The sequence below is a fragment of the Microvirga sp. 2MCAF35 genome, assembly GCF_052115545.1.
Classification (GTDB): domain Bacteria; phylum Pseudomonadota; class Alphaproteobacteria; order Rhizobiales; family Beijerinckiaceae; genus Microvirga.
Genome location: NZ_JBFRGW010000027.1, coordinates 1 through 57,083, shown reverse-complemented (window position 1 = coordinate 57,083; position 57,083 = coordinate 1). Strand labels below are relative to the sequence as shown.

The window sequence follows — 57,083 nt, the reverse complement described above, 5'->3', positions numbered from 1 at the left end:
CCGGAGGCGAAAACCGGCGCACCTCGTTCTCAACGGGGGACGCGACTTAAAGCAACGACGAACGGGCTTTTTTGGTCTCGTTGGCCCTCCAAAGGTCAACACCGAAGAGGCTTGTTTATCATTGCCAGGCGTGCGGATGGAGTATCCCCATCCAATCCAAGGCAGCATCGTCGGGTGAAGAACCCATCGCCGCTTCTCGTGTCTCCATCGCACGAAGCGGGATGTCGTCTTCCCTCGCTGACGCCGGACGGCAGGACATCCTGATCGTCTGAACTTCAATCCGGAGGCTTGAAGACCTCCATTGAACCTTTGGTGGGGAGAGCGCCATGACTCAGCGCATCCGTGAATTCCTGCGCAACCGACGTGAGGACGGCCCGTGCGTGGTCGTCGACCTCGAGGTCGTGCGCGACAACTACTCCAAGTTTGCCCGTGCGCTCCCCGACACGCGCGTGTTCTACGCCGTGAAGGCCAACCCGGAGCCGCAGGTGCTGAAGCTCCTGGCCGAGCTCGGCTCGTGCTTCGACACGGCGTCCGTGGTCGAGATCCAGCTCGCGCTGGATGCCGGCGCGACGCCCGAGCGCATCTCCTTCGGCAACACGATCAAGAAGGAGCGCGACATCGTGCGCGCCCTCGAGCTCGGCGTGCGCCTCTACGCGGTCGATTGCGAGGCCGAAGTCGAGAAGATTTCTCGCGCGGCGGCCACGGCCGGCATCGATGCATCCGAGGTCAAGGTGTTCTGCCGCATCCTGTGCGACGGCGCCGGCGCCGAGTGGCCGCTCTCCCGCAAGTTCGGCTGCGTGCCCGAGATGGCCGTGGACGTGCTGGAGCATGCCTATCGTCAGGGCCTGGAGGCTTACGGCGTGTCGTTCCACGTGGGCTCGCAGCAGCGCAACACGGAAGCCTGGGATCAGGCTCTCGGGTCCGCTTCCGCGATCTTCCGTGAATGCGCCCATCGCGGCATCCACCTGTCGATGGTCAATCTCGGCGGCGGCTTCCCGACGAAGTACCTGAAGACGGTGCCTCAGGTGGAGGCTTACGGCGAGTCGATCTTCCGGGCGCTGTCGAAGCACTTCGGCAACCGCATTCCGGAGACGATCATCGAGCCGGGCCGCGGCATGGTCGGCAACGCAGGCGTCATCGAGGCCGAGGTCGTTCTCGTCTCGAAGAAGAGCCGCGACGAGGACGAGGTGCGCTGGGTCTATCTCGACATCGGCAAGTTCGGTGGTCTCGCCGAGACGATGGACGAGTCGATCCGCTATCCGATCCGCAGCGAGCGCGACGACGACCGCAAGGTGCCGTGCGTGCTCGCGGGTCCCACCTGCGACTCGGCCGACGTTCTCTACGAGAAGGAGCCCTACCTGCTCCCCGTCTCGCTGGAGATCGGCGACAAGGTGCTGATCGAGGGCACGGGCGCCTACACGACCACCTACTCGGCGGTCGCGTTCAACGGCTTCCCGCCGCTCAAGTCCTACGTGATCTGAAGCATTTTCCGCAAAAGTGGACCTCCGGTTTTGCGGAAGAAAATGCGTCGCTAAGAAAATCACGTCCCGCCTGTCTCGTTGAATGGGACAGGCATCAACCCCAACAGAGTTGTCCCGGACGGCCGGCTTGATTTCAGGCCGGTGCGAGGGCTGTCGCTCACCCCACGTGTTTTGGGAGGCCACGGCCATGATCACGATCCGCGAAGAAACCTTCCGCGATGTCGAGGCGCGCGAGGCTCTGCTCGATGCCTGCTTTGGACCCGCCCGGTTCGAGAAGACCTGCGAACGCCTGCGCGAGGGCAGGATGCCGGCCGACGGCCTGTCTCTGGTCATCGACCGGCAGGCTGAGATCATCGGCACGGTGCGCCTGTGGCACATCTCGGCCGGTCCGAACCGTCCGGCCCTGATGCTCGGGCCCATCGCCATCGACCCGTCCGTGCAGAGCCTCGGCCTCGGCGGCAAGCTGATGCGCGAGGCGCTCAAGCGCGCGGCCGATCTCGGCCATAAGGCGGTGCTGCTGGTGGGCGATGCGCCCTATTACGAGCGCTTCGGCTTCTCGACCGACAAGACCGGCTCCCTCTGGCTGCCGGGTCCCTACGAGCGTCACCGCTTCCTGGCGCTCGAATTCGAGACCGGCGCGCTCGATGGTGCGCACGGACTCGTGTCCGCCACGGGTGCTGTCGAGCAGAAGCCCGATCTCGGCGCTCTCGTGGCCGCCGCAGCGCAGGGCACGCTGGCGGGCCTTCGCCCGGCGCTCTGACGCCGCCTTATCCCTCCGAGGGCTGCAAGTGCGCGGCCCTCGGATTGGGCAGCACGAAGGTGATGGCAGCCGCCGCGATCATGTAGGCGGCAAACCCTAAGCAGATCGCTTCGAGTGTCACCTCCGCGTCGAACAGGAGGCCGATGGCGCCCGGCGTCGCGGCCGAGGCCACCACCATGATCGCGCCTGCGAGCGCGCGGATCTTGCCGAGATGCGTGGTGCCGAAAAGCTCAGCCAGGACGGCTGCGATCACCACGTTGGTGCACCCTGACGTCAAACCGATCAGGCCGAAGAACACGAGCGGCAGATAAGGGTCGTCGAACATGGCAAGAGTGATGGATGCCACCGTCATGCCGGCGAGGTAGAAATGGCTGAGACGCACGGCGCCGAAACGGTCGACGAAACTGCCCGCGCTCATGGCAACCGCGACGGATACCAGCGCGAAGAGCGTGATGCTGCTCGCCAGAAGCTCCAGCGACCAGCCCTTCACATCGGCGATGAAACGCTGATGGAAGAAGTACGCGGTCATGATGGCCGGATAGCCGATCATGGTGGGGATCAGCGCAAGAAAGCGCCAGTCGCGCAGGATGTCGCTCCAGCGCGGGCCGGCGCCGCTCGAGGCCTTCTGCCGGGCCGCTCCATCGAGGTCGGCATCCTTTCCCTTCAGGAGAATGCCGAGCAGCCAGCCGAGGCTCAGCGCGACGATGATCGCGAGCGCGGCGACACGCCAGGCACCCGTCCACCCGAAGGCTGCGATCAGTGCGATGGCGACGGCCGGCAGGGTCGCTTCGCCGGCCGGAAAGCCGAGGGCCGCCACGCCCAGGGCCCTGCCGCGCACGCCCTCGTGCAGGCGGGCCGTGCTCATCACCCCTGCGTGGCTGAGCATTCCCTGGCCGAAGAGACGCAAGGCGAAAAGGCTGAGGCCCAGCACGAGAAGGTTGGGCGCAAGGGACAGGCTGACGGCCGCCACCGTCAGGCCAAGCATGGCCGTGGTGGCATAGAGCCGGATATCGACCCGGTCGATGACGCTGCCGACCCAGATCATGAGGAGGCCTGACGACAGGGTTGCCACGGAGTAGATGGACCCGAAGGCGCCGTGCGTCAGGCCGAAGGCCTCGCGGATATTCGGGCCCGAAAGGGAGATGAAGAAGGTCTGTCCGAAGGAGGACAGGAACGTCAGCGCGAAGCCGAGGCCGATGACGCGCCAATGCTGCCTGACAAGATCGTGGAATTTCATCGGTCGGAGCCGGCTGAGAGACGAAGATCCGCGATCATGCAGCTCTGTTGCACGATGTCGAGGACGAAATGAGCATAACAGGGCCGTCGTCATGCGGCCTTCGCCATCCGCAAGGAAAATACCCTTCGATGCCTGCGAGGGGCCACAACCATTGACCCCGGGGGCTCCTCAATCCTAGATGCGCCCAAATCCGCCACTGGGCGTTTACCTTTTCCATCGCTGCTTTCCAAAGGAGACGGATCTGATGACCACTTGGCCCGTTCACGGTCGCATCACCGGCCCCATCGTCATGATCGGCTTCGGCTCGATCGGCCAGGGCACCCTGCCGCTCATCGAACGCCATTTCGAATACGACAAGAGCCGCTTCGTGGTCATCGATCCGCAGGAGAAGCACAAGGAGCTTCTGGATGAGCGCGGCATCCGCTTCATCCAGCAGGCCGTGACCAAGGACAATTACCGCGAGCTGCTCACGCCGCTGCTCACCGCCGGCGGCGGCCAGGGCTTCTGCGTCAACCTCTCGGTGGATACGGGCTCTGTAGATATCATGGAGCTGTGCCGCTCGCTCAACTGCTTCTACATCGACACTGTCAACGAGCCCTGGCCCGGTTTCTATTTCGACAAGAGCAAGGGACCGGAATCGCGCACGAATTTCGCGCTGCGCGAGATCACCATGGAGGCGCGCAAGCGCAATCCGGGCGGCACCACGGCGGTGTCCTGCTGCGGCGCCAATCCCGGCATGGTGTCCTGGTTCGTCAAGCAGGCCCTCGTCAACATCGCGGGCGAACTCGGGCTGACCTATGACGAGCCCAAGAGCCGCGAAGACTGGGCGCATCTGGCTCGCCAAGTGGGCGTGAAGGGCATCCACATCGCCGAGCGCGACACGCAGCGCGCCAAGTCCGAGAAGCCCATGGGCACCTTCGTGAACACCTGGTCGGTGGACGGCTTCGTGTCGGAAGGCCTGCAGCCGGCCGAGCTCGGCTGGGGCACGCATGAAAAGTGGATGCCGGAGAATGCCGGCACGCTCGGGCCCGACGCACAGGCGATCTACCTGCTCCAGCCCGGCGCCGCCACCCGCGTGCGCACGTGGTGCCCGACGCCCGGCTCGCAGCACGGTTTCCTCGTGACGCACAACGAGGCGATCTCGATTGCGGACTATTACACCGTGCGCGAGAACGGCAAGGCCGTGTACCGTCCGACCTGCCACTACGCCTATCACCCCTGCAACGAGGCCGTGCTCTCGCTGCACGAGATGTTCGGCAATGCCGGGAAGGTGCAGGAGGAGCAGCACATCCTCGACGAGAACGAGATCGTCGACGGCATCGATGAACTCGGCGTGCTGCTCTACGGCCATGGCAAGAACGCCTACTGGTACGGCTCGCAGCTCTCCATCGAGGAGACGCGCCGCATCGCGCCGTACCAGAATGCCACCGGCCTCCAGGTGACCTCCGCCGTGCTCGCCGGCATGGTCTGGGCGCTGGAAAATCCGAACGCGGGCATCGTCGAGGCCGACGAGATGGATTTCCGCCGCTGCCTCGAGGTTCAGATGCCCTATCTCGGCCCGGTGAAGGGGTACTACACGGATTGGACGCCGCTCACCGATCGGCCCGGGTTCTTCCCGGAGGACATCGACACCTCCGATCCGTGGCAGTTCCGGAACGTTCTGGTGCGGTAGCAAATGCGTCATGCCCGGGCATGACGGATGGAGTGAGCAGAGATGCCCCATTTCGAGGAATTCTATGCCGGCAAGCTCCGCGGCGGCCTTGGCGTCACGGATGCCGAGAGCGTGCTCGATCTGCGGGACGTCTCGCGGGAAAAGGCGGAAGCATCGATCCAGGACATGCTGGAGCGCAGCCGCTTCGCCGCGCCGAAATCGGTCGCCATCCGCCTCGATCCGCCGCCGGAAGGCGGCGGCGAGACCCTGTTCCAGCCGGTCGGCAAGGCTCTGCTGGATGCCAAGAAACGCGGCTGGATCGACCGGCTGCAGACCCTGCCGGCGCAGGACGGTTTGGGATTCTACGTGGTGTTGGCCGGAAAGCCGGAGCGCGGGGCTTAAGAAGGGGCCGCATCCGACTACATTTTAGAACGATGTCTTTATGGGACACTTACCTGAGCCCTCATCCTGAGGAGCGAAGCGTCTCGAAGGACGAGGGCGTCTCCAATGCACTCTGGACGATCCTTCGAGACGCAGCTTCGCTGCTCCTCAGGATGAGGACGGAGGGTATCGCAAGCGGGCTAGAGCATCGGACGTGAATTCGAACTCACGTCCGATGCTCTAAGTCTTTGTTTCTCGCATCTTTCCACGCAAAACCGGTACCCACTTTTGAGTTCGATGCTTTAGGCCGAAACCCTGGTAATCCGCCTGGGCCGACGCCACAGGCTGCGGATGAAGCCTGTTAGCAGAAGCACGCCACCCCATAGGGTGACAAAGCCGATCGCGGATGAAAGAATGCCCTCCTCGGTCACCGGCAAAGCCGGCTCGAAATCCCGATAGACCGCCTCCATCACGTCCCGGTCGCCGTCGCGCACCATCAGGGCGATACGGGCGAAGGGACCCGCCTGCACCATGGCGCCGCGATGGGTCTCCAGGCGGCCCAATCGCTCCACATTGGCCTGCATGGCCGCGCCCTGGCGGCTGACGAAATCGTCCGTGTTGGAGCGCAGGCGGGCGATGGCGCTCGCCTCGGTCTCGCCGCTGGCCTGTGCATCCGCATCGAAGCGCGCGATCACCTGCCGCAACTCGTCGATGGCGCCCCCGAGGCGCTGACGGTACTGCTGGCCGAATTCAGGCCCCTGCGAGGCGACGATGCCGCCGCACAGGCCCAATCCGAAAGCGACGATGCGGACGATTCTGGACAAGCTTCAATCCCTTCAAGGATCAAGAACCTTGACGATATCTTGTTCCACGACTTCGTCGAGGGACTTGGGGATTTTGAGCGCCCTGGTCTTCCGGCCCGGCTCCATCACCAGGATCACGGTCTCGATCCCGGGGCAGCCAGGGTCGTTGCAGGCGATTTCGTTGACCGCGAAGGCGGTGTCCGGCGTGGCCTGAAGGGCCGCGCGGGCGAGGTCCTTCACCCGGTCGACAGCCTGCCTGTCGGGCTTCGGCAGGCCGAACGTGCCTCTCAGGAAAGCGCCGAACAGGGCCACGGGCGATCTCACGGCAGGGTCAGGATGCCTGCCTGGCCGTCCTCGCAGCCGAAGGCGAGGCGCTTGCCGCCCTTGTCCCAGGCCATGGCCGTAATGCCGCTGTCCTTGACGGCCGGGCGGACCAGAAGCTCCGAGGCGTCGTTGAGGCGGATGAGCAGGATGCAGCCGTCCTCGTAGCCGACCGCCAACACGAGGGTGTTCGGGTGAAAGGCCACCCGGCTCACCTTGGCCGGACGCACGCCGCATTCCCGCGGCGCCTTGCCCATAGGGCCTTCCTTCGATTCGAAGGGCCAGATGATCGCCGCTTCGGCCCCGGAGGTGGCGAGCCACTTGCCGTCGCCCGACCAGGACAAGGAGCGCGTCTTCGACGGATAGCCGCTCATGCGCATGTGGCCCTTGTCGGGGATGAGCCGCCAGCCGTGCAGCGCGTTCTCCTGCATGGAGGTCACCACGAAGCGGGCATCGGGCGACCAAGTGATGTCGAGATGGGAGCCCTTCCATTCCAGGGGTTCGGGCTTGGCATCCACGTTGGGGAACCAGAGCGTCGCGCCGTTGTAATGGGAGATCGCCAGCCGGTAGCCCTTGGGCGCGAAGGCGAGGCCGCGGGCCGCCGAGGGAACCTCGAGAATCTTCTCCCGCCCCTTGTCGTCGCGGGCGATCACGCGCTTGCCGACGCCATAGGCGAAGGCCCCGCCCGCATTGATGGCGAGCGAGTCGATCCACGCGCCCTTGGTTTCCGCAAGGGTCTTCGTGGATCCGTCGGCGCCCGTGACGGCGACGCGGCCGTCGTCGCCGCCGGTGACGAAGCGCTCGCCGTCGCTGGCCGCCACCAGCACGCCCGCATCCGGATGCGCTTCGACGCGATGGCTCTCGCCGTCCTTGGCCAGGAGAACGCCGCCTTCGCCGAGGCCGAAGGCGGCCGTGCCTTTCAGCCAGCCGATGGCCGTGACATGCGTGCCTGCCGCGAGAGGCGTCACGTTCTGGGTCAGGGACGGAGCGGTTCCACTACTCATCAAAGCGATTCCTTCATGCGCGCTGCCATATAGCATCGGACCCGCAAGGGGACACCTCTTCAGGTCCGATTCCGCAGCCGTCAGGCCGCGCAGGCCAGGAATCCTTCCTTGATCGCCTTTTCGTTCAGGTCGCGGCCGATGAAGACCACCTTCGAGGTGTGCTTCTCGCCGGGCTTCCATTCGCCCTGCACGTCGCCGTCGAGGATCATGTGAACGCCCTGGAAGACGAAGCGCTTCGGCTCGTTCGGGAACGCCACGATACCCTTGCAGCGCAGGATGTTCGGCCCCTCGACCTGCGTGAGGTTCGAGATCCAGGGCATGAACTTTTCCGGATCCACCTCGCCGTCGATGGCGACGGAGACGGATTGCATCTCCTCGTCGTGGTGATGGTGGTGGCCTTCCTCCAGGAAGTCGGGCTCCAACTCGATGATCCGGTCGAGGTCGAAGGCCTTGCGGTCGAGCACCTCGGAGATCGGGATGGCGCAGTTCTGGGTGCGGTGGACCTTGGCGTAGGGGTTGATGGCGCGGATGCGCGCCTCGACCTCCTCCAGTTCCGTCTCGGAGACGAGATCGATCTTGTTGAGGATGATCACGTCCGCGAAGGCGATCTGGTTCTTCGCCTCGGGCGCGTCCTTCAGCCGGTCGGACAGCCACTTGGCGTCGGCGACGGTCACCACGGCGTCGAGGCGGGCGGTGTCGGAGACGTCCTGGTCCATGAAGAAGGTCTGGGCCACGGGGGCCGGGTCGGCCAAGCCGGTGGTCTCGACGATGATGGCGTCGAACTTGCCCTTGCGCTTCATCAGCCCGTCGAGAATGCGGATCAGGTCGCCGCGCACGGTGCAGCAGATGCATCCGTTGTTCATCTCGAACACTTCCTCGTCGGCGCCGACGACGAGCTCGTTGTCGATGCCGATCTCGCCGAACTCGTTGACGATCACGGCATATTTCTTGCCGTGCTGCTCGGTGAGGATGCGGTTGAGAAGGGTGGTCTTGCCGGCGCCGAGATAGCCTGTGAGGACAGTGACGGGAATCTTGTCGGTCATCGCGATAATCCGCAACTTTCATCCTCCCCTTGAGGGGGAGGATCGGCCGAACAGGCCGAGGTGGGGTGGAAACACCAGACTGGGTGAGGTTGCGCTGCCACCCCACCCCGGAGCGCTTACGCGCTCCGACCCTCCCCCTCAAGGGGAGGATGGCTTTCAGCTCGACAGAGCCGCGCTGAAAGCCCTTATATTGTGTCTCATCATATCAATGTAAGTGGCAGCAGGGCCGTTCTCGTTCGAGAGCGCGTCGGAATAGACCCGTTCTCCGATTCTAGCGCCTGTTTCCTGGGCTATGCGCTCCATCAGGCGGGCGTCCGAGACGTTCTCCACGAAGACGGCGGTGATCTTCTCGCGCCTGATCTGCTGGATGATCCGGGCCACGTCCTTGGCGGAGGCCTCCGATTCCGTCGAGACGCCCTGAGGGGACACGAAGTCGATGCCGTAGGCCGCCTCGAAATAGCGGAAGGCATCATGGGAGGTGATGAGCTTGCGCCGCTCGGGGGGGATCTTGGCGACGAGGCCTTTCACCTCCGCGTCCAGCCCGTCGAGCCGGTTGAGATAGGAGCTGGCATTGGCCTCGTAGACCGTCTTGCCGGCTGCGTCGGCGGCGATCAGGGCATCGCGGATGTTGGCCACGTAGATCTTGGCGTTGCCGATGTTCTGCCAGGCATGGGGGTCGGCACCACCATGATCGTGAGCATGGTGATTGTCTTCGCCGGACAGGGTCTTGATGCCCTTGGCGGCTTCGACCTTCACCGCCTTGGTGCCCGAGGATTTCACGAGGCGGTCGATCCAGCCCTCGAACTTCAGCCCGTTGGTGAAGACGACCTTCGCTTCGGACAGGCGCCGTCCGTCGGCGGGCGTCGGGGAATAGACATGCGCGTCGCCGTTCGGGCCGACGAGGGTCGTCACCTCGACGCGCTCGCCGCCGACATTGCGCACCATGTCGCCGAGGATCGAGAAGGTTGCGACTACCTTCAGCTTCTCGACATTCTGCGCAACCACCGGCAGCGACGAGGCGGCAAGGGTGAGGCATCCTGCCAGAAGGGATACGGCAGCTCTTCGCGTCAGCATGGATCTTGATCCTTGATGAGGAGGGTCAGGCTTCCAGATGCCTGCCGGGCCATGCGAGCCACAGCAGGCCGTCCTCGCGCCCGAGCACGAGGGAGATCACGTAGACGGCGCCGGCCGAGAGGATGATCGCCGGTCCCGCGGGCAGCTCCGCATGGAACGAGAGCAGGAGGCCGCTCAATCCGGACAGGATGCCGATGGCGATGGAGACCAGCATCATCATGGTGATGTCGCTGGTCCAGAAGCGCGATGCGGCGGCGGGCAGCATCATCATGCCGACGGAGAGCAGGGTTCCGAGCGCATGGAAGCCTCCGACGAGGTTCATCACGACGAGCCCGAGGAAGATCAGGTGCGTCGGCGTGCCGGCACGGCTCACGGAGCGCAGGAAGATCGGATCAACGCATTCGAGCACGAGCGGCCGGTAGAGCACCGCGAGGGCCAGAACCGTGATGGTCGAGATGGAGGCGAGCAGCAGCAGCGTGCTGTCGTCGAGGGCGAGCACCGTGCCGAACAGCACATGGAGCAGGTCCACGTTCGAGCCGCGAAGCGACACGATGGTGACACCGAGCGCCAGGGACAGCAGGTAGAACGCCGCGAGCGAGGCATCCTCCTTCAGGGAGGTGAAGCGGGAGACGAGGCCCGCCGCGACCGCGACGATCACGCCCGCGAACAATCCGCCGACGGTCATGGCCGGCAGCGACAGTCCAGCCACGAGATAGCCCACGGCCGCGCCGGGCAGGATCGCATGGGCCATGGCGTCGCCGGTCAGGCTCATGCGGCGCAGCATCAGGAAGACGCCCACGGGCCCGCCGCCGAGCGCGATGGCGATCACGCCCACGAGGGCGCGCTGCATGAACTCGAATTCGGAGAACGGCGTATAGAACAGGTCGAGCATGAGCGGTTCCCTACGCGACGTTGCGGTGGCAGATTTCCGCGTGCGGATCGTAGGCCTCGACCATGCGCCGGGCCTTCAGGAGATTCTCGGGGTTCAGCACCTCGACCGTCTCGCCCCAGGCCACCGGCTCGCGGGCGATCAGCAGGGTCTGCGGGAAGGCGCGCCTGACCATGTCGAGATCGTGCAGCACGGCGACGACGGTGCGGGCTTCCGCATGCCAGCGGCGCACCAGATCGAGCAGGTCGGCGGTCGTCTTGGCGTCGATGGCCGTGAACGGCTCGTCGAGCAGGATCACCGGGGCATCCTGGAGGAGAAGGCGCGCGAAGAGCGCCCGCTGCATCTGTCCGCCCGACAGGGTCGAGATCGGGCGCCGCTCGAAGCCGGTCAGCCCCACGGCCGCCAGGGCCTCGTCGATCCTGGCGCGGTCCCGCCGGGAGATGCCGCCGAAAAGGCCGGTGCGGGACCAGAGGCCCATGGCGACCAGATCGTAGACGGAGAGCGGAAACGACCGGTCGATCTCGGCGGCCTGAGGCAGATAGGCGATGCCCGGGGAGGCATGGCAGCGGATATGGCCTTCGAGGGGCTTGAGCGTGCCGACGATGCCCTTGAGCAGGGTCGACTTGCCGGCCCCGTTGGGGCCGACGACCGCCATCAGGCAGCCGGAGGGGATCTCCCCATCGAGGTGATGCACGGCGGGCCTGCGGCCGTAGCCCAGGGTCACCTCATCGAAACGGACGGCGGCCGATGCTGCGGACATGCGTTACCCCATCACGCCAAGGACCAGCACCCACAACCCCGCCAGCAGGACGGCCGTTCCGGCCAGACGCTGCCCGACCGAGAGGCGCAGGAGCGAGAAGGTCGGAGCGGCGGCAATCGCCCGATGCTCGTGGGAATGATGGTGATGGCCATGCGACATGGCCCCTACATAGACCGGATCGGCTGCTATTTCCAGGGGCGTATAGTATTTTATACGCCCCCATCAAACGTATGGTTTATATGGAGATATCTCAGAACGCAGGATGGTACTGATAGAGCCAGGTTTCGCTCAGGACCTCGTTCTCGTTGCGCAGGTAGCAGCGCATCTCCACCGGCTCCGTTCCGGTTACGGTGAGGTCGAATTGGGTGCGCCAATGACCGGGCACGTTGTTGGGCACCGCCTCAGTGAGGATGTTCGAGAACTCGCCCCGGGAGGCGCTGAGGACCGGCCGGGGGATCACGCCGTTCGGCAACTTGGTCAGGGGCTCGCCCAGGAACTCCACCATGAACTTGCGCACGCCCTTCGGCCGGACGGTGCCGGCCTGCCCGCCGTTGCCGAAGCGGGTGGCGACCACGCGGGCAAGCGGGGTCGGATAGGGCTCCTCCGCCGACCAGTGCATCCGGTAGCGCAGCTCGATGGCCTGGCCCGCGCGCACCGGGTCCGCCGGCACCCACATGGTCACGATGTTGTCGTGGATCTCGTCGTCGGTGGGGATCTCGACGAGCTGGATGGAACCCCGGCCCCAGGTGCCCTGCGGCTCGATCCAGAGGGACGGACGGCGGTTGTAATAGACGCCGTCGAGGTAATGGTCGAAGTTCCGGTCGCGCTGGAGCAGGCCGAACCCCTTGGGATTCTCGTCCGCGAAAGCCGAGGTGATGATGCGCGGCGGGTTGTTGAGCGGCCGCCAGATCCGCTCGCCGCTGCCGGTCCACATGGCGAGCCCGTCCGAATCGTGGATCTCCGGGCGCCAGTCGATGGCGGTGATCTTCGACTTCTCGGAGTACCAGTACATGGAGGTCAGGGGAGCGAGGCCGAGGCGGCTCACGTCCTGGCGCATGAAGACGGCGGCATCGATGTCCATGATGACGGCGGCCGCCCGCTGCATGACGAACCGGTAGGCGCCGGCGACGCTCGGGCCGTCGAGCAGGGCATAGACCGTGACCGTATCCTGGCCCGGCTGCGGGGTCTCGAAATAGACATGGGTGAAGTCGGGGAACTCCTCGTTCTTCCCGAAAACGGCCACGTCCACGGCAAGGCCGCGGGCGGAGAGGCCGTACTGGTAGAGCTCGCCGATGGCCCGGAAATAGGAGGCACCGAGGAAGGCCACCCAGTCGTTCTTCCTCCAGTCGAGCTTGCCGTTGCGGGCCTCCTGGAAACGGAAGCCGGCGAAGCCCGAATTGTCCGGCAGCTTCCGGGCCGGCGAATCCGCCGGCATGTCGAAGTAGTCGCTGTCGTAGATGATCTCGCGGGATTGGCCCCCCTCGATCACATGCATGCGCACCGGCTTCTGGAAGAAGCGCCCCAGGTGGAAGAAGGTGACGGGGAACTCGCTGGGACCATTGGCCCAGAGCGCCAGATCGGTCTTGAACCGGATCTTGCCGTGGGCATCGTAGTCGATCTGGGCCAGCACCTCGGGGGAGGGGCTCTGCGGCGCCACATAGGGCGAGCGGGCCATGTCCTGCGCCCGCTTCTTCAGATTTTCGAACGAGAACGGGGAGGGGATCCCCATTTTCAGGCCCTGCTGGGCCAGGGCTTTCCCTGAAAAGCCCTGCGCGGCAAGGGCGGCCGTGGCGGTTGCGGTTTGGAGGAAGCGGCGGCGATTGATCATGGATGAGCGCATGGGTCTGAGAAAGGACGCACCCCTACCGACCAAGGTGGCAGGATTAAGTCCCTCTTAGCCTCTTGAGAAATCTTCGTCAGCGGTCAATGTTGGCCCACACACAGGCGTAGCGACAATTACGCCGTCAGATAGGGAGTACGTCATGTATCGAACAGTCATGCGCCGCGTCGTCGGCGCAGCGGCCGCCATTGCGCTTGCGGGCGCCAGCGTTCCGGCCCAGGCTCAGGATTTCATCAACATCCTGACCGGTGGCACCTCGGGCGTCTATTATCCGATGGGTGTCGCTCTCTCCAAGATCTTCACGGAGAAGGTCCAGGGCTCCCGCCCGTCGGTCCAGGCCACGAAGGCATCGGTGGAAAACCTCACCCTCCTGCAGCAGGGCAAGGGCGAGATCGGCTTCACCCTCGGCGACAGCCTCGCCATGGGCTGGGCGGGTGACGAGGAAGCCGGCTTCAAGAGCAAGCTCGACAAGCTGCGCGGTATCACGGCCATCTACCCGAACTACATCCAGATCGTCGCGACGCAGGAATCCGGCATCAAGTCGCTCGCGGATCTGAAGGGCAAGCGCCTCTCGGTCGGAGCGCCGAAATCCGGCACCGAGCTCAATGCCCGGGCCATCCTCCAGGGCGCGGGCCTCACCTACAAGGATCTCGGCAAGGTCGAATACCTGCCCTTCGGCGAATCGGTCGAACTGATGAAGAACCGCCAGCTCGACGCCACCCTGCAATCGGCCGGCCTCGGCGTCTCGTCGATCCGCGACCTGTCTACTTCGGTGCCGATCGTCGTGGTGGAGATCCCGGCCGCCGTCGTGGAGAAGGTCGGCACGCCCTACATCAAGGCCACGATTCCGGCCAATACCTATGGGGGGCAGACCGCTCCCGTGCAAACGGCCGCCGTCGTGAACTATCTCGTCACCCATTCCGGCGTGAAGGACGAGACCGTCTACCAGATGACCAAGGCGATCTACGAGAGCCTGCCGGAGCTTGCAGCCGCCCACGCGGCCGCCAAGGACATCAAGCTCGAGAGCGCGCTTGCCGGCATGCCCGTTCCGATGCATCCGGGCGCGCAGCGCTATTTCGACGAGAAGGGCGTGAAGAAATAAGGCACCTAAACCCTTCGAACGATTTACAATCCGGCCGGAGCAGGTGAACTGCTCCGGCTTTTTCATGCCGAGAAATTTCAGTCTAAGGGAGACCACGCCATGAGTCAGGGTGTGAACGCATCTGGGGTCGCAACGCTGGAGGCGCCGTCGACGCCCGTGGCGAACCCGGAGCACGGTCTCCCGGAGAATTTCGGTGAAGGCCTTCTCGGCAAGCTCCTGTTCTGGATCGCGGTGGCCTTCTCCACCTTCCAGATCATCACTGCCTTCGGCATTCCTCTCGACAGGCCGTTCTTCGCCAGCATTACGCTGATTTATCTTGTCGGCGCGGCCTTCGTGGCCTGGGCCGGCTGGCTCGTCTTCCTTCGCCTCACCGGCCGGAACGTCATCAACGGGGTGCTGGCCCTGGCCGCGCTTGTGGTTACTTACGGACTCATTCTCAAGTTTCCAGGCGGCCTGCCGAGCCAAGTGGTGCGCGCGATCCATGTGGGGTTCCTGAGCCTCGTGGCGGGCGCCATGCTGGCGAACCACAAAGCCCGCAGCCCCGCCACCGTGGCACTCGGATGGCTCGTCGGCCTCGCCGGATTCGGCATCGGCCTCTATCACTGGGGGCTTTACGAAGAGCTCCTGGTCCGCGCCGGTGAGCTCACGCAGGGCGACATGATCGTAGGCATCGCGGCCATCGCGATCCTGCTCTACCTCGTCTGGCGCGTCATGGGGCCGGCGCTGCCCATCGTGGCGGGCTTGTTTCTGGCCTATTGCCTGTTCGGCAATTATCTGCCGGCACCCTTCGATCATCGCGGCTATTCCCTGGAGCAGGTGATCGAGCACATGTCCTTCGGGACGGAGGGGCTCTACGCCACGCCGACCCTGGTCTCCGCCACCTACATCTTCCTGTTCATCCTGTTCGGCGCCTTCCTCGAGCGCGCCGGCATGATCCAGCTCTTCACCGATGTGGCGATGGGCCTGTTCGGAAGCGCTACCGGGGGACCGGCGAAGGTCGCGGTCTTTTCCTCCGCCCTGATGGGAACGATCTCCGGATCGGGCGTCGCTAACGTTGTCTCGACGGGGCAATTCACCATTCCGCTCATGAAGCGCTTCGGCTATCGCTCCGAATTCGCGGGCGGCGTCGAGGCGACCGCCTCGATGGGCGGGCAGATCATGCCGCCGGTCATGGGCGCGGTCGCCTTCATCATGGCCGAGACCATCGACGTGCCCTACGTCGAGATCGTCAAAGCCGCGATCATCCCGGCCGTCCTCTATTATGCCTCCGCCTTCCTCGCCGTGCATCTCGAAGCCGGTAAGTCCGGGCTGATGGGCCTCTCCCGCGCGGAGCTGCCCAGCGCCGCACGGGCTCTCAAGGAGAAGTGGCATCTCATCCTGCCGCTCGCCGTTCTCGTCTATCTGCTGTTCTCCGGCTATACGCCGCTCTTCGCCGGCTCCATCGGCCTGGCGCTCACGGTGGTGCTCATCCTGGCCGGTTCCTTCGCGTTCGGCATCCTGAACCAGACCGCGCGCATCATCTTCTGGGTCGGCCTCGGCCTGATCGCCGGCACCTTCCTGTGGCTTGGCGTCACCCTCGTCCTGGCTCTGGTGGCCGTCCTGGTCCTCGCGAGCCTGTTCGTCCGCGGCGGTCCTGAGACCCTGGAGGCTTGCCGCGATGCGCTGGCCGACGGCGCCCGTCAGGCCCTTCCCGTGGGTCTCGCCTGCGCGGTCGTGGGCATCGTGATCGGTACGATGACGCTCACCGGCATCGGCACGATCTTCGGCAATTGGGTCGTGTCCATCGGAAAGGATTCGCTCATCGCATCGCTGGTTCTGACGATGATCGTCAGCCTGATCCTCGGCATGGGCATCCCGACGATCCCGAATTACATCATCACCTCGTCGCTGGCCGCTCCGGCCCTGCTGACGCTGGGCGTCCCGCTCATCGTCTCGCACATGTTCGTGTTCTATTTCGGCATCATGGCGGACCTGACGCCGCCCGTGGCGCTCGCGGCCTTTGCCGCGGCGCCCATCGCCAAGGCGTCCGGCTTCAGGATCGGCTTCGCGGCGTTGCGGATCGCGCTGCCCGGCTTCGTCATCCCCTATATGGCGGTCTACGATCCGGCACTGATGATGCAGCCGGTGCCCGGCCTGTCCGGTGCGGCCTTCTGGGCGAACGTCGCCTACATGGTGGTGAAGGCGGGCCTTGCCGTCCTGCTCTGGGGCGCAGCCTCCGTGGGGTATCTCAGCACGAGAATGCCCTGGTGGGAGCGGCTTGCCGCGGCGGTGGCGGCGGCCTTCCTGGTTCTGGCGCTGCCGGCTACGGATGAGGTCGGCTTCGCCCTGGCGGCGCTCGTCCTGGGCTTCCACGTCTGGCGATCCCGCCGGGCCGCCGCACCGGCCCTCAGCCGGTGATCTGCCTTCTCGCCGGCTCCAAGGTCGCGCCCCTGATGGCGGGCGCGATCACGCTCGCCTGGACTCATTCGGTCGAAAAGATCGTCTGGGAGGAGGATTGGCGCTCGACGCCGGCAGGGCTTGAACTCGTCGAGGCGCGGGTGCGCGGATCGGGCGCCGGGATGGAGCCGCCCCCGGAGGCCAGGTTCGTCCATGGTGTCTGGTCATGGAAGCCGAACCTGCCGCCGCAGGTTCAGGTGATCATGCGCCGCTCGGGTGCGACGGCGGATTGGCGGATCTGCATCGCGGGACAATGCCGCCCCATGGAGGCCTATGTGCCGCCCGCGGCCGATCCCATCACGATGAAGGCGTGCGAAGAGCCCTAAAGCAGCGGACGCATCTTTTCACGCAGAACCGGTGCCCGCTTCTGCGTTCGATACGCTAGGCCCGCCCGGTCAGCGGCTCGGCGGCGATGCAGCGGCGCCAGAGATGGACGAGGACATAGACGGCGAACAGGCTGAACAGGACCATGAGGGCGTAGCCGACATGTTCGCCGAGTTCGAACAGGCCCGCGAGGGCCCAGCCGGCGGCAATCGCGACGCCGAAAACTTCCGCGCCGACCAGAATCATGATGCTCATGATGGTGATCACGTTGCGCCAGTTGGTGCTTTTCGCCTGAGCCACTTCTGCCTAACTCCAATTGTTGTAAGGGGACTACCCTAAACGCCCCCTCGGGTGCAAGTTCTCCCCGAATCTCATTCCGTCGCGTCCCACATTGAAGAGACCATGGCCGAGACACCCGTTTTCTCGACAGCCGCCGTTGCGGCTCCCCATAGACTCGCCGCCGAGACCGGCCAGACCATCCTGGCGGCGGGCGGCAATGCCATTGAGGCCATGGTGGCCATGGCGGCCACCGTTGCCGTGGTCTATCCGCACATGAACGGCATTGGTGGCGACGGGTTCTGGCTCGTGCGCGAGCCCAAGGGCCGCATTCATGCCCTCGATGCCTCGGGACCGGCCGGCTCGCTCGCCACCATCCAGCGCTACCGGGAGAAGGGATATGACGCCATCCCGCCGCGCGGGCCGGATTCGGCGCTCACCGTGGCGGGTGCGGTCGGCGGATGGGGGCTGGCCCTGGAGCTGTCCAGGGCGCTCGGCGGGCAGCTGCCCCTCGACCTTCTGCTGGGGGATGCCATTCGCCATGCCCGCGATGGATATCCGGTCTCCCGCTCCGAGGAGCGGTTCGTGACCAGCGAGGAAGCAGCCCTCTATGAGGTTCCCGGTTTCGCCGAGGCCTTTCTGGTCGACGGCAGGAGAGCGCCGGAGGGGACGCAGAGGCGGACGCCGCGCCTCGCCGACACCCTGGAGCAGCTCGCCCATGCGGGCCTGGCCGATTTCTACCGCGGCGATGTGGGGCGGGAGATCGCCCTCGATCTGGAGCGGATCGGCAGCCCCATCGCACGCCGCGACCTGGAAACCTATCGCGCGCGTGTCGTGGAGCCTCTGTCGGTCAGGCTGCAGAACTCCACCGTCTACAATCTGCCGCCGCCGAGCCAGGGACTGGCCACCCTGCTGATCCTCGGCATGGTCGATCGCCTCAAGGGGCTCCGGGCCGAGACGCCGGAGCATCATCACGCCCTCATCGAGGCCGCGAAGCGCGCCTTCTCCCTCCGCGATCGGGTGGTCGCGGACCCACGCAACCTCGCTCACGACCCGGCCTCCTTTCTGACGCCCCAGGCGTTGGAGCGGGAAGCCGCTCTCATCGACATGAAGCGGGCCGCCTCCTTTCCGCTGCCGCGCCCCATCGACGGGGACACGATCTGGATGGGGGCCATCGACCGCGACGGGCTCGCCGTGTCCTATATCCAATCCGTGTTCTGGGCCTATGGCTCCGGCTGCCTCCTCCCGGCGACGGGCATCCTCTGGCACAACCGCGGCACGGCCTTTTCGCTCGATCCTACGAGCCGCAACCGGCTGGAGCCCGGCCACCGGCCGCTCCATTCCCTCAATCCGGCCATGGCCGTGTTCGACGATGGGCGGGTGCTGTCCTTCGGGGCGATGGGTGGCGAGACCCAGCCTCAGTTCCTCGGCCAGATCTTTTCGCGCTATGCAGGGGCCGGAATGGGATTGGGAGACGCCGTGGAGGCGCCGCGCTGGCTACTCGATGCGAGGCCGCGCCAGCCCGAGGCCGTGCTGAAGGTGGAGAGCCATTTCGACCCCGGCCTGATCCGCGGCCTCTCGCGGCTCGGCCATACCATCGAGGAGATGGACGAGGCCTATTCCGGACGCTTCGGCCATGCGGGCATGCTGGTGAAGCATCCGCGCAATGGGCGCGTCGAGGCCGTGCATGATCCGCGTTCGGACGGCGGGTCGCTGGGCCTCTAAGCTGCCCAAAGCCCGTAGAGGAGGCTCGCGCCCAGGACCAGCACGAAGGCGGCGGCCAGCAGTTCGAGCCCCGCGATGGCGATGGCTCCCGAGGCTCCCCGACCGCCGGCGAGCCGCAGGGCCACGACCTTGAAGAAGACCGCGAGCGCCGCGATGGCGCCAGTGGTCAGCGCCGTGCCGAGCGCCATGGCGAAGGTCGCCGCGATGCCGGCCGCGAACAGCCCCTGCGACAGGGCGAAGACCAGGACGATGAGGGCGCCCGCGCAGGGCCGGATGCCGGCGGCGATCGCCACGCCCGCCATGTCGCGCCAGCGGGTCAGGCGGCTGAGCTCCTGCGGCGGCGGCATGTGGACGTGGTCGCAATCCTCCTGCACGGCGGCATGGGGATTGCGGGCGAGCGCCATAACGCCCAGCACCTTGCCGGCCTTGCGCCAGGTAATGACGGCGCCAAGCAGGGCCACGGCGACGAAGCTTGCCAGCTCCACGTTCATGGCGAGCTTGTTCATGGTGGAGGCGGTGGCCCGCAGCGCGAGGTTCACGACGGACACGATGGCGATGGCGACGAGCGCCTGCACGAGGGCGGCGGCCAGACTCAGGGCAAAGCCTTTCCGCAAGGCCTTGTCGTCGGCCACGAGATAGGCCGAGATCACGCCCTTGCCATGTCCGGGACCCGCCGCATGAAAGACCCCGTAGGCGAAGCCGACGAGCAGGAGGGAGAACAGGGCGGAGCCGTCCTTCTTCATGGCGCGCACGCCCGCCTGGAGGCTGCCATAGAAGCCGGATTGCACGGACAGGATCCAGGCGCCGATGCTGCCCGAGGGCGTCGCCTCCCGCAAGCCCATGCCGAAGGGGTTGCGCGGCGGCGGCTTGCCGACCGGGCCGAGCCACAGGCCGATCAGCCCCATGCCTAAGGCAACGAGCGCGATGGCCGCGAGCATCAGGCCGAGCCGTCGCGCGAGCGGCGTCCGGCCTACGCGCGGAAGGGCAGGGGCATCGGATGTCAGGGACATGCGATGATGGCCCTGTTGGAATATTCGACGCCGATGTCCTGGGGCTGGATGGCGCCTTCGTTCTGCAGAATCTGCTGCATGCTGGCTTCGAGCGGCTTCGCCTTGGCGATACTCGTTACGCAGCCTTGAGGCGCGTTGGTAAGCGAGATGGCCGCTTGGCCGTCCGAGAGGCTGAAATAGACGAAGAAGGTCGGGTCCTCGATCTCGATGGACACGGCTCCCGAGGGAGCCGCAGGGGCCTTAAGCGGCAGGAAGAACGACATGGCGACCTGGTTCTTCTCCATGGTCATCCGGGCCTCGCGCGGCTGGTCGAAGCTCTGCGGCTTGCCGCGGGCCTTGAGCACCGTGAAATAGTCGAACTCGTTCAGGGAGGCGGCATTCTCATCCGCGAGTTCCTGGAGTTCTTCCGGCGTCAGCTTGCCGTCGTTGTCCTTGTCGAGCCCCTGCGTGACGTAAGCCGTATAGGCCTCGTCGAAGGTCCAGCGGTGGCGCACGCCCGTCACCTTTCCGTCGGGCGCGAAGACGACCTCGGCCTTGGCCGTCACCCATACATGGGGATGCGCGAGGGCCGGCGAGGCCAGGCCCAAACCCAAGGCCGCCAGGGGCATTATCAATCCGAGATGGCGTGTCATGCGTTGCCCCTGAAACGGTGCGGCTCCGAGGCCGGGATCCTGGAAGCGGTATGGGGGTTTCATGGTTAACGGAGGTGAAACGAAGGCGCTCGATTGACGGCCTTCGGAAGATATGTCAGCATTACTGACATATTCACAAAAAAGAAGACCGGAACACCGGCAGCGGAGCAATAGGCTCCAGGAGGATAACGGGTAATGGCCGACGGTCATGGTGCGCTCCGCGACGTAATGCTCGACGACAAATACGATCTCTCCAAGGATCACGTTTTCATTACCGGCACGCAGGCGGTCGTCCGCATGCTGCTCATGCAGCGCGAGCGGGACAGGCTGGCGAGCCTCAGCACGGCCGGGTTCGTCTCCGGCTATCGCGGCTCGCCCATCGGCGGCCTCGACCAGAATCTCTGGCGCGCACGGAAATGGCTGGAAGCCTCCAACATCGTCTTCCAGCCCGGCCTCAACGAGGAACTCGCGGCCACCGCCGTCTGGGGCTCGCAGCAGGCTGAGATCCGCGGCGACGGCAAATATGACGGCGTGTTCGGCCTCTGGTACGGCAAGGGGCCCGGCGTCGACCGCTCCGGCGACGTGTTCCGCCACGCCAATATGGCGGGCTCCTCGAAACACGGCGGCGTGCTCGCCCTCATGGGCGACGACCACACGGCGGAATCCTCCACCGTCGCGCACCAGTCCGAATTCCATTTCGTCGACGTGATGATCCCGATCCTGAACCCGGCGGGCGTTCAGGAGATTCTCGATTACGGCCTCTACGGCTATGCCATGAGCCGCTTCTGCGGCACCTGGGTCTCCTTCAAATGCGTGAAGGACAACATCGAATCGACCGCCTCCGTCGATGCCTCGCTTGACCGGGTGAAGATCGTCATCCCGGAGGATTTCACCATGCCGCCGGGCGGCCTCAACATCCGCAATCGGGACGGCGTGCTCGACCAGGAGGCGCGGCTTCAGGATTTCAAGCGCGACGCCATGCTGGCCTTCGTGCGCGCCAACAATCTCAACCGCATCGTCCTTTCCGGCGGGCGCAATCCGAAGATCGGCATCATCACGGTCGGCAAGTCGTATCTCGATGTGCGCCAGGCCCTCGACGAGCTCGGCCTCGACGAGGTGAAGGCGAACGACATGGGCCTTCGCCTCTACAAGGTCGCCTGCCCCTGGCCGCTCTCACAAGCGGAACTCGCGGATTTCGCACGCGGGCTCGACAAGGTCATCGTGGTCGAGGAGAAGCGTTCCCTCATCGAGGTGCAGCTGCGCGAGGAGCTTTACGGCACCGCCAACCAGCCGCTCTGCATCGGCAAGAAGGACGAGGAAGGACGCTGGCTCTTCCCCGTGAAGGGCGCACTCGATCCCAACGACATCGCCATCGTCATCGGCGAGCGGTTGCTCGCCTATCACAACAACGACGATCTGCGCGGGCGCGTGACGCGGCTTCGCCATGCGCAAGAGGTGCTGACGACGACCGGCGACGTGGCCACCCGCGTGCCGCATTTCTGCTCCGGCTGCCCGCACAATTCCTCCACGAAGGTGCCGGAAGGCATGCGCGCCTATGCGGGCATCGGCTGCCATTACATGGTGCAGTGGATGGACCGCTCCACCGAAGGCTTCACCCAGATGGGCGGCGAGGGCGCGAACTGGATCGGCGAGGCGCCGTTCTCCAAGCGCGGCCACGTGTTCCAGAACCTCGGCGACGGCACCTACAACCATTCGGGTGTTCTGGCCCTGCGCTGGGCGATCCACACCAAGACCAACGTCACCTACAAGATCCTCTTCAACGACGCGGTCGCCATGACTGGCGGGCAGCCGCATGAGGGCCAGCTCACCGTCGACATGATCGCCCGTCAGGTGCGCGAGGAGGGCGTGGAGCGCATCGCTCTCGTGACCGACGAGCCGCACAAATACCCGAAGGAGATCCGCTGGCCCGCAGGCATGACGATCCACCACCGCAGCGAGCTCGATGCGGTGCAGCGCCAGCTCGCGGACGTTCCCGGCGTGACGGCGATGATCTACGACCAGACCTGCGCGTCCGAAAAGCGCCGCCGTCGCAAGCGCGGTGAGTTCCCGGATCCGGACAAGCGCGTAATCATCAACGATCTCGTGTGCGAGGCCTGCGGCGATTGCTCGGTTCAGTCGAACTGCGTCGCCGTGCAGCCGGTCGAGACCGAATTCGGCCGCAAGCGCCAGATCGACCAGTCGAACTGCAACAAGGATTTTTCCTGCGTGCAGGGCTTCTGCCCCTCCTTCGTGACGGTGCACGGAGCCAAGATCAGGAGGGCCGCTCCCGAGACGGTGTCGACGGACGGCATGGCGTTCAAGCCGCTGCCCGATCCCGTGATCCCGGCCATCGACCGCACCTTCAACGTGATCGTCACCGGCATCGGCGGCACCGGCGTCGTGACCATCGGGGCGATCCTCGGTATGGCGGCCCATCTCGAAGGCAAGGGGCTGGGCATGATCGATATGGCCGGCCTCGCCCAGAAGGGTGGCGCGGTCTACAGCCATGTGCGGCTCGCCAACAACCAGGACGACATCCACGCCATCCGCGTGAGCGCGGAATCAGCCCATCTCGTCCTCGGCTGCGATCTCGTGGTGACGGGTACGAAGAAGGTGCTGGCCTCCGTGAAGGAAGGGCAGACCGCACTCGTGGTGAACACTGCGGAGGTCATGCCGGGCGAGTTCACCCGCAATGCCGATTTCTCCCTGCCGACCGAGCGCCTGAAGCGTGCGATCAAATCGGCGGCGGGCCAGGACGGCGTGTCCTTCGTCGACGCGACGGCGATTGCCACGGCGTTTCTCGGCAATGCCATCGCGGCGAACATGTTCATGCTGGGCTACGCCTATCAGGTTGGCCGCGTTCCGCTCTCGGGCGCTGCCATCGAGAAGGCGATCGAGCTCAACGGCGAGGCGGTGAAGATGAATCTCGCCGCTTTCACCTGGGGCCGCCGCGCGGCGGCCGAGCCTGAGCTGATTGCCGCCATGATGAGCGAGCTGAAGGCGCCGACGGAATCGCGCAAGATCTCCGAGACCCTGGACGAGGTGATCGAACGGCGTGTGGCGTTCCTCTCCGAGTACCAGAGCAGGCGGTATGCCCGACGCTACCGGACGCTCATCGAACGTGTCCGCACAGCGGAGGACAAGGCCGTGCCGGGCTCGACCGCGCTCACCGACGCAGTAACGCGCTCATTGTTCAAGCTCATGGCCTATAAGGACGAGTACGAGGTGGCGCGTCTCTACACGAACGGCCATTTCGAGAAACAGGTTGCGTCGGCCTTCGAGGGCGAGAACCTGCGCTACGAATTCCATCTCGCACCGCCGCTGCTGGCGCGCAAGGATCCGGTAACGGGCCTTCCGAAGAAGATGAGCTTCGGGCCTTGGATGATGAAGGCCTTCCGCGTTCTCGCCGGCTTGAAGCCGCTGCGCGGCACCCCGCTCGACGTCTTCGGCTACACCCACGAGCGCCGCACCGAGCGTCAGCTGATCCGCGAATTCGAGGGGGTGATCGAGGAGATCGTCGCGAAGCTGAATGCCGGCAACCACGCTGCGGCGGTCGGGCTCGCCGGCATCCCGCAGAAGATCCGCGGCTTCGGTCACGTCAAGGAGCGCAATCTGAAAGCCGCGAAGACGGAGGAGGCGGATCTTCTCGCCAAGTTCCGCGCTGATCAGCAGCCTGTGGCTGTGGCGGCGGAGTGAAGGTTGAGCCTTTCCTTGTCATGGCCGGGCTTGTCCCGGCCATCCCGATCCGGTGAAGCGCCGCGCCTCAATCAATCGAGATCACCGGCACAAGGCCGGTGATGACGTCGTATCGAGAGGCTCGTCACCCCCGCGCCTGTGCCTCGACGAAGCTCTTCGCGACGGTCTGTACGTTCGCTTCGTTGAGGCCCGCCACGCACATGCGGCCCGAGCCCACGAGATACACACCATCCCGCTCGCGCATGGTATCGACCTGCTGGGCGCTTAAGCCCGTGTAGCTGAACATGCCGCGCTGATTGAGCAGGAAGCTCACATCGATCTCGTTCGAGAGGGCGCGGATGTGCTCGGCCAGAAGCTTGCGCATGGAATCCATACGATTGCGCATGGTCTCGACCTCACCGGCCCATTGGGCGCGCAGCTCGGCGCTGCCGAGCACGGTCGCCACGAGAAGGCCGCCCGTCATCGGCGGGCTCGAATAGCTGCGGCGCACGGCGAGCTTCAACTGGCCGAGCACGCGCTCGGCCTCGTCGGCATTGCTGCAAACGAGGCTCAAGCCTCCGCAGCGCTCGCCGTAGAGCGAGAAGTTCTTCGAGAAGGAATTGGCCACGAGGCAACTCGCCCGTTCCGCGTAACGGCGCACGAAGGCGGCATCCTCGTCGAGACTGGTGCCGAAGCCCTGATAGGCCATGTCGAACACGACGATGTGGCGCTTGGCGAGCAGCACATCCGTGATGGCGGCCTGCTGGCGCTCGTCGAGATCGACGCCGGTCGGGTTGTGGCAGACGGGCTGAAGCACCACGATGGAGCCGTTCTCGGCCGCTTCAAACGCCTTGACCATGCCGTCGAAATCGACCGAACGGTTGGCGCGATCCCAATAGGGATAGGTCGCGGTCGTAAAGCCCGCGCGCTGGAACAAGCCGTGATGGTTCTCCCAGGTCGGGTCGCTGACGAGCACCGTGCGGCCGGGAGCGTGCTTGGCCAGGAAGTCCGCCGCGATGCCCACCGCGCCCGTGCCGCCGAGGGTCTGGATGGTGGCGATGCGCTTCTCGGCCCGAGCTGGATGGCTGTCGCCGAAGACGAGCTTCTGCACGCCGTCGCGATAGCCCGCATGGCCTTCCATGGGCAGATACGGTCGTTCCGCGAAGCCGGTCCGCTCATAGGCGGTCCTGACCGCTCCCAGAACCGGGATGCGGCCCCTCTCGTCGGTGTAGACGCCGATGCTGAGATTGACCTTCTCCGTGCGCGGATCGGCCTTGAAGGCATCGTTGAGGGAAAGGATCGGGTCGCCTGCGAAGGCCTCGACCTGTCCGAAGAGGGATTCCGTCATGCTGATCTCCAAGTCCGTCGCGGCTGCATCCTCGCGACCACATTCTTCGCTGCGGCGAGACCTAGCACATCGTGCGGAAAAGTGGATCCGGTTTTCCGCCTCAACGATGTGCTCATCAAAGAAGGAGCATCGGATGGATCCCAAAAGTGCAAATCCACTTTTGGGTCCGATGCTCCAGACCCAGAAGAGGTTCCTCGGCAAGGTTCTTCATGAAAGCGTCAGGTATCGAGCCGCCAATCGACAGGCTCCAGGCCCTTTCCGGACAGCCAGGCATTGGCGCGGCTGAACGGGCGGGTTCCCCTGAAATCGTTCAGCCGGTTGAGCGGGGACGGGTGACCCGCCTCGATCACGAGGTGCTTCGTCCGGTCCACGAGAGCCGCCCGCTTGCGGGCCGGAGCACCCCAGAGCAGGAAGACGACGGCGGGCTGCTGCGCGGAGATCGCCGCGATGGCCTGATCGACCAGGGCCGACCAGCCGAATTTCATGTGCGCTCCCGATTGCCCGGCTTCGACCGTCAGCGCCGTGTTGATGAGCAGCACACCCTGCTTCGCCCATTTCGACAAGTCACCCGATTTCGGCATCGGGACGCCCAGGTCGTCGGCCATCTCGGCCAGGATCGTGCGGAGCGAAGCCGGAAGCCGCCGGGAGCCGCGATAGGAGAAGGCGAGGCCGTGGGAATCCCCGGGCGTCGGGTAGGGATCCTGGCCGAGGATGACGACCTTCACCTTGTCGAGGGGCGTAAGCGAGATGCTCGTAAACACCGCGTCAGGCGGCGGGAGAACCTGGGCGCCCGAGGCAATGACCGCATCGGCCTTGGCGGCCACCGTCTCGGCACTTCCGTCCTCGAAGAAAGGAAGCCTCAGCCACCCGGCCGCTTGGGGCTTGGCGCGGAAATCGGCGAGGGCTTGGCTGATGGGGCCGGTCATGAAGAAAGCATGCCTTTCAGTAAGCAGGGGGCGTTGGTGTGCCGGCTAAACGGGTCGGCAAGGATCGGTGAAAAAGACATCAGGCGTGCCGCTGATCCGGGCGTCGGGCCCGTCGACAGGATGTTACTTCTGTGACACGTTGCCGGTCTAGGTTCCATGTCCTTCAGCCCTGGTTCCAACTTTCTACGAGGACCTTCATGATGTTTCAGAGCCGCCCTTCCGCTGCGTTTCGCGCCGGGTTTCTCGGATTGTCCATGCTTCTGTCGGGCACGGCCCTGGCGCAGGAGGCCGTGACCATCCGCTTCGTCCAGACCAACGACATCGACCGCATGAGCCCCGAAAAGGGCCGCGGCGGCTTCGCCAAGCTCGCGACGGTGATCAAGGAGGAGAAGGCCAAGGGCAATGCCTTCTTCGTCCATGCGGGCGACACCATCTCCCCGTCGCTCCTGTCGGGCTTCGACAAGGGTGCCCACATCATCGACATCCTCAACCACATGGGCGTCGATGCCATGGTGCCCGGCAACCACGAATTCGATCTCGGCGATGCGGCTTTCCGCGCCCGCATGGCGGAGGCCAAGTTCGACGTGCTCGCCACCAATATCGTCGACGGCAACGGCCTGCCGGCCAACACCAAGCCGGACAAGATGGTCGAGGTGCAGGGCGTGAAGATCGGCTTCTTCGGCCTCACCACGGAAGAAACCCCGATCGCGTCGAGCCCCGGTACCATCAGGTTCTCCTCCACCATCGATACCGCACGCGCCAAGGCGAAGGAAATGCGCGAGAAGGGCGCCGACATCGTCGTCGCGGTTGCTCACACTCCCCTGGAAGTGGACATGATCGTCGCCCGTTCCGCCGGCGTGGACCTGATCGTCGGCGGTCATGACGAGCACCTGCTCGCCTTCTATGACGGCAAGGTGGCTCTCACCGAATCGGAATCTCAGGGAAATTACGTCATCGTGACGGAGCTCGCCGTGACGAAGGCGACCAAGGACGGCAAGACCACCGTCACCTGGACGCCGAACTTCCGCATCGTCGACAGCGCCACCGTGAAGCCCGATCCTGAGATCGAGGCCGTGGTGAAAGGCTACGAGGACAAGCTCTCCAAGGAACTCGACGTGGAGATAGGCGTGACGGAAACGCCGCTCGACAGCCGCCGCGCGACGGTACGCGGAGGCGAGGCCGCAATGGGCAACCTCGTGGCCGATGCCCTGAAGGCGTCGGTCGGAGCTGATGTCGCCATCACCAATGGCGGCGGCCTTCGTGCCGACAAGCAGTACGAGGCCGGCCAGAAGCTGACCCGCCGCAACATCCTGGCCGAGATGCCCTTCGGCAACACGACCGTGCTGCTCGAGGTCACGGGCGCCCAGATCAAGTCCGCGCTCGAGAACGGCGTGAGCCAGGTGCGCGAACTCGGCGGCCGCTTCCCGCAGGTTTCCGGCATCGTGGCGGAGGTCGACGTGAAGGAGCCTGTCGGCAGCCGCGTGAAATCGGTCAAGATCAACGGCGAGCCGCTCGACCCGGCGAAGATCTACAAGCTCGCCACGAACGACTTCATGGCCCGTGGCGGCGACGGCTACCGCGCCTTCACGGAGGCCAAGTCCCTCGTCGACGTGTCGGCCAGCCAGCTCATGGCGAGCCAGGTGATCGACTATGTCGCCAAGGCCGGCAAGGTGGCGCCGAAGGTCGAGGGCCGCATCGTCCTGCGCTGATCCGACCGCTGCCTTTTCCTGTCCGCGCCGGGGTTCTCACGAGCCCCGGCGTTTTTCGTGCGATGACGTTTCCGGCGTGACGTTCGGGCGCATTTTCCTAGTCCCGCAGCGCGATAGTTCGTTCGCCTCTGGTCAAGGGAGCAGCGAAACTTAAATTCCCTCTCCATCAAAGGCGTTTGCTGTGCCATTCTGGCCGTGCAACGGCGAATCTCCCAGTCAAAAACGGTCTTCCCTTGCAGTTTTACACGCGCCCGGAATCGATCAGCCTGTCCCAGAAGCGGCGTCGCCGTTCCCTTGCGCGCGGACGGCTGACCCTGTTCATGGGCCTGTTCGGGGTTGCGTTCATTCTCCTGACCTTCGGCTACATCGCCTGGGAGCAGCGCAACCGCCTGATCCAGCGCAATGAGGACGACCTTCGAAACGCGGCCTTCTTCCTGGCCGATCATACGGCCAGACTCCTGGAGGTCACGGATCTGACCCTGAGACAGGCCGCCACCCTGGTGCAGGGGCGCAGCTGGGACCAGATCGAAGCGTCGAAGCCGCTGTGGCAGCAGCTTCACACCGTGCAGGACACGCTGCCCTTCATCGAGGACGTGTGGCTCAACGACTCGAGCGGTCGCCTGCGCCTCACATCGGAACAGTTCCCGACTCCATCGTCGAACCTCTCGGGGCGCGACGTCTTCAGCGCTCAGATGCGTGCCGACCAAGGATTGTTCATCGGGGAGCCGATCCTCGGGAGCACGACGAAGACCCCGACTTTCATGATCAGCCGGCGCCTGCAGGATGGGAACACGGAATTCGGCGGCATCGCGGCGGTGACCGTCTCCCTGTCCTATTTCTACGATTACTGGTCGAAGATCCGATTGCCGAAGGGCAGCCGGGTCGTCCTGATGCGCGCATCCGACGGTTCGGTCATCGCGCAGCATCCATCGCCTCCGGACGGCCTCTCCTTCTCTCCCATCGACGGGGCCGCTTTCAACAGGGCTCTGGCCTCCTCCTCCCAGGCCGGCCTCTATTCCTTCGTCAGCCTGGGCCAGGAACGCGTCGGCGCCTATCGTCAGATCGATGCGATGCCGCTTTATATCGGCGTCAGCATGCCGGAGGATGCCTATTGGACGCCGTGGTTCGTCCAGACGCGGCTCTACGGCGCCTTCGCGCTGATCGCTCTTCTGGCCCTGCTCGCCCTGACGGTGCTGGCCTCGGAGCAGTTTCACGAACAGGCCGCCGATGCGGCGCTCCTCGAGCGGCAGGTGGCGCTACGGACAAGCGAGCTGCGCACCGAGACCGCCGCCCTGGAGATTCTCAACCGCACCGGCAGCGTCCTTGCCGCCGAACTCGACATCGACCGCATCATCGAGAGCGTCGTCGATGCCGGGATCGAGCTGACCGAGGCCCAGTTCGGCGCCTTCTATTGCGGCGCGTCCCAGAGCGAGCGGGAGCATTACGGTAAATTCGAGCCCGCAAGTCTGCGCGATGCCTTCACCGCTCTCGCCATCCGGGAGATCTGCGCCCCTGCCTTCCATGAAGGCAAGACGGTCCGCCTGGACGACATAGCCGTCGAGCAGGGGCACGACGGCACGCCCTTCACCCTGGACGCCACCCCGGGCCAGCCTGTGATCCGCAGCATCCTGGCCGTTCCCGTCGTGCTGCGCACCGGAGACACCCATGGCATCCTCGTCTTCGGGCACGAGCGGGCGGGGATGTTCAACCGTCGCTCGGAGCGCCTGCTGGCGGGCCTGACGGCCCAGGCGGCCATCGCGCTCGAGAACAGCCGCCTCTACCGGAATGCGCAGAGCGAGATCGAGGAGCGCAAGCAGGCCCAGACCCAGCAATCCCTGCTCATCCGCGAACTCCATCACCGGGTGAAGAACACCCTGGCTACGGTCCAGGCGGTGGTGGGGGCGACAGCACGCTCCGCGCTCAGCATCGACGATTTCTACCAGGCCTTCGTCGGACGCATCATCTCGCTGGCCAACACCCATTCCCTGTTGACCGAGGCCGTGTGGCAGACCGCGTCCCTGCGGGAGATCCTGGAAAAGGAGCTCCGGCCCTACAACGACGCCTCGGCCGAGCGCATCGTCTTCCACGGCCCCGAGGTCGATCTGCCGTCCGAGGCGGCCGTGCCCATCGGCATGGCGCTCCATGAATTGACCACCAACGCGGCCAAATACGGCGCCCTCTCGGTTCCTGGCGGCAAGGTCTCGATTTCCTGGAAGGCCGAACCGGCCGAGGACGGGACTCGCTTGGGACTCGTCTGGGAGGAGCGGGGCGGACCTGTCGTTTCCTCGCCGACGCGCCAGGGTTTCGGTTCGCGCCTGCTCCACCGGGTTCTGGCCACTCAGCTCAACGCCAAGGTAGAAACGGATTTCGAACCGGCGGGATTGCGCGTCGCCATCGATGCCGTGCTCAAGCAGGCACGGTTCCCGGACATGGGTGTCTGATAAGCCGACGCGCAAGGTCGGTTTGCAGGCAATCCTGACGATGCGGTGAGGCGTCCTGTTGGCGGAACTGCCTGAAACTTCTATCTAAGGCGGCATCAAGGGCGGGATTCGTTTCTCGGATCCTGAGGCCAAGGGACTTTTCATGAACGAGAGCGTGAGTCTGACCGATCTTCGCCAGGGCGTGCGCCCGGTGGACCACCCGGTTGCGCGGACGGGGCGGATCGGTGTGCTTCTTCTGAACCTCGGGACGCCCGAGGGCACCGGTTACTGGCCCATGCGGGCCTATCTGAAGGAATTCCTCTCCGACCGGCGCGTGATCGAAACGCCGCGCCTCCTGTGGTGGCCGATCCTCAATCTGATCATTCTCACCAAGCGCCCCGGCCCCAAGGGTCGCGACTATGCGACCATCTGGAACAACGAGCGCGATGAGGGCCCGCTCAAAACCATCACCCGCAACCAGGCGGAGAAGGTGGCGGCGCATATCCGAAGCATCGCCGGTGACAAGGTGACGGTCGACTGGGCCATGCGTTACGGCAAGCCCGAGGTGCGCGAGCGCATCCAGGCGCTCCTCGACCAGGGCTGCGACCGCATTCTCCTGGTGCCGCTCTACCCGCAATATGCGGCGGCGACGTCGGCCACGGCCTGCGATCAGGCGTTCCGTGCCCTCATGGACATGCGCTGGCAGCCGACGGTGCGCGTCTCGCCGCCCTATCACGACGATCCGGTCTACATCGACGCGGTTGTCGCCTCCATGAAGCAGGAGCTGGCGAAGCTCACCTTCGAGCCGGAAGTGATCCTCGTCTCCTTCCATGGGGTGCCCAAGGAATACCTGCTGAAAGGCGATCCCTATCACTGCCAATGCGTGAAGACCTGGCGGCTGATGCGGGAGGCTTTCGGCTGGTCGCCGGACAAGTTCCGCATGAGTTTCCAATCCCGCTTCGGCAAGGCGGAATGGCTGCAGCCCTACACGGACAAGACCGTCGAGGCCCTGGCCAAGAGCGGCGTGAAGCGCATGGCCATCGTGGCGCCCGGTTTCTCGGCCGATTGCCTGGAGACCCTGGAAGAGCTCAACGGCGAGAACCGCGAGATCTTCATGCATAACGGTGGCGAGGAGTTCGCCTATCTGCCCTGCCTCAACGACAGCGACGACGGCATGCGCGTGATCAACCACGTCGTGGAGCGCGAGCTTCAGGGGTGGATCTGAACGGCTGAAGAAGCACCTCCTGCGTCATCACCGGCCTTGTGCCGGTGATCTCGATTGGAAAAGCGCGGCGCTTCACACATCGGGATGGCCGGCACAAGGCCGGCCATGACGCGAAATGGGCCGGAGAGGCCTCGAATTGTGTATTCGGCCCTCGACCTATGGCGGCACTCTAGGACTCGAAGCCTCTTTGCGTTAGCGTGAGCCCTCTGCAACAGGATTGCCCGGGGGGCTCATGCCGCTGAGTGGTTTCGATATCTTCGTCATCGTTCTGGTGCTCGTCGTCGTGGTGACGATCGCCATGGGCATCCGGACGGTTCCGCAGGGCTATGCCTATACGGTCGAACGGTTCGGGCGCTATTCGCGTACGCTCACGCCGGGTCTCGGCCTGATCGTGCCCTATATCGACCAGATCGGGAAAAAGGTGAACGTCATGGAGCAGGTGCTCGACGTTCCGAGCCAGGAGGCCTTCACCCGGGACAACGCGGGCGTCACCATCGACGCGGTGGCGTTCTTCCAGGTGCTCGATGCGGCCCGAGCCTCCTACGAGGTGTCCAATCTGCATCAGGCCCTGCTAGTGCTGACCATGACCAATATCCGTACCGTCGTCGGCTCCATGGATCTCGACCAGTTGCTCTCGCATCGCGACGAGATCAACGAACGCCTTTTGAAGGTCGTGGATGCCGCGGCTTCGCCCTGGGGCGCCAAGGTCACCCGCGTCGAGATCAAGGATATCATCCCGCCGCAGGATCTCGCCGGCGCCATGGCGCGGCAGATGAAGGCCGAACGCGAGAAGCGCGCCGCCATTCTCGAAGCGGAAGGAATGCGCCAATCCGAAATCCTGCGCGCCGAGGGTCAGAAGCAGGCGCAGATCCTGGCCGCCGAAGGCCGCAAGGAAGCGGCGTTCCGCGACGCGGAAGCGCGCGAGCGGCAGGCGGAGGCTGAGGCCAGGGCGACCGGCATGGTCAGCGACGCCATCACGCGCGGCAATCTCAACGCTGCCAACTTCATCGTGGCGGAAAAATACATCGATGCGATCCGGGCGCTCGCTTCGGCGCCGAACCAGAAGGTGGTGATCGTCCCCATCGAGGCGGCAGGTCTGGCCGGGGCCCTGGGCGGCATCGCGGAACTGACCAAATCGGTCTTCGGCGAGGGTGGGGCGAGCACCAGGCCCGCTCGCAGCGTTCCGACGGTTCCTGGCGGAGCCGAGCGCTCATGATCGCCGAGGCGTTCATCGGGTTGGGCGCATGGGCCTGGATCATCCTCGGCGTCGTCCTGATCGGCGTCGAGCTTCTCGCGCCGGGCTCGTTCTTTCTCTGGCTCGGGCTCGCGGCCATAGTCACCGGAATGTTCGATGCCCTCCTCGGTTTGTCCTGGCAGGCTGCGGCGCTCCTGTTCGCCCTGCTGGCGGTCGGAGCGGTGATCCTGGGTCGCTACGTCACCCGCTCGAAGACGCAGCCTGACACGCAGGCCGCGCCGCTGAACCAGCGCGGCCAATCCCTCGTTGGGCGGATCTTCACCCTGGAAACGCCGATCAAGGACGGCGAGGGGCGCATCAGGGTCGACGACAGCTCCTGGCGAGTGACGGGCGCCGACCGCTTCGCCGGCGCCAAGGTGCGGGTGGTGCGGGTCGAGGGTTCGACCCTTGTCGTGGATGATCCTTGAGCCAAGGCAACCCTAAATGAGCGATGCTTGCGCAAAGGTTATATAACTATATAACGTGTATTTCCCTATTGCCGGTTCGCCGGCAGGTAGCAAAGTCTTTCACGCAAGCAGCGGAATAGAGCACGATGACGTTCATCATAAACAGTCCCCGTTTCACCAATGAAGGCACGATCAATGGTGGCCTGACCATGGGGGACGGAAACAATTATCTCGACACGCGGAAGGGCTCCATCTCCGGCAGGATCAACATGCTTGGCGGGAATGATACCTTCCTCGGTGGGAAACGGTCCGAATACATCGATGGTGGTGATGGAAACGACACTCTCTCAGGCGGGTTGGGTAACGACACACTGATCGGGGGTGCTGGGCTCAACACTCTGACAGGAGGAGACGGCAAGGATAGTTTCGTCTTCGCCGCCACGCCTGCGGCAGACACCAGAGATCTCATTCGCGACTTCAATTCGAATGATGACACGTTCAAGATCAACCGCATATTCTTCACCAACATCGGCGGCAAAGGAAAGCTGGCCAGCGACGCCCTTCATTTCGGGGCTCAGGCTGCGGACGCGGAAGATCGCATCGTCTATCATAAGAGCACCGGGAATCTGTACTACGATCCCGATGGAACTGGCCCCGAGGCGCAGATCCTGATTGCCAAGTTGAGCAACAAGGCGAAAGTTGTTCTCAGTGATTTCGTCGTCGTCTGATGCATGCTGGGAAAGCGCAGTCTTCTGCGCTTTCCTCTTTGAGCCCGAAGCTACGCCGCCCCTGCTGGCTGTTGGAGCGGGGTCCTGGGCCTGTGCGTCACCTTCTCGAGACGCAGCCGGATAGAGAGGCAGCCCAAGAATGTCCTTGCAGCTCTACGCTCATCCCTTCTCGTCCTATTGTCAGAAGGTTCTCATCGCGCTGTACGAGAACGGCATCCCCTTCGAATACCGCATGCTCGATGGCGGTCCGGCGAATGCCGAATGGGAGGCTTTGTGGCCGATCAAGCGCTTTCCGGTGCTCATTGATGGCGGTCGAGCCGTCATGGAGGCGACGATCATCATCGAGCATCTTGGGCTTCATCATCCCGGATCGGTCCGTTTGATCCCGGAGGATGCTCGGGCTGCTCTCGATGTGCGGATGATGGATCGCTTCTTCGACAACTATGTCATGACGCCCATGCAGAAGATCGTGTTCGATCGCATACGACCTGAGACGGACCGCGATCCCGCGGGCGTCGCTGACGCGAGGAAGATGCTCGATACGGCCTATGGATGGCTCGACCGTGCGATGGCCGGGCGCGAATGGGCGGATGGCGCCTTCAGCATGGCCGACTGCGCGGCCGCTCCGTCACTGTTTTACGCCGATTGGGTTCATCCAATCGACGCGTCGCATGCAAATGTCCTCGCCTATCGCAAACGGCTGCTCGCGCGGCCGTCATTCGCTCGGGCCGTGGACGAGGCGCGGCCCTACCGTCATTTTTTCCCGATCGGGGCACCCGATCGCGATTGATGGCGAGGGTTCAGCTTAGGCCGCGCCCGCCCGCAGCAGGTCGAGGTAATGCACCAAGCCGATGGGGCGGTTGTTCTCGACCACGATCAGGGCCGTGATCCGGGAGGCTTCCTCCATCTCCAGGGCGCTCGCCACGAGGGCGTCGGGCGCGATGGTCCGGGGCGTCCGGGTCATGATCGCCGTCACCGGCAGGGTCATGAGATCGGGCTTGAGGTTGCGGCGCAGGTCGCCGTCGGTGACGATGCCGGCGAGCGTGCCGTCGTCATTCACCACGATCACGGCTCCGAAGCCCTTGCGGCCGATCTCGGCGATGGCCTCGTCCATGTGCGCCCCAAGGCCGACGACGGGCAGGCGCTCGTCCTTGTGCATGATGTCGCGCACGAGCTTGAGGCGGGCGCCGAGCTTGCCGCCCGGATGGAAGACCTTGAAGTGTTCCGCCGTGAAGCCGCGCCTCTCCAGGAGGGCGACCGCCAGGGCGTCACCGAGTGCGAGCTGGATCGTGGTTGAGGTGGTCGGCGCCAACCCATTGGGGCAGGCTTCCTTGGCCTTCGGCAGGGTCAGGCAGATATCGGCGGCGCGGCCGAGGGTCGATTCCGCATTCGACGTCAGGGCGATCAGCGGCACCCGGAAGCGCCGGGAATAGCCGATGATGTCGGCGAGTTCCGCGGTCTCTCCGGACCAGGAGAGGGCGATGATCACGTCGTCCGTCTGGATCATGCCTAGGTCGCCGTGGCTCGCCTCCGCCGGATGAACGTAATGGGCCGGGGTGCCGGTCGACGCGAAGGTGGCGGTGATCTTGCGGCCCACATGGCCGGACTTGCCCATACCTGTGACGATGACCCGGCCCTTGGCCGCGGCCAAGGTTTCGACCGCGGCCGTGAAGTAGGAGCCGAGGCCGTTGCCGATGGCGTCCATCAGGATCGTCAGGCCGTCCCGCTCGGTTTCGAGCGTGCGCAGGGCCGACGCGATGGCCGGATCGGGCGAATGAGGAGCTTGTTCTGCAAGTGCCATGGCCGCCCTCTAGCACAGAGGAGCGGCCATGCGGAACCCTTGGCGGAATGCTCGCGCTTGCTTACTTCTGCCGCAGCAGGGCCTCGAGTTCCCGGCGGAAATCGGCGGAAAGCTCCTCGCGCTCCAGGGCATAGGCCACGTTGGCCATGAGGAAGCCGATCTTGGAACCCGTATCGTAGGTCCGGCCCTCGTACTTCATGCCGAAGAACTGTTGGCTCTTCATCAGGCGGATCATGGAATCCGTGAGCTGGATCTCGTTGCCGGCGCCCCGCTCCTGGGTGGAGAGCAGGTCGAAGATCTCGGGCTGCAGGATGTAGCGGCCGGAGATGATGTAGTTCGAGGGCGCGGTGCCCTTCGGGGGCTTTTCCACCATGCCGGTGATCTCGAAGGTCTGGCCGAATTCCTGGCCGACCGACACGATGCCGTATTGGTGCGTCTGGTCCTCCGGCACCTCCTCGACGGCGATGATGTTGCCGCCGTGCTTGTCGTAGGCTGCGATCATCTGCTCCATGGAGCCGCGGCTGAGCATGTCGGGCAGGATCACGGCGAAGGGCTCGTCGCCCACGAGTTCACGGGCGCACCACACGGCATGGCCGAGGCCGAGCGGCTCCTGCTGGCGGGTGAAGCTCGTCTGACCGGCCTGGGGCTGGTCCTTGGCGAGAAGCTCCAGCTCCTTGGTCTTGTTGCGGCCCTCCAGGGTGCGGTTCAGCTCGTAGGCGATGTCGAAATGATCCTCGATCACAGCCTTGTTGCGGCCGGTAACGAAGATGAAGTGCTCGATGCCGGCGGCGCGCGCCTCATCCACCACATGCTGAACGACCGGGCGGTCGACGACGCAGAGCATCTCCTTGGGAACGGCCTTGGTGGCAGGCAGGAACCGGGTGCCGAGACCGGCGACGGGAAGGACTGCTTTGCGAATTCGCTTCATTGACTGGGCCATGATTGAGCATCGAGAGGGAAGGGTAATCTAAGTCAGGACCGGGAAAAGGGAACCGATAACTGTCAAGCTTCGGCACCTTCAACGCGGCAGCGCTTTTGAGGTTTCATCGTCGTGAGGCCTCCTTGCAGCTCCCGACCTGAATTGGAGCTGAAGTCTTATGGTTAAGCTGCCAACCGTGACGGTTTTGAGGAGGCGGATCGGCCCGGCGATCCGGGCGAGGGTACATAAGGACGCACTATCAGGAAGGAGAGCTATCAACCGGCTGTTAACCTGCTTAGTGTCGCATGGACGGGACAGATCTGTTCCGTTTCCGTGAGCGACTCCCATGCGCCAGCCGCTTTCCGTCGTGCGCCGTCTTTCCGGCGCACTCCTTCTCGGTCTGAGCCTCACCGTCGGTGCAGGCGGTGGCGTAGCGCCTGTGCAGGCGCAGGAAACCTCCCAGGCCGGGTTCCAGCGCTTCGTCCAGGGTCTCTGGCCCGCCGCCCAGGCGCGGGGCGTGTCGCGCGCGACGTTCGAGGAGGCGTTCCGGGGCGTCGAGCCCGACGCCAAGATCATCGCGCTTACGAAGAAGCAGTCCGAATTCGTCCGCCCGATCTGGGACTACATCAAGGGCGCCATCTCGGCCCAGCGCCTGAAGCGCGGTCAGGAGATGGTCGGCGAATGGTCGAAGACGCTCGCCGCCGTCGAGCGGACCTACGGGGTCCCGCGCTCCGTGGTGCTCGGCGTCTGGGGCATGGAAACCAATTTCGGCAGCTTCACCGGGTCGATCTATACGGTCCAGGCGCTCTCCACCCTGGCCTATACCGGCTACCGGAGCGAGTTCTTCCGCGAGGAGCTGCTCACCGCTCTCCAGATCCTGGAGGACGACCACATCGACCGCTCCAAGATGCTGGGATCCTGGGCCGGGGCCATGGGCCAGACCCAGTTCATGCCCTCGAGCTTCATGAAATACGCCGTCGACGGCAACAAGGATGGGGTCAGGGACATCTGGTCCTCCGTGCCCGATGCCCTGGCGTCCACCGCCAATTACCTGCGCCAGCACGGCTGGGAGCCCGGCCTGCCCTGGGGCTTCGAGGTGGCCCTGCCGCGCGGCTTCGACTACCGGCATCTCAGGCAGGACTTCGCCCGCTGGCAAGCCGTGGGCGTGCGGCGCGCGGACGGAAAGGCGATGCCCCGCTCCGGCGAAGCCACCCTGTTCCTTCCCGGTGGCGCGAACGGGCCGGCCTTCCTGGTGACCCGCAACTACGACGTGATCAAGGCCTATAACTCCTCGGATGCCTACGCCATGGGCGTCGCCCATCTCGGCGACCGGGTCCTCGGCGGTCAGCCGATCCAGAGGGCTTGGCCCAAGGATCAGCCCCTGCTGAGCAAGGATCATAGCCAGGAACTGCAGGAGCGACTCGCCCGCCTCGGGCTCTACGAGGGCGATTCGGACGGCAAGCTAGGCTCCAAGACTCGGGAGGCCGTACGGAACTTCCAGCTGCGCCGTGGCTTGATCCCGGATGGATATGCCGACTATGCGGTCCTGCGCGAACTGCGCACGACCCGCTGACGGAGCTCCCGCAAGGCTCTATACTCAAGGCTGGTCCGGACAGAAGTGGAACCGCCGATGTCGTTAGCGCCGATTCTTCGCCCTCTGACCCTGACCCTGCTGCTTGCCATCGGCGCGAGCAGTATGGCCCTGGCCCAATCCGGCTCTTACCAGCCGCAGGGGCAGCGCGATCTGAGAGCCTATCCTCCCGGCTATTATCCCGGGAAACTCGTCCAGCCGGCGCAGCCGCAACAGCAACAGGGCTTCAGTCTCCGGCGCTTTTTCGGGGTGCCGGACGAGCCCCCGCCGCCGGCCCGCACGCCCGTGGCGCGCCCCCGCAAGCCCGCCCCGCCCGCGGCGGCCGTGGCCAAGCAGGAGAAGCCCAAGGTCGACCCGAGCACCTTCGTGGTGGTGTTCGGGGACGCCCTGGCCGGCTACGCCCGCCAGGGGCTCGAGGCGCATTTCGCCGAGAACCAGGACGTGGCGGTCGTGCCGAAGGTCCGGGATACGGCCCTGGTGCGCACCGACCCGGCCGATTGGCCCAATTTCATCAAATCGACCCTCGACGAAGGCCAGAAGACGAGCGTCGCCGTGGTGATGCTGGGGACCAGCGACCGGCAGGCGATCAAGGACGGCGACGACACCGTGGAGCCCCTGTCGGACCGGTGGAAGGCGCTCTACCGTCAGCGGGTCGATGCGATCGTGAACACGTTCAAGGAGCGTGGGATCCCCCTGGTGTGGATCGGCCTGCCGCCGATGAAGAACAGCAAGGCGTCCGAGGACCTGGTCGTCATCAACGAGATCTACAAGGACAGCGTCCAGCGCGGCGGCGGCACCTATGTGGATATCTGGCCGGGTTTCGTGGACGACGAGAACCAGTACACGGCCGAGGGCCCCGACGTGGATGGCGAGCCCGCCAAGCTGCGCACCAACGAGGGCGTGTTCTTCACCCGCGCCGGCGCCCGCAAGGTCGCCTTCTTTGCCGACACGGAGATCAAGCGGATCCTGGGCAAGGGTGGAACGGGAGTGGCAGCACCTGCCAATCCGACTGACATCACGCCTGCCGATGGTTCGGCCACGCCCTCGATCGAGGCGGCGATCCCGGCGCCGCCGGATGCCGCCGCACCGATTGCCCTGCCGTCGAAGCCTCTGGTCGGTCCGGTCCTTCCCCTGACCCGTCAGGACGTGACCCCGGGCGGGACCCTGGTCTCGGCCCCGCCGAAGCTCACCGGGGACAGTGCCTATACGGTGCAGCGCGCCCTGCGGGTGGGGATCGCCCCAGGCTCACGGCCGGGGCGGGCGGACGATTTCCGGTGGCCTAGTCCTTGATTTAAACAGCAAAGCCGCTCCAGGAGGTGTCGCCATCCCCTCTCGGAAGGAATCAAATTCTGGCGTCGTTTCACCTCTCCTTGAGGGAGGTCGTGCCGAGGGCGCGGGTGAGGACGACATCAACTTCGGATGGAGTTGTCGCGTACCTTATGGCAGCCTGCCGTCTTGACAAACCCGAGTGATCGGAAAATTGTCTTTATGGAACTTTATAACAACGGGTATGAGCGATGAGTTCGCCGGCAATGATCGAGTTGGTGAACTGAGGCTGGCCCTTGTTTGGTCTTAAGCTTGTCTCCCAGCAAAGTACTGTCGTCCTAGAGCGAGAGATCATCACGCTCACGACCTATCCCAAAGCGACAGCCTTCGTGCGCTATTTTTTCGGAGATAATGCTTACAGCGGCCAGCGTCTTGCATCGCTTCACTTCGAGGCGCAAGGAGGCGAGGGCGGCCAAGACGTTGCAGAGGCGTTTCTCAATCTAAGCCAAGTGGAGGCACTTTTCGAAGCCTGCCGCTCAATCTCCTCCGCGATGGGGCATATAAATCCCGATGCCGAAAAGCGACACAACAAGAATGCGCTTGGAGTAATAGGGGCTTTCAAACTCTATCTTGCTCTTGTTCTGGCACAGCCCATCAATGAGTATCGGGTCACGCCTGAGTTTGGGGCAAAGATGATAACCATAAAACTATATCATTTGCCAAAGTACGGCGATTATTACATTGCAATTAAAATCAAAAGCAGCGGCTTTTCCCCGTCTGTTCTGTTCAGTCCCGAGCTTTTTGAGCGCTTCGACTGGATCGTGCGTAATTTGCAAATGAACATGCGATAGCGCCTTGCGCGGCCCGTTTGGGCCGCGTCGAAAGTATGCCAGTCGAACGGTGGAGTGTCGGACCCAAAGGTGATCCCGCTTTGGGTCCGACGCTTTACACCGGAAGGGTGCTCTCGCCCATCAGGAAGGTGTCGATGGAGCGGGCGGCCTGGCGGCCTTCGCGGATGGCCCAGACCACCAGCGACTGGCCCCGGCGCATGTCGCCGGCGACGAAGACCTTCTCGCTCGACGTCCGGTAGCTGCGATCGTCCGCCACCACATTGCCGCGGCGGTCGATAGTAACGCCCGATTCCTCCAGCAGGCCTTCCTTCACCGAGCCGGCAAAGCCGATGGCGAGGAAAACGAGGTCGGCCTTGAGGATGAACTCGGTGCCCGGGATCGGCTGGCGCTTCTCGTCCACGCGGGCGCATTGCACGCCGGTGGCCAGGCCCTTCTTCCCGACGATGCCCAGCGTCGCGGCCTGGAACTCGCGTTCCGCGCCTTCGGCCTGGGAGGACGACGTGCGCATCTTCGTCGGCCAATAGGGCCACACGGTCAGCTTGTCCTCGCGCTCCGGCGGCTTGGGGCGGATGTCGAGCTGCGTGACGGACAGCGCGCCCTGGCGGAACGCGGTGCCGACACAGTCGGAGGCCGTGTCGCCGCCGCCGATGACCACGACATGCTTGCCGGCCGCGAGGATCGGATCGACCGTCACCGCCTCGCCGCCCACACGCTGGTTCGACTGGGTGAGATAGGGCATCGCGTAGTAGACGCCCTTCAGATCCTGGCCCGGCAGGTTCGGGTTGCGCGGATCCTCCGCGCCGCCGGCGAACAGCACTGCGTCGAACTCGTTGTGGAGCGACGCGAAGCTCTTGTCGACGCCGATGTTCACGCCGCAATGGAAGATCACGCCTTCGGCTTCCATCTGCTTCACGCGGCGGTCGATGTGGTACTTCTCCATCTTGAAGTCCGGGATGCCGTAGCGCAGCAGCCCACCGGGCTTCGCCTGACGCTCGAACACATGCACCTCGTGACCGGCGCGGGCGAGCTGCTGGGCGGCCGCCATGCCGGCGGGCCCTGAGCCGATCACGGCGACGCGCTTGCCGGTGGAGAAGCCCGCGGGCTCCGGCTTCACGAAGCCCATCTCCCACGCCTTGTCGGCGATGGCCTGCTCGATGGTCTTGATCGTGACCGGCTGGTTTTCGAGGTTGAGCGTGCAGGCTTCCTCGCACGGGGCCGGACAGATGCGGCCCGTGAACTCGGGGAAGTTGTTGGTGGTGTGGAGGTTGCGCGCAGCCTCCGCCCAGTCGTCGGACCAGACCAGATCGTTCCAGTCGGGAATCTGGTTGTGCACCGGACAGCCCGTCGGCCCGTGGCAGAAGGGGATGCCGCAATCCATGCAGCGCCCCGCCTGCTTCTTCAGGTCGTTGTCGTCGAGCGGCAGCGTGAACTCACGGTAGTGGCGCACGCGTTCCCCGGCGAGCTGATACTTCTGCTCCTGCCGGTCGTATTCGAGAAAGCCTGTGACCTTGCCCATCGGTTTGCCCCTTAATCCTTATTCCGCCGCCTGCAGGTTCCGGAGACGATCCATCTCCTGGAGCGCGCGGCGATACTCGACCGGCATGACCTTCACGAACTTGGTGCGGTAGGTCGTCCAGTTGTCGAGGATCTCCTTGGCGCGCGTCGAGCCCGTGTAGGTGTGGTGATTGGTGATGAGCTGCATCAGGCGCTCTTCATCGGGGCCGGACATGTTGGCCATGATGTCGATGCGGCCCTTGGTCTCCAGATCGCCGCCGTGATGGTGGAGGCGGCGCATCAGGTCCTCCTCCTCCTCGACGGGTTCGAGATCGACCATGGACAGGTTGCAGCGCTTTCCGAACGTGCCATCCTCGTCGAGCACATAGGCAATGCCGCCCGACATGCCCGCCGCGAAGTTGCGGCCGGTCTGACCGAGAACGACCACGAGGCCGCCGGTCATGTATTCGCAGCCGTGATCGCCGGTTCCTTCCACCACGGCGATGGCGCCCGAGTTGCGCACGGCGAAACGCTCGCCCGCAACGCCGCGGAAATAGGCCTCGCCGGCAATCGCCCCGTACATCACCGTGTTGCCGACCACGATGGAGTTCTCAGGCAGAGCCTTCGAGCCCGGTGACGGCGCGATGATGATCTTGCCGCCCGACAGGCCCTTGCCGACATAGTCGTTGGCTTCGCCCTCTAAGTTGAGCGTCACGCCGGCAGCGAGCCATGCGCCGAAGCTCTGGCCCGCCGTGCCCTTCAGCTTCACGGTGATCGTGTCGTCGGGCAGTCCCTCGTGGCCGTAGCGCTTCGCCACTTCGCCCGAGAGCATGGCGCCCACCGTCCGGTCGGAGCTTTTCACCCGCGACTCGATGACGACCGCCTCGCCGTTCTCCAGCGCGGGACCGGCCTGCGCGATGAACTCGCGGTCGAGCACGGTGGCGATGGGGTGAACCTGACGCTCCCGGTGACGGATCGCGACGCCCGCGGGCACGTCCGGCTTGTGGAAGAGCTTCGTGAAATCGAGACCCTTCGCCTTCCAGTGGTCGATGGCGGCGTTCTTGTCGAGAAGGTCGGACTGGCCGATCATCTCGTCGATGGAGGTGAAGCCCATCTCGGCCATCAGCTCGCGCACTTCCTCGGCGACGAAGAAGAAGTAGTTGATGACGTGCTCGGGCAGGCCCTTGAAGCGCTTGCGCAAGACAGGGTCCTGCGTGGCGACGCCCACCGGGCAGGTGTTGAGATGGCACTTGCGCATCATGATGCAGCCGGCCGCGATCAGCGGCGCGGTCGAGAAGCCGTATTCGTCGGCGCCGAGCAGAGCCGCGATCACGACGTCGCGTCCCGTGCGCAGGCCACCGTCGGCCTGCAGGGCCACGCGGCCGCGCAGGCGGTTGAGCACCAGCGTCTGCTGCGTTTCGGCGAGGCCGATCTCCCAGGGCGAGCCCGCATGCTTGAGCGAGGTGAGGGGAGAGGCACCCGTGCCGCCCTCGAAGCCCGAGATCGTGATGTGGTCGGCGCGCGCCTTGGCGACGCCGGCCGCAACCGTGCCGACGCCGACTTCCGCGACGAGCTTCACGGAGACATCGGCCGAAGGGTTCACGTTCTTCAGGTCGAAGATCAGCTGCGCCAGATCCTCGATGGAATAGATGTCGTGGTGCGGCGGCGGCGAGATGAGGCCGACGCCCGGAGTCGAGTGACGCACGCGGGCGATCTTCACGTCGACCTTGTGGCCGGGCAGCTGCCCGCCCTCGCCGGGCTTGGCACCCTGCGCCACCTTGATCTGCATCATGTCGGCATTGACGAGATATTCCGTCGTCACGCCGAAGCGGCCGGAAGCCACCTGCTTGATGGCGGAGCGCTTGGAACGTCCGTCGGAGAGCGGACGGAAGCGCTCCGGCTCCTCGCCGCCTTCGCCGGTGTTGGACTTGCCGCCGATGGCATTCATGGCGAGCGCGAGCGTCTCGTGCGCCTCCTTCGAGATCGACCCGAAGGACATGGCGCCCGTGGCGAAGCGCTTCACGATGTCCTGGGCCGGTTCCACTGCGCTCAAGGCGACGGGCGCACGGCCCGTCTCGTCGGCCATCTTGATGCGGAAGAGGCCGCGGATGGTCTTCAGCTCGTTGTCCTGCTCGTTCACGAGGCGGGCATATTCGCGGTAGCGGTCCTGCGCGTTGAGGCGCACCGCATGCTGCAGCGTCGCGACCGTGTCGGGGTTCCAGGCATGGACCTCGCCGCGCTGGCGGTAGGCGTATTCGCCGCCCACGTCGAGCGCGTTGCGGTAGATCGGCGCGTCGCCGAAGGCGTCGCGGTGGCGGCGCACGTTCTCCTCCGCCACCTCGTCCATGCCGATGCCTTCGATGGTGGTCGCCGTGCCGAAGAAGTCGCGGGACACGAAGTCGGAACGGAGGCCGACCGCATCGAAGATCTGCGCGCCGCAATAGGACTGATAGGTGGAGATGCCCATCTTGGACATCACCTTGAGCAGGCCCTTGCCGATGGACTTGATGTAGCGCTTGATCGCCTCGTCGGCGTCCACCTCTTCCGGCAATTCGCCGGCCTCCAGCATGGCCGCGATGGTCTCGAAGGCGAGATACGGATTGATCGCTTCCGCACCGTAGCCGGCCAGGCACGCGAAGTGATGGATCTCGCGCGGCTCGCCGGACTCGACCACGAGACCGACGGAGGTGCGAAGCCCCTTGCGGATCAGGTAGTTGTGCACGGCCGCCGTGGCCAGCAGCGCCGGGATCGGGATGCGGTCCGGGCCGACCATGCGGTCGGTCAGGATGATGATGTTGTAGCCGCCGTGCACGGCGGCTTCCGCGCGGTCGCAGAGGCGGTCGAGGGCGCCGTCGAGAGCCGCCGCGCCGAGTTCCGCGTCATAGGTGATGTCGAGGGTCTTCGTGTCGAAGCGGTCTTCGAAATGGCCGATGCAGCGGATCTTCTCCAGGTCCTCGTTGGTGAGGATTGGCTGGCGCACCTCCAGGCGCTTGCGGCGCGAGGTGCCCTCCAGGTCCAGGATGTTCGGGCGCGGGCCGATGAACGACACGAGGCTCATGACGAGCTCCTCGCGGATCGGATCGATCGGCGGGTTCGTCACCTGGGCGAAGTTCTGCTTGAAATAGGTGTAGAGCAGCTTCGCCTTGTCGGAGAGCGCGGAGATCGGCGTGTCCGAGCCCATGGAGCCGACGGCCTCCTGGCCGGTGACGGCCATGGGCTGCATCAGGAGCTTGAGGTCTTCCGCCGTGTAGCCGAAGGCCTGCTGGCGGTCGAGGAGCGACACGTCCGTGCGGGACTCGCGAGCCTGGACGGGCTTCAGGTCCTCCAGCACGATCTGCGTGCGCTTCAGCCATTCCTTGTAGGGATGCGCGTTGGAGAGCTGCTGCTTGATCTCGTCGTCCGAGACGATGCGGCCTTCCTCTAGGTCGATGAGAAGCATCTTGCCCGGCTGGAGGCGCCACTTCTCGACGATCTTCTCTTCCGGGATCGGCAGGACGCCCATCTCGGAAGCGAGCACCACGAGGCCGTCGTCGGTCACGAGGTAGCGCGCGGGACGAAGGCCGTTGCGGTCGAGGGTCGCGCCGATCTGCTTCCCGTCCGTGAAGCACACGGCGGCCGGGCCGTCCCACGGCTCCATCAGGGCCGCATGATACTCGTAGAACGCCCGCCGGTCGTCGTTCATGAGCGGGTTGCCGGCCCAGGCTTCCGGGATCAGCATCATCATGGCGTGAGACAGCGAGTAGCCGCCGCGCACCAGGAATTCGAGGGCGTTGTCGAAGCAGGCGGTGTCGGACTGGCCTTCGTAGGAAATCGGCCAGAGCTTCGAGATGTCGTTGCCGAAGAGTTCGGAATCGACCGAGGCCTGACGGGCCGCCATCCAGTTCACGTTGCCGCGCAGGGTGTTGATCTCGCCGTTATGGGCGACCATGCGGTAGGGGTGCGCGAGCTGCCAGGTTGGGAATGTGTTGGTGGCGAAGCGCTGATGCACGAGCGCGATGGCGCTCTCGAAGCGCTCGTCCTGCAGGTCGAGGTAATAGTCGCGCAGCTGCGTGACCAGCACCATGCCCTTGTAGACGATGGTGCGCGAGGACAGGCTGACCGGGTAATAGCCGGCCGTGCGCGCATCCTTCATGTCGTAGACGGCGTTGGAGATGACCTTGCGGGCGATGAACAGGCGGCGCTCGAAGGTCTCGGCGTCGTCCATCCCCTTGCCCTTGCCGACGAAGATCTGGCGGTGCTGCGGCTCGGTGGCCTTCACGCTCTCGCCGAGATCGCTCGAGTCGACGGGCACGTCGCGCCAGCCGAGAACCTGCAGGCCCTCGTCGGTGATCGCCTTGGTGACGATCTCCTCGACGAGCTTGAAGCCCTCCGGATCGCGGGGCATGAACAGGTGGCCGACGCCGTATTGGCCTTCCTCGGGCAGCCAGATGCCGACCTTGGCGCATTCGGCGGCGAAGAACTTGTGCGGGATCTGCACCAGGATGCCGCAGCCGTCGCCCATCTTGGGATCGGCGCCCACCGCGCCGCGATGGTCGAGGTTGTGCAGGATCGACAGCCCCTGCTCGACGATGGCGTGGGACTTGCGGTTCTTCATGTCGGCGATGAAGCCGACGCCGCAGGAATCCTGCTCGTTGGAAGGATCGTAGAGGCCCTGGGCGGCCGGCAGGCCCGGATCACGCACCGTTTTGACCGTATCCGCCATCGTGGCCGTACGGCTTGGCACTTGGGCTTCCAGGCTCTTTGTCGGCTCGTCGCTCATGGCAGATCCTCACATCCGAACGCGTATTTTGAGCATCGGACCCAAAAGTGGACGCCACTTTTGGGATCAACCCGATGCTCCGTTTCTAACTTGCGCATCGTTCGGTACGGAAAACCGGGTCCACTTTTCCGCACGATGCGCTGTTGTTTGAGGCGGCTTTTGGGCCTGCCGGATGATCGGATCGTCCGGAATGCCCGCCGCTTCTTCGGGTTTTCGAGGGTTGGGTCCGGCAGGGGAGCCCGCTCCTCGCGGGCATCCTTTGGGCTTCGTGTCAGCCCAGAGTCGCCCGTCCCGCCCACGTTTTGCGGGCGGCTTTCGTGGTATCTCGTTTCGTTCGCGTCAGGCGAAGCATCAACAAAACCCCAGGGCGAAGGTGAGACGCGCAGGCGCCCCAAAAGGGACAGCGATACTGTCCTAATAACGGCAAGGTGCCAGAGTTCGACGCAGCGCACAAGAGGGTTTAGAAAGATTTTAGACAAAAGTTACAAGGCGGCGATGCCGAGTGTAACAAAAGCAACATTTCGCCCCTGGGAACGAAAGTCTCCACCGATGGGTCAATGACCTTGACATGTTGGTCGGGCCTTGAACTCCCTAACGGAAAGCATGGGGCTCATGCCCAGATGACATTCCCCTTTTGATGCCAATGCTCTACGGAACGCGTCATGAATTTTGCCAGCGACAACATCGTGGGAGCCAGCGCTCCCGTTCTTCAGGCCATCGTTGCGGCCAATGCCGGAGCCATGGCGGCCTACGGCAACGACGAGATCTCGAAGCGCGTGAGAGCGCAGTTCAGCGCAATCTTCGAGCGCGAGGTCTCGGTCTTCTTCGTCACGACGGGAACGGCCGCAAATGCCCTGGCGCTGTCCGCCGCCGTACCGCCCTACGGCCTCTGCGTCTGCCACCGCGAAGCCCACATCATCGACGACGAATGCGGCGCGCCGGAATTCTTCATGCATGGGGCGAAGCTCGCAGGCTTGCCGGGCGTCGGCGCCAAGCTGAAGGCCGAGGACGTCGCCGCCTATCTCGAGAGCCTGCCCCGAGCCGTCAAGCAGATGCCCCCCAAGGCGCTGTCGGTCTCGCAGGTGAGCGAGGGCGGCATGGTCTATGGCCTCGACGAGCTTGCCGCTCTCGTAGCGGTTTGCCGCGAGCATGGCCTGTCCTTCCACATGGACGGCGCGCGCTTTGCCAATGCCCTCGTGGCGCTCGGCTGCACCCCGGCCGAGATGACCTGGAAGCAGGGCGTCGACATCCTGTCCTTCGGGGCCACCAAGAACGGCGGCCTCATGGCCGAGGCCATCGTGGTGTTCAAGCCCGAGCTGGCGGAGGCGCTCGACTACCGCTCCAAGCGCGCCGGCCAGATCATCTCCAAGGGCCGCCTCGTCGCGGCGCAGTTCGAGGGCTATTTCGCCGACGACCACTGGCTCGACAATGCCCGCCACGCCAACCGCATAGCGGCGCTGCTTGCGGACGGGCTCTCGCAGCTGCCCGGCGTGCGCCTGGGCTGGCCGTCCCAGGCCAACGAGGTCTTCCCGATCGTTCCGAAAGCCCTCGACGAGGCGCTGAAGGCCGCTGGCATCCACTATCACGGCTGGACGGAGCTGAGCCTGCCGGAGATCGAGCGCGTCGGCGATCACGAGGTGTTGATCCGCCTCGTCGCATCCTGGGCCACGAGGGAGGAGGATGTCCGCAAGCTGCTGGAGGTCGCCTCTTCCGGGGTAGCGCGCCAGGCCGCCGAGTGATTGCCCTAACCCTGCCGCATTCACCCGCGATTGGTTCTCTCCAGAGACCCTTGACCGACGGGGCCCCCTCCAGCCCCAGCGGGATGACCAAGGACCAGGATCCGACAAAACAAAAAGCGCCCCGGCCGAACCGGGGCGCTCTTATTTTGGGGCTCGTTCAAATCGAACCTCGGAGCCTCACCCTGAGGAGCGAAGCGTCTCGAAGGGCGAGGCGCTTCCAGAGAGCACTGGAACCTCCTTCGAGACGCCGCTGCGCGGCTCCTCAGGATGAGGTCGTGTTTCCGGAGAAGCCTTTATTCTGCTGATTACGCAGCCTGCTTGGCTTCGATGGCCTGGGCGCCGTTCGAGGAAATCGGGATGAGCTTCGGCTTCTTGGCCTCCGGGATCTCGCGCACGAGGTCGAGATGGAGCAGGCCGTTCTCGAGGGCCGCGCCCGTCACCTGCACGCCGTCGGCCAGCTGGAAGCGCCGGTCGAAGCTGCGCGCGGCAATGCCCTGATGGAGCACGTCCGTCTTGCGCTCTTCGCTGGGCTTGCGCTCGCCACGGACGGAGAGGGTGTTTTCCTTGACCTCGATGGTCAGGTCACGGTCGGTGAAGCCGGCAACCGCGATCGAGATGCGATAGGCATTCTCGCCGGTGCGCTCGATATTGTAGGGCGGGTAGCTCGGGGCCGCATCGACGCTGACGAGCTGGTCGAGCATCGAGAAAAGACGGTCGAAGCCGACCGTGTTGCGGTACAGGGGAGCAAGATCGTACTGTCGCATGGCATATCCTCCGCTTGAAGCGACATGCAGGAAGGGATCCACCAGAAGAGGCTGGATCCGGGTTGACGTGCCGCCGTCATGGCCGGCACGACTTCGATGTGGGAGGCGGCCGGTTTGCTTTCAAGAGGGGCGTTCCCTAAGCTGAAACCGCCCTATAAAAGCGTGAGCTTTTGAGTTGGAACCTCCCGTGGAATTCATCACCACCCCCGACAATCCCGTGCCCGGCGAACCCAGGCTGGTCAGCGTCACGACCCGCGACGGCATTCCGCTCCGGGCGGCCACCTGGATGCCGGAGACCGAGGCGCCGCAGGGGACGGTCTGCATCCTGCAGGGCCGGGCGGAATTCATCGAGAAATACTTCGAGGTGGTGGGCGAGCTGCTCGACCGCGGCTTCGCGGTCGTCGCCTTCGACTGGCGGGGGCAAGGATTGTCTGGCCGGCAGGTCGGCAATCCCCGGAAAGGCCATGTCCGGCGCTTTTCCGATTTCCGGTCCGACCTGGAGGCGGTCCGCGACCAGATCCTGGTGCCGCACATGCCGGAGCCGCATTTCTGCCTCGCCCATTCCATGGGCGGCGCCATCGCGCTCAACGCAGCCTACGAAAGCTGGCTGCCCTTCCGTCGCCTCGTGACGACCACGCCGATGATCGCCCTGTGCATCGTCAAGCGCACGAAATCCGCCGCGCTTCTGGCGCGGATCCTGCGATTCTTCGGAATGGGCAAGATGTTCGTGCCCGGCGGCGGCGAGACGTCGATCTCCACGATGCCGTTCAAGGGCAACCGCCTGACGGGCGATCCGGTCCGCTATGCCCGCAATGCCGAGGCGGCCCATGCCATCGGGGCAGGGGCCATCGGGGCGCCGACCGTGGCATGGCTCGACGGCGCCTTCCGCTTCATGAAGCGCTTCGCCGATCCGGCCTATGCGGTGAAGATCCGTCTGCCCACGCTCATCGTGGCGGCCGGCGCCGACCCGGTCTGCGCCACCCCGGCCACCGAGCGCTTCGCCGCGCGGCTCAAAGCCGGCTCCGCCATCGTGATCCCGGGCGCCCGGCACGAGATCCTGATGGAGCGGGATCCGATCCGCGAGCAGTTCTGGGCCGCCTTCGACGCCTTCATCCCGGGCACGCCCGACCCGGAAATCGGAGCGAAACGGGATCTGGCCGAGATCGGATTAGCGGCTGAGCAGCTCGACGGCGGCGGCGTGGACCCGGCGGTCGCCCGCAGCGACGATGCGCCCGCCATCGGCAGCTGAGCCGCCGTCCCAGGTGGTCACGACGCCGCCCGCGCCCTCGATGATCGGCACCAGGGCGGCGATGTCGTAGGGCTTCAGGCCGGACTCAACCACGAGGTCGATATGGCCGGCGGCCAGCATGCAGTAGGCATAGCAATCGCAGCCGTAGCGGGCGAGGCGTGCGACGCTCTCTACCCGGTCATAGGCGCGCAGCTCGTCGCCGGCGAAGAGGCGCGGGCTCGTGGTGGAGATGACCGCGTCCTTCAGGGAGGCGCAGCGGCGCACCAGGAGCTTGCGCTCGCCGCCCGGCCCCTGATAGGTCGCGCTGCCACCGTCGCCGAAGAAGCGCTCGCCCGTGAAGGGCTGGTGCATCATGCCAAAGACCGGCCGGCGCTTGTAGGTCAGTCCGATCAGGGTGCCCCAGGTGGGAAGTCCCGCGATGAAGGCCCGCGTTCCGTCGATGGGATCGAGCACCCAGACGTAATCCGCATCCTCGCGCTCGGAGCCGAACTCCTCCCCGACGATGCCGTGGTTGGGGAAGCTGCGCTTGATGAGATGGCGCATGATCGACTCGCTCGCCCGGTCCGCCTCCGTCACCGGGTCGAAGGCCCCGCCCCGGGACTTGTCCTCGGTGGCGATGGCGGTGCGGAAGAAGGGCAGGATCGCCTGGCCCGATTGGGTCGCGAGCTCGTTGACGAAATGCGTGAAGTCGATGAGCCCCATGAGCTGGCGTATCCCCTAAAAGATGAATGCGGGCGACCTTGGCCCGTCTGCGATCAGCTTTTATCAAGCGCTTGGCGCGCGGCAAGAGAACGGTAGCGCCAAAGGATTCCGCCTGCCATGAATTTTGCGCCCAAGCCCGGCACGACCCAGCCCGGCACGACCCGCCTCGAATCGGCCCTGTTCCTGATCGCCGTGCTTGCCGCGCTCTATGCGGTCAGCCAGTTCCTGCGCAATTCCATCGGCGTCATCGCCAACGATCTCGCCCGCGAGTTGCATCTCACCGCGACCCAGACAGGCCTTCTCTCCAGCGCGTTCTTCTTCACCTTCGCGGCGGTCCAGATTCCGATCGGCATCCTCATCGACCGCTATGGCCCCAAGCGGGTCATGCTGACGACGGCCGTGCTGACGGTTGCGGGAACGGCGCTCTTCGCCCTTGCGCCGTCCGCTTCCCTGCTCATCGCCGCGCGGGCGCTCATGGGCCTCGGCTGCTCCACCTTCTTCATGGCGCCCCTCGTGATCTATGCCCGGCGCTTCCCGCCGCAGCGCTTCGCCGGCCTGACCAGCCTGCAGATGGGGCTGGCCAATATGGGCACCCTGGCGGCGACGGCCCCGCTGGCGGCCTCCGCGGTCGCCTTCGGCTGGCGCAGTTCGTTCCTCGCGGTGGCCGTCCTGACCGTCGTCATATGGCTCGCCATCGTGTGGATCGTGCCGAAGGACACGCAGGCGGAGCGGCCGAAGGAGACCTGGGCCGAGGCCTTCCGGGGCGTGGCCGCCGCCTTGAAGGTGCCGTCCTTCTGGCCGGTCTTCTTCATGCACCTGACCACCTATGGATGCTTCGCCTCCGTGATCGGGCTCTGGGGCGGGCCCTGGCTGTCCGATGTGCACGGGGCCGACCTTTCCATGAGGGGAAACATCCTGCTGCTCGGCGCGACGGCGCAGATCTGCGGCATGCTGTTCTGGGGCGCCATGGACCGGTTCTGGGGCAGCTACAAGAAGCCCGTTCTCATCGGCAGCACCGCGACGGTTCTCCTGCTTCTCGTGCTTGTCCTCGCGCCTCTCGACCGCACCTCCGCGACGGTCTGGTTCCCGCTCTTCGGCCTCTGCGTCGCCTATACGCCCATTCTCACCAGCCATGGGAAATCGCTGTTCCCGGCAGGGCTGACCGGGCGGGGCATAACGCTCATGAACATCGGCACGATGGGCGGGGCGTTCTTGTCGCAGAGCGTGACCGGCGTGCTGATCGACCTGATGGGACGGTCCGATCAGGGCCTCTACCGGCCCGAGGGCTATCGTCTCGTCTTCGCCGCCCTTGCCGCCTGGCTGCTCCTCAGCCTGACCTTTTATGTCAGAGCCATCGATCCGCATCCCAGCAGACATGCATCGAAAGCATGACCATTGGCGAAATTTCAGTTGCAATTTGTGCGATGCGGCGTAATTATTGCAGTGCGATATGGCGATGGCGTCGCCGTATCGTAGCCCTTCTTGGGCGTTTCCTCCCTAAACTTCGGGCCGCTGGCAACAGTGGCCTTTTTTCTTGTCCGGAGTTTCTGGTTTCGCGCATCTCTGCACGCAAAACCGGTACCCACTTTTGCGTCCGATGCTTCCGCTTCTTGGAAGAGCGTATCGTGGGAAGCGGAAAACCGGGTCCACTTTTCCGCACGATGCTTTAGGCGTTGAGGTTCACTCCGCCGCGATCGACCGGATCGTCAGTTCGCCTTCGATATCCGCGATCACCTGGGTGAAGGCCTGGGTCAGGTCTTCACCCAGCATGGCGAAGCCCGGCTTCTTCTGCATGGTGCGCTCGTCCATGTAGAGCGCCCGGTTGATCTCGATCTGGAGCGCGTGCCGCCCGAGGGCCGGTTCGCCGTAATGCTCGGTGATGAAGCCGCCCGCATAGGGCTTGTTGCGGATCACCGTGTAGCCGCGTCCTCGCAAGGCCGCTTCCACCAGGTCGATCAGCAGGGTGGCGCAGCTCGTGCCGTAGCGGTCCCCCAGCACGATATCAGCCTTGGCTCCGTCCTCGCGGCTGACGCTGGAGGAGGGCATGGAGTGGCAATCGATCAGGATGGCATGCCCGAAATGCTGCGCCGTGCGGCGCACGAGATGGCGCAGGGTCCGATGGTAAGGTTTGTAGAGCCATTCGATCCGGTGCAGGGCCTCGTCCACATGGAGGCGCGTGCGGTAGATCTCCTGCCCGTCGGCCACGATGCGCGGAATGGTGCCGAGGCCTCCGGCCACCCGCATGGAGCGGGTGTTGGTGAAAGGCGGCAGGCGGCCGTCGAACATGCGGGAATCGAGTTCGTAGGGCTCCCGGTTCAGGTCGAGAAAGGCCCGCGGGAAGCGCGCGGTCATGAGGGGCGCGCCGAGATCCGGCATCGGGCTGAAAAGCTCGTCCACGAAGGCGTCCTCGGAGCGCCTCAGGGCGACGGCATCGAGCCGGGACGCGGCCAGGAAGGACGCCGGATAGACGGCTCCCGCATGCGGCACGTTGAAGACGAAGGGGATCGTCTGCGCCGAAGGTTCGGTGATCGTGAAGGGGGGATCGAACTCATCAACGATGGTTGGCCGCATCAGAAATCTTGGCTTTATTGGAAAAGAAGCAGGTTTTCGCGTTAGTGTAAGGCACCTCCGCAGCCTGTCCATGACAATATCGTAGCAAGGCTGCGTCGTACTTTCACGGCTTGTTTACCATCGATCCCCCATGAAGGAGCGAGTAAAACCGCCACGATTCGGGACTGGCAACCGATGAAGATTCTTCTTGCCGAAGACGATAACGACATGCGCCGCTTCCTCGTGAAGGCGCTGGAGAACGCAGGCTACGACGTCGCCTCGTTCGATAACGGGCTTTCGGCCTACAACCGCCTGCGCGAAGAGCCTTTCGAGCTCCTCCTGACGGATATCGTCATGCCGGAGATGGACGGCATCGAGCTGGCCCGCAAGGCCACCGAGCTCGACCCGGAGATCAAGGTGATGTTCATCACCGGCTTCGCGGCCGTCGCGCTCAACCCGGATTCCCAGGCCCCGCGCGACGCGAAGGTCCTGTCGAAGCCGTTCCACCTGCGCGATCTGGTGAGCGAAGTCGATAAAATGATGGCTGCCTAAAAAAGGCTGGCCTTCAGGCTTGCGCCAGAGCCCGCTTGTGGGTATATCGCCCCCACAGCCGAAGCGGGACCTCAAAATCACCGTTTCCCGGGCGCGTAGCTCAGCGGGAGAGCACTACGTTGACATCGTAGGGGTCGCTGGTTCGATCCCAGCCGCGCCCACCATTTTCTTTTTCCGGCCTTCCCGAAGGGCCGCAGGAGACCGGATATGAAGATCCGTAACTCGTTGAAGTCGATCCGCGGCCGTCACCGCGACAACCAGCTGGTTCGTCGCAAGGGTCGCGTCTACATCATCAACAAGACCCAGAAGCGCTACAAGGCTCGTCAGGGCTAAGTCTGCGCGTGCGGCATCGCCGCACACGATAATCTGAATTGACCACGCATGCCGGGACCCTAAAATCCCGGCATGCGTTTTTTCGCGTGCCTGCTGGCCCTCGCCCTCGTCTCCGCGGCGCTCCCCTCGAGCGCGCAGGAGCCCGTGCGTCCCAAGGATCCCAAGGAACAGGTCCAGCCACCCCGGACGCGCCCTCGCGCGTCCACCCTGGATGAGCTCTTCGAACGCTTAGGAAAAGCGCAGTCCGAGCGCGAGGCGGAGGGCATTTCCTCCCTGATCGAACGGCGCTTCTCCCGCTCCGGCTCCGACACGGCCGACCTTCTTCTCAGCCGCGCGGCCGAGGCTTATGGAAAAAAGGACTTTCCCCTCGCCGTCGAGCTGATCGACCGGGTTCTGGTGCTCCAGCCCAACTGGGCGGAAGCCTGGTACAAGCGGGCGACGGTCTTCTACCAGCTCGACGATCCGGTGGGCGCCATGGCCGACCTGAATCGGGCGATCAAGCTCGAACCCCGGCATTTCAACGCATGGACCGGGCTCGGTCATATCCTCATGGCCTCCGACGACAAGATACGGGCTCTGCAGGCCTATCGCCGGGTGCTCGCGATCAATCCGCAGATGTCCGACGTGAAGACCATCGTGAGCCATCTCGCCCCCGAGGTTGACGGACAGGACCTCTAAATCCACGTAGCAGGGATGTCCCTGCTCCTCGTTCTCGCCGTTCCGCTTGCGCTCCTCATCCTGGGAGCCGCGTTCACCTATCTCTATGCATGGTCAATCGAGAGGCGCTTCCCGCCCACGGGCCGGTTCATCACGGTCGAGGGTTCGAGGCTGCATTACCGGGAGGAGGGGCCCCGGCACGGGCCGGCGCGCGGAACCATCGTCCTGCTGCACGGCGCATCGTCAAACCTGGTCGAATCCATGCTGGGCCTGGGTGTGCGGCTTTCGCAGCGCTACCGGGTTCTCGCCTTCGACCGTCCCGGCCATGGCTGGAGCGAGCGAAAGCCGGGCCTCGAGGAGGCGCAGCCCGCCCGGCAGGCGGCGCTCGTCGCCGGCGCCCTGCGGCAGCTCGGCGTCCGCGACGCGGTGATCGTGGGGCATTCCTGGTCCGGAACCGTCGTGCCCTATTTCGCCCTCGACCACACGGACGTGACGGGAGCGATCCTCGTCCTGTCCGGTATTACGTCCCCTTGGCCGGGCGGCTATATCGGCTGGTACCGGCGCCTGATCGATTCCCGGGCCGGATGGCTGCTGATGCGTACGCTGGCCGTGCCGGTTCTTCTCGTCCTGCGGCCCTGGATGAAGAGAAAGACCTTCTGGCCGCAACCGGCCCCGCCCGATATCGTCAGGAAGGGCTTCATTCCGCTCGCCTTCCGGCCGCGCGCCTATGAGGCCAACATGCAGGATTTCGCCGTGATGTACGAGGCGGTCCTGCGGCAGAGCGTGCGCTACGGGGACATCCGGCTGCCCGTGACGGTCGTGGCCGGCGACCATGACGAGATCGTCTGGACCGATCTCCACAGCCGCTCCTTCGCCCGGGCGGTGCCGGGCGCGGAACTGATCCTGATGCCCGGCATCGGCCACATGCCGCAATATGCGGACCAGACGACGGTTCTCGCGGCCATCGAGGCCCTGGCCGAGCGGATCGTGTCGAGCGATTCCCTCTCGGTTGCGGGGAGGGGTGGGGACAATGTGATGGGGTGAGACCTTCACGTCATGGCCGGGCTTGTCCCGGCCATCCCAATACTGAAAAGCGCCGCGCCTTTCCAATCTGGATCACCGGCACAAGGCCGGTGATGACGTCGGAGGAAGGCGGAGCTCCGAATAAACACCTTCGCGCATCGTGCGGAAAAGTGGACCCGGTTTTCTGGGCTCAACGATGCGCCAGCTCGAGACTGGAGCATTGGATTGGCTCCCAAAAGTGGAACCCACTTTTGGGTCCGATGCTCTAGGCTCAGGACCTATTAATTTGGTCTGAGGAGTGATTCAGTGCCTCTGCGATGGAGGTGCTGATGGGTGATCTGTTTCTTCTGAGCGAGCGCCAGATGGCGCGGATCTCACCGTATTTCCCATTGGCTCATGGCGTGCCGCGGGT

At 64.8% G+C, this 57,083-nt stretch carries 48 protein-coding genes and 1 tRNA gene; 27 read left to right on the top strand and 22 right to left on the bottom strand.

What is annotated here, in order from left to right; genetic code table 11:
* Window positions 1-326 precede the first annotated feature (326 nt).
* Window positions 327-1,481 (top strand): type III PLP-dependent enzyme, encoded by a 1,155-nt coding sequence (locus AB4097_RS14615; protein WP_442040747.1) that lies wholly within the window; start codon window positions 327-329, stop codon window positions 1,479-1,481.
* Between the two features lie 187 nt (window positions 1,482-1,668).
* Window positions 1,669-2,241: a GNAT family N-acetyltransferase gene (locus AB4097_RS14610; RefSeq protein ID WP_442040745.1), complete on the top strand. Its 573-nt coding sequence runs from the start codon at window positions 1,669-1,671 to the stop codon at window positions 2,239-2,241.
* 7 nt (window positions 2,242-2,248) lie between these two features.
* Here AB4097_RS14610 and AB4097_RS14605 read toward each other — a convergent pair whose 3' ends face one another.
* On the bottom strand, window positions 2,249-3,478 hold the full coding sequence (locus AB4097_RS14605; protein WP_442040743.1) for an MFS transporter: 1,230 nt from the start codon (window positions 3,476-3,478) through the stop codon (window positions 2,249-2,251).
* A 244-nt stretch (window positions 3,479-3,722) separates the two neighbouring features.
* Here AB4097_RS14605 and AB4097_RS14600 point away from each other — a divergent pair, with 244 nt between their 5' ends.
* Complete coding sequence (locus AB4097_RS14600) at window positions 3,723-5,150, top strand: homospermidine synthase (RefSeq protein WP_442040741.1); 1,428 nt, start codon at window positions 3,723-3,725, stop codon at window positions 5,148-5,150.
* Between the two features lie 42 nt (window positions 5,151-5,192).
* Window positions 5,193-5,531: a hypothetical protein gene (locus tag AB4097_RS14595; RefSeq protein ID WP_442040739.1), complete on the top strand. Its 339-nt coding sequence runs from the start codon at window positions 5,193-5,195 to the stop codon at window positions 5,529-5,531.
* Window positions 5,532-5,812: 281 nt separating this feature from the next.
* Here AB4097_RS14595 and AB4097_RS14590 read toward each other — a convergent pair whose 3' ends face one another.
* From AB4097_RS14590 to AB4097_RS14550, 9 genes are all read right to left on the bottom strand, one after another.
* Window positions 5,813-6,334 (bottom strand): DUF2937 family protein, encoded by a 522-nt coding sequence (locus AB4097_RS14590; RefSeq protein WP_442040737.1) that lies wholly within the window; start codon window positions 6,332-6,334, stop codon window positions 5,813-5,815.
* Window positions 6,335-6,346: 12 nt separating this feature from the next.
* Complete coding sequence (locus AB4097_RS14585; protein WP_442040735.1) at window positions 6,347-6,625, bottom strand: hypothetical protein; 279 nt, start codon at window positions 6,623-6,625, stop codon at window positions 6,347-6,349.
* A gap of 8 nt (window positions 6,626-6,633) precedes the next feature.
* Window positions 6,634-7,638, bottom strand: a complete 1,005-nt coding sequence (locus AB4097_RS14580; protein WP_442040733.1) for a WD40 repeat domain-containing protein — start codon at window positions 7,636-7,638, stop codon at window positions 6,634-6,636.
* 80 nt (window positions 7,639-7,718) lie between these two features.
* Complete coding sequence (locus AB4097_RS14575; protein WP_442040730.1) at window positions 7,719-8,681, bottom strand: CobW family GTP-binding protein; 963 nt, start codon at window positions 8,679-8,681, stop codon at window positions 7,719-7,721.
* Between the two features lie 156 nt (window positions 8,682-8,837).
* Complete coding sequence (locus AB4097_RS14570) at window positions 8,838-9,755, bottom strand: metal ABC transporter substrate-binding protein (protein ID WP_442040728.1); 918 nt, start codon at window positions 9,753-9,755, stop codon at window positions 8,838-8,840.
* 25 nt (window positions 9,756-9,780) lie between these two features.
* Window positions 9,781-10,647, bottom strand: a complete 867-nt coding sequence (locus tag AB4097_RS14565; RefSeq protein WP_442040726.1) for a metal ABC transporter permease — start codon at window positions 10,645-10,647, stop codon at window positions 9,781-9,783.
* A 10-nt stretch (window positions 10,648-10,657) separates the two neighbouring features.
* Window positions 10,658-11,404: a zinc ABC transporter ATP-binding protein AztA gene (gene aztA / locus AB4097_RS14560; RefSeq protein ID WP_442040724.1), complete on the bottom strand. Its 747-nt coding sequence runs from the start codon at window positions 11,402-11,404 to the stop codon at window positions 10,658-10,660.
* A gap of 3 nt (window positions 11,405-11,407) precedes the next feature.
* Window positions 11,408-11,563 carry a hypothetical protein gene (locus AB4097_RS14555; protein WP_442040722.1) on the bottom strand — a complete coding sequence of 52 codons (156 nt, stop codon included), beginning with the start codon at window positions 11,561-11,563 and terminating at the stop codon, window positions 11,408-11,410.
* Window positions 11,564-11,654: 91 nt separating this feature from the next.
* On the bottom strand, window positions 11,655-13,232 hold the full coding sequence (locus tag AB4097_RS14550; RefSeq protein ID WP_442040720.1) for a glucan biosynthesis protein: 1,578 nt from the start codon (window positions 13,230-13,232) through the stop codon (window positions 11,655-11,657).
* 154 nt (window positions 13,233-13,386) lie between these two features.
* Here AB4097_RS14550 and AB4097_RS14545 point away from each other — a divergent pair, with 154 nt between their 5' ends.
* The 3 genes from AB4097_RS14545 (at window position 13,387) to AB4097_RS14535 (ending at window position 17,108) form a co-directional block, all read left to right on the top strand.
* On the top strand, window positions 13,387-14,346 hold the full coding sequence (locus AB4097_RS14545; protein ID WP_442040718.1) for a TAXI family TRAP transporter solute-binding subunit: 960 nt from the start codon (window positions 13,387-13,389) through the stop codon (window positions 14,344-14,346).
* A gap of 99 nt (window positions 14,347-14,445) precedes the next feature.
* The gene (locus tag AB4097_RS14540; protein WP_442040715.1) at window positions 14,446-16,743 is read left to right on the top strand and encodes a TRAP transporter permease; all 2,298 of its coding nucleotides are present in this window, start codon (window positions 14,446-14,448) and stop codon (window positions 16,741-16,743) included.
* Entirely contained in the window at window positions 16,740-17,108 is a 369-nt protein-coding gene (locus AB4097_RS14535; RefSeq protein WP_442040713.1) for a DUF1850 domain-containing protein, read from the top strand. The genes AB4097_RS14540 and AB4097_RS14535 overlap by 4 nt, the downstream gene beginning before the upstream one ends.
* A 55-nt stretch (window positions 17,109-17,163) precedes the next feature.
* On the opposite strand, the gene AB4097_RS14530 is transcribed toward AB4097_RS14535, so the two are convergent.
* A complete protein-coding gene (locus AB4097_RS14530) occupies window positions 17,164-17,361 on the bottom strand; it encodes a hypothetical protein (protein WP_442040763.1) in 198 nt (65 codons plus the stop codon).
* Between the two features lie 147 nt (window positions 17,362-17,508).
* On the opposite strand from AB4097_RS14530, the gene AB4097_RS14525 reads away from it, so the two are divergent.
* A complete protein-coding gene (locus tag AB4097_RS14525) occupies window positions 17,509-19,107 on the top strand; it encodes a gamma-glutamyltransferase family protein (protein WP_442040711.1) in 1,599 nt (532 codons plus the stop codon).
* Here AB4097_RS14525 and AB4097_RS14520 read toward each other — a convergent pair.
* Window positions 19,104-20,117 (bottom strand): nickel/cobalt transporter, encoded by a 1,014-nt coding sequence (locus AB4097_RS14520; protein ID WP_442040709.1) that lies wholly within the window; start codon window positions 20,115-20,117, stop codon window positions 19,104-19,106. The genes AB4097_RS14525 and AB4097_RS14520 overlap by 4 nt on opposite strands.
* Window positions 20,108-20,749, bottom strand: a complete 642-nt coding sequence (locus tag AB4097_RS14515; protein ID WP_442040707.1) for a DUF1007 family protein — start codon at window positions 20,747-20,749, stop codon at window positions 20,108-20,110. Before AB4097_RS14515 ends, AB4097_RS14520 begins: the two co-directional genes overlap by 10 nt.
* A gap of 195 nt (window positions 20,750-20,944) precedes the next feature.
* Between AB4097_RS14515 and AB4097_RS14510 the strand changes: the two genes are divergently transcribed.
* Window positions 20,945-24,445 carry an indolepyruvate ferredoxin oxidoreductase family protein gene (locus AB4097_RS14510; protein ID WP_442040705.1) on the top strand — a complete coding sequence of 1,167 codons (3,501 nt, stop codon included), beginning with the start codon at window positions 20,945-20,947 and terminating at the stop codon, window positions 24,443-24,445.
* 124 nt (window positions 24,446-24,569) lie between these two features.
* On the opposite strand, the gene AB4097_RS14505 is transcribed toward AB4097_RS14510, so the two are convergent.
* On the bottom strand, window positions 24,570-25,772 hold the full coding sequence (locus AB4097_RS14505; RefSeq protein WP_442040703.1) for an amino acid aminotransferase: 1,203 nt from the start codon (window positions 25,770-25,772) through the stop codon (window positions 24,570-24,572).
* A 218-nt stretch (window positions 25,773-25,990) separates the two neighbouring features.
* Window positions 25,991-26,698 carry a uracil-DNA glycosylase gene (gene ung / locus AB4097_RS14500; RefSeq protein WP_442040701.1) on the bottom strand — a complete coding sequence of 236 codons (708 nt, stop codon included), beginning with the start codon at window positions 26,696-26,698 and terminating at the stop codon, window positions 25,991-25,993.
* A 197-nt stretch (window positions 26,699-26,895) separates the two neighbouring features.
* On the opposite strand from ung, the gene AB4097_RS14495 reads away from it, so the two are divergent.
* From AB4097_RS14495 to AB4097_RS14465, 7 genes are all read left to right on the top strand, one after another.
* Window positions 26,896-28,407 carry a bifunctional metallophosphatase/5'-nucleotidase gene (locus AB4097_RS14495; protein ID WP_442040699.1) on the top strand — a complete coding sequence of 504 codons (1,512 nt, stop codon included), beginning with the start codon at window positions 26,896-26,898 and terminating at the stop codon, window positions 28,405-28,407.
* A gap of 233 nt (window positions 28,408-28,640) precedes the next feature.
* Window positions 28,641-30,848: a sensor histidine kinase gene (locus tag AB4097_RS14490; protein ID WP_442040697.1), complete on the top strand. Its 2,208-nt coding sequence runs from the start codon at window positions 28,641-28,643 to the stop codon at window positions 30,846-30,848.
* Between the two features lie 142 nt (window positions 30,849-30,990).
* Window positions 30,991-32,052 carry a ferrochelatase gene (gene hemH, locus AB4097_RS14485; RefSeq protein WP_442040695.1) on the top strand — a complete coding sequence of 354 codons (1,062 nt, stop codon included), beginning with the start codon at window positions 30,991-30,993 and terminating at the stop codon, window positions 32,050-32,052.
* A 232-nt stretch (window positions 32,053-32,284) separates the two neighbouring features.
* Complete coding sequence (locus AB4097_RS14480; RefSeq protein WP_442040693.1) at window positions 32,285-33,268, top strand: SPFH domain-containing protein; 984 nt, start codon at window positions 32,285-32,287, stop codon at window positions 33,266-33,268.
* Window positions 33,265-33,714 (top strand): NfeD family protein, encoded by a 450-nt coding sequence (locus tag AB4097_RS14475; protein ID WP_442040691.1) that lies wholly within the window; start codon window positions 33,265-33,267, stop codon window positions 33,712-33,714. The genes AB4097_RS14480 and AB4097_RS14475 overlap by 4 nt, the downstream gene beginning before the upstream one ends.
* A gap of 125 nt (window positions 33,715-33,839) precedes the next feature.
* Entirely contained in the window at window positions 33,840-34,421 is a 582-nt protein-coding gene (locus AB4097_RS14470; protein WP_442040689.1) for a hypothetical protein, read from the top strand.
* Between the two features lie 139 nt (window positions 34,422-34,560).
* A complete protein-coding gene (locus tag AB4097_RS14465; RefSeq protein WP_442040687.1) occupies window positions 34,561-35,211 on the top strand; it encodes a glutathione S-transferase family protein in 651 nt (216 codons plus the stop codon).
* A gap of 15 nt (window positions 35,212-35,226) precedes the next feature.
* Here AB4097_RS14465 and AB4097_RS14460 read toward each other — a convergent pair whose 3' ends face one another.
* Both AB4097_RS14460 and galU read right to left on the bottom strand, forming a co-directional pair.
* A complete protein-coding gene (locus AB4097_RS14460; protein WP_442040685.1) occupies window positions 35,227-36,222 on the bottom strand; it encodes a KpsF/GutQ family sugar-phosphate isomerase in 996 nt (331 codons plus the stop codon).
* 61 nt (window positions 36,223-36,283) lie between these two features.
* Window positions 36,284-37,150, bottom strand: a complete 867-nt coding sequence (galU, locus tag AB4097_RS14455; RefSeq protein WP_442040761.1) for a UTP--glucose-1-phosphate uridylyltransferase GalU — start codon at window positions 37,148-37,150, stop codon at window positions 36,284-36,286.
* 337 nt (window positions 37,151-37,487) lie between these two features.
* On the opposite strand from galU, the gene AB4097_RS14450 reads away from it, so the two are divergent.
* From AB4097_RS14450 to AB4097_RS14440, 3 genes are all read left to right on the top strand, one after another.
* Window positions 37,488-38,714: a lytic murein transglycosylase gene (locus tag AB4097_RS14450; RefSeq protein ID WP_442040683.1), complete on the top strand. Its 1,227-nt coding sequence runs from the start codon at window positions 37,488-37,490 to the stop codon at window positions 38,712-38,714.
* A 57-nt stretch (window positions 38,715-38,771) separates the two neighbouring features.
* Window positions 38,772-40,022: an SGNH/GDSL hydrolase family protein gene (locus tag AB4097_RS14445; RefSeq protein ID WP_442040681.1), complete on the top strand. Its 1,251-nt coding sequence runs from the start codon at window positions 38,772-38,774 to the stop codon at window positions 40,020-40,022.
* Window positions 40,023-40,294: 272 nt separating this feature from the next.
* Window positions 40,295-40,849, top strand: a complete 555-nt coding sequence (locus AB4097_RS14440) for a hypothetical protein (protein ID WP_442040679.1) — start codon at window positions 40,295-40,297, stop codon at window positions 40,847-40,849.
* A gap of 94 nt (window positions 40,850-40,943) precedes the next feature.
* On the opposite strand, the gene AB4097_RS14435 is transcribed toward AB4097_RS14440, so the two are convergent.
* Both AB4097_RS14435 and gltB read right to left on the bottom strand, forming a co-directional pair.
* Window positions 40,944-42,365 carry a glutamate synthase subunit beta gene (locus AB4097_RS14435; protein WP_442040677.1) on the bottom strand — a complete coding sequence of 474 codons (1,422 nt, stop codon included), beginning with the start codon at window positions 42,363-42,365 and terminating at the stop codon, window positions 40,944-40,946.
* A gap of 18 nt (window positions 42,366-42,383) precedes the next feature.
* Window positions 42,384-47,045 carry a glutamate synthase large subunit gene (gltB, locus tag AB4097_RS14430; RefSeq protein ID WP_442040759.1) on the bottom strand — a complete coding sequence of 1,554 codons (4,662 nt, stop codon included), beginning with the start codon at window positions 47,043-47,045 and terminating at the stop codon, window positions 42,384-42,386.
* A gap of 719 nt (window positions 47,046-47,764) precedes the next feature.
* On the opposite strand from gltB, the gene AB4097_RS14425 reads away from it, so the two are divergent.
* Window positions 47,765-48,841, top strand: coding sequence for a threonine aldolase family protein (locus tag AB4097_RS14425; RefSeq protein WP_442040675.1), 1,077 nt, complete (start codon window positions 47,765-47,767; stop codon window positions 48,839-48,841).
* Between the two features lie 305 nt (window positions 48,842-49,146).
* Here the strand turns inward: AB4097_RS14425 and AB4097_RS14420 are convergent, their stop codons facing one another.
* Window positions 49,147-49,605 carry an Hsp20 family protein gene (locus AB4097_RS14420; RefSeq protein WP_442040673.1) on the bottom strand — a complete coding sequence of 153 codons (459 nt, stop codon included), beginning with the start codon at window positions 49,603-49,605 and terminating at the stop codon, window positions 49,147-49,149.
* Between the two features lie 187 nt (window positions 49,606-49,792).
* Here AB4097_RS14420 and AB4097_RS14415 point away from each other — a divergent pair, with 187 nt between their 5' ends.
* On the top strand, window positions 49,793-50,854 hold the full coding sequence (locus AB4097_RS14415; RefSeq protein ID WP_442040671.1) for an alpha/beta fold hydrolase: 1,062 nt from the start codon (window positions 49,793-49,795) through the stop codon (window positions 50,852-50,854).
* Here the strand turns inward: AB4097_RS14415 and hisN are convergent.
* Entirely contained in the window at window positions 50,774-51,556 is a 783-nt protein-coding gene (gene hisN / locus AB4097_RS14410; protein ID WP_442040669.1) for a histidinol-phosphatase, read from the bottom strand. The two genes, AB4097_RS14415 and hisN, sit on opposite strands and share 81 nt — an antisense overlap.
* A 117-nt stretch (window positions 51,557-51,673) precedes the next feature.
* On the opposite strand from hisN, the gene AB4097_RS14405 reads away from it, so the two are divergent.
* Window positions 51,674-52,948: an MFS transporter gene (locus tag AB4097_RS14405; RefSeq protein ID WP_442040667.1), complete on the top strand. Its 1,275-nt coding sequence runs from the start codon at window positions 51,674-51,676 to the stop codon at window positions 52,946-52,948.
* Window positions 52,949-53,236: 288 nt separating this feature from the next.
* Here the strand turns inward: AB4097_RS14405 and AB4097_RS14400 are convergent, their stop codons facing one another.
* Window positions 53,237-54,127: an N-formylglutamate amidohydrolase gene (locus AB4097_RS14400; RefSeq protein WP_442040665.1), complete on the bottom strand. Its 891-nt coding sequence runs from the start codon at window positions 54,125-54,127 to the stop codon at window positions 53,237-53,239.
* Window positions 54,128-54,301: 174 nt separating this feature from the next.
* Here AB4097_RS14400 and cpdR point away from each other — a divergent pair, with 174 nt between their 5' ends.
* The 5 genes from cpdR to AB4097_RS14375 all read left to right on the top strand — a co-directional run bounded on the left by cpdR (window position 54,302) and on the right by AB4097_RS14375 (window position 56,692).
* Window positions 54,302-54,658 carry a cell cycle two-component system response regulator CpdR gene (gene cpdR / locus AB4097_RS14395; RefSeq protein WP_036361886.1) on the top strand — a complete coding sequence of 119 codons (357 nt, stop codon included), beginning with the start codon at window positions 54,302-54,304 and terminating at the stop codon, window positions 54,656-54,658.
* An 89-nt stretch (window positions 54,659-54,747) separates the two neighbouring features.
* A tRNA-Val gene (locus AB4097_RS14390) sits at window positions 54,748-54,822 on the top strand.
* A 43-nt stretch (window positions 54,823-54,865) separates the two neighbouring features.
* Entirely contained in the window at window positions 54,866-54,991 is a 126-nt protein-coding gene (gene ykgO / locus AB4097_RS14385) for a type B 50S ribosomal protein L36 (protein WP_009763379.1), read from the top strand.
* A gap of 72 nt (window positions 54,992-55,063) precedes the next feature.
* The gene (locus AB4097_RS14380; protein ID WP_442040662.1) at window positions 55,064-55,669 is read left to right on the top strand and encodes a tetratricopeptide repeat protein; all 606 of its coding nucleotides are present in this window, start codon (window positions 55,064-55,066) and stop codon (window positions 55,667-55,669) included.
* A 15-nt stretch (window positions 55,670-55,684) separates the two neighbouring features.
* Window positions 55,685-56,692 (top strand): alpha/beta fold hydrolase, encoded by a 1,008-nt coding sequence (locus tag AB4097_RS14375; RefSeq protein WP_442040660.1) that lies wholly within the window; start codon window positions 55,685-55,687, stop codon window positions 56,690-56,692.
* The last annotated feature ends 391 nt before the right edge of the window (window positions 56,693-57,083 follow it).

What these genes read in the sequence shown, in the direction of transcription:
- AB4097_RS14615 (WP_442040747.1), top strand. Translation starts at nt 327, where the DNA reads ATGACTCAGCGCATCCGTGAATTCCTGCGCAACCGACGTGAGGACGGC.
- AB4097_RS14610 (WP_442040745.1), top strand. Translation starts at nt 1,669, where the DNA reads ATGATCACGATCCGCGAAGAAACCTTCCGCGATGTCGAGGCGCGCGAG.
- AB4097_RS14605 (WP_442040743.1), bottom strand. Translation starts at nt 3,478, where the DNA reads ATGAAATTCCACGATCTTGTCAGGCAGCATTGGCGCGTCATCGGCCTC.
- AB4097_RS14600 (WP_442040741.1), top strand. Translation starts at nt 3,723, where the DNA reads ATGACCACTTGGCCCGTTCACGGTCGCATCACCGGCCCCATCGTCATG.
- AB4097_RS14595 (WP_442040739.1), top strand. Translation starts at nt 5,193, where the DNA reads ATGCCCCATTTCGAGGAATTCTATGCCGGCAAGCTCCGCGGCGGCCTT.
- AB4097_RS14580 (WP_442040733.1), bottom strand. Translation starts at nt 7,638, where the DNA reads ATGAGTAGTGGAACCGCTCCGTCCCTGACCCAGAACGTGACGCCTCTC.
- AB4097_RS14575 (WP_442040730.1), bottom strand. Translation starts at nt 8,681, where the DNA reads ATGACCGACAAGATTCCCGTCACTGTCCTCACAGGCTATCTCGGCGCC.
- AB4097_RS14570 (WP_442040728.1), bottom strand. Translation starts at nt 9,755, where the DNA reads ATGCTGACGCGAAGAGCTGCCGTATCCCTTCTGGCAGGATGCCTCACC.
- AB4097_RS14565 (WP_442040726.1), bottom strand. Translation starts at nt 10,647, where the DNA reads ATGCTCGACCTGTTCTATACGCCGTTCTCCGAATTCGAGTTCATGCAG.
- aztA (WP_442040724.1), bottom strand. Translation starts at nt 11,404, where the DNA reads ATGTCCGCAGCATCGGCCGCCGTCCGTTTCGATGAGGTGACCCTGGGC.
- AB4097_RS14555 (WP_442040722.1), bottom strand. Translation starts at nt 11,563, where the DNA reads ATGTCGCATGGCCATCACCATCATTCCCACGAGCATCGGGCGATTGCC.
- AB4097_RS14550 (WP_442040720.1), bottom strand. Translation starts at nt 13,232, where the DNA reads ATGATCAATCGCCGCCGCTTCCTCCAAACCGCAACCGCCACGGCCGCC.
- AB4097_RS14545 (WP_442040718.1), top strand. Translation starts at nt 13,387, where the DNA reads ATGTATCGAACAGTCATGCGCCGCGTCGTCGGCGCAGCGGCCGCCATT.
- AB4097_RS14540 (WP_442040715.1), top strand. Translation starts at nt 14,446, where the DNA reads ATGAGTCAGGGTGTGAACGCATCTGGGGTCGCAACGCTGGAGGCGCCG.
- AB4097_RS14530 (WP_442040763.1), bottom strand. Translation starts at nt 17,361, where the DNA reads ATGAGCATCATGATTCTGGTCGGCGCGGAAGTTTTCGGCGTCGCGATT.
- AB4097_RS14525 (WP_442040711.1), top strand. Translation starts at nt 17,509, where the DNA reads ATGGCCGAGACACCCGTTTTCTCGACAGCCGCCGTTGCGGCTCCCCAT.
- AB4097_RS14520 (WP_442040709.1), bottom strand. Translation starts at nt 20,117, where the DNA reads ATGTCCCTGACATCCGATGCCCCTGCCCTTCCGCGCGTAGGCCGGACG.
- AB4097_RS14515 (WP_442040707.1), bottom strand. Translation starts at nt 20,749, where the DNA reads ATGACACGCCATCTCGGATTGATAATGCCCCTGGCGGCCTTGGGTTTG.
- AB4097_RS14510 (WP_442040705.1), top strand. Translation starts at nt 20,945, where the DNA reads ATGGCCGACGGTCATGGTGCGCTCCGCGACGTAATGCTCGACGACAAA.
- AB4097_RS14505 (WP_442040703.1), bottom strand. Translation starts at nt 25,772, where the DNA reads ATGACGGAATCCCTCTTCGGACAGGTCGAGGCCTTCGCAGGCGACCCG.
- ung (WP_442040701.1), bottom strand. Translation starts at nt 26,698, where the DNA reads ATGACCGGCCCCATCAGCCAAGCCCTCGCCGATTTCCGCGCCAAGCCC.
- AB4097_RS14495 (WP_442040699.1), top strand. Translation starts at nt 26,896, where the DNA reads ATGATGTTTCAGAGCCGCCCTTCCGCTGCGTTTCGCGCCGGGTTTCTC.
- hemH (WP_442040695.1), top strand. Translation starts at nt 30,991, where the DNA reads ATGAACGAGAGCGTGAGTCTGACCGATCTTCGCCAGGGCGTGCGCCCG.
- AB4097_RS14480 (WP_442040693.1), top strand. Translation starts at nt 32,285, where the DNA reads ATGCCGCTGAGTGGTTTCGATATCTTCGTCATCGTTCTGGTGCTCGTC.
- AB4097_RS14475 (WP_442040691.1), top strand. Translation starts at nt 33,265, where the DNA reads ATGATCGCCGAGGCGTTCATCGGGTTGGGCGCATGGGCCTGGATCATC.
- AB4097_RS14470 (WP_442040689.1), top strand. Translation starts at nt 33,840, where the DNA reads ATGACGTTCATCATAAACAGTCCCCGTTTCACCAATGAAGGCACGATC.
- AB4097_RS14465 (WP_442040687.1), top strand. Translation starts at nt 34,561, where the DNA reads ATGTCCTTGCAGCTCTACGCTCATCCCTTCTCGTCCTATTGTCAGAAG.
- AB4097_RS14460 (WP_442040685.1), bottom strand. Translation starts at nt 36,222, where the DNA reads ATGGCACTTGCAGAACAAGCTCCTCATTCGCCCGATCCGGCCATCGCG.
- galU (WP_442040761.1), bottom strand. Translation starts at nt 37,150, where the DNA reads ATGAAGCGAATTCGCAAAGCAGTCCTTCCCGTCGCCGGTCTCGGCACC.
- AB4097_RS14450 (WP_442040683.1), top strand. Translation starts at nt 37,488, where the DNA reads ATGCGCCAGCCGCTTTCCGTCGTGCGCCGTCTTTCCGGCGCACTCCTT.
- AB4097_RS14445 (WP_442040681.1), top strand. Translation starts at nt 38,772, where the DNA reads ATGTCGTTAGCGCCGATTCTTCGCCCTCTGACCCTGACCCTGCTGCTT.
- AB4097_RS14435 (WP_442040677.1), bottom strand. Translation starts at nt 42,365, where the DNA reads ATGGGCAAGGTCACAGGCTTTCTCGAATACGACCGGCAGGAGCAGAAG.
- gltB (WP_442040759.1), bottom strand. Translation starts at nt 47,045, where the DNA reads ATGGCGGATACGGTCAAAACGGTGCGTGATCCGGGCCTGCCGGCCGCC.
- AB4097_RS14425 (WP_442040675.1), top strand. Translation starts at nt 47,765, where the DNA reads ATGAATTTTGCCAGCGACAACATCGTGGGAGCCAGCGCTCCCGTTCTT.
- AB4097_RS14420 (WP_442040673.1), bottom strand. Translation starts at nt 49,605, where the DNA reads ATGCGACAGTACGATCTTGCTCCCCTGTACCGCAACACGGTCGGCTTC.
- hisN (WP_442040669.1), bottom strand. Translation starts at nt 51,556, where the DNA reads ATGGGGCTCATCGACTTCACGCATTTCGTCAACGAGCTCGCGACCCAA.
- AB4097_RS14405 (WP_442040667.1), top strand. Translation starts at nt 51,674, where the DNA reads ATGAATTTTGCGCCCAAGCCCGGCACGACCCAGCCCGGCACGACCCGC.
- AB4097_RS14400 (WP_442040665.1), bottom strand. Translation starts at nt 54,127, where the DNA reads ATGCGGCCAACCATCGTTGATGAGTTCGATCCCCCCTTCACGATCACC.
- cpdR (WP_036361886.1), top strand. Translation starts at nt 54,302, where the DNA reads ATGAAGATTCTTCTTGCCGAAGACGATAACGACATGCGCCGCTTCCTC.
- ykgO (WP_009763379.1), top strand. Translation starts at nt 54,866, where the DNA reads ATGAAGATCCGTAACTCGTTGAAGTCGATCCGCGGCCGTCACCGCGAC.
- AB4097_RS14380 (WP_442040662.1), top strand. Translation starts at nt 55,064, where the DNA reads ATGCGTTTTTTCGCGTGCCTGCTGGCCCTCGCCCTCGTCTCCGCGGCG.
- AB4097_RS14375 (WP_442040660.1), top strand. Translation starts at nt 55,685, where the DNA reads ATGTCCCTGCTCCTCGTTCTCGCCGTTCCGCTTGCGCTCCTCATCCTG.